Origin of the sequence: Chryseobacterium sp. Mn2064 (assembly GCF_049319685.1) — a bacterium.
GTDB lineage: Bacteria > Bacteroidota > Bacteroidia > Flavobacteriales > Weeksellaceae > Chryseobacterium.
The window spans coordinates 115,344-173,014 of the sequence record NZ_JBMOUE010000007.1; the positions used below are offsets into that span (position 1 = coordinate 115,344).

General features: G+C 35.4%; 56 protein-coding genes (2 of these 56 cut by a window edge). 10 read left to right on the plus strand and 46 right to left on the minus strand.

Annotated features, from left to right (window positions below; translation table 11 throughout):
* A protein-coding gene (locus tag ACL9RH_RS21325) for a DMT family transporter (protein WP_422695348.1) crosses the window boundary here: on the plus strand, positions 1-473 show its 3' portion. 406 nt of this gene lie to the left of the window's left edge; 473 of the gene's 879 nt are visible here — the last part of the coding sequence; its start codon lies off the left edge, out of view; it ends in the stop codon at positions 471-473.
* Between the two features lie 103 nt (positions 474-576).
* On the opposite strand, the gene ACL9RH_RS21330 is transcribed toward ACL9RH_RS21325, so the two are convergent.
* The 8 genes from ACL9RH_RS21330 to ACL9RH_RS21365 form a co-directional block, all read right to left on the minus strand.
* A complete protein-coding gene (locus ACL9RH_RS21330) occupies positions 577-1,959 on the minus strand; it encodes a tetratricopeptide repeat protein (protein ID WP_422695349.1) in 1,383 nt (460 codons plus the stop codon).
* Positions 1,960-2,166: 207 nt separating this feature from the next.
* A complete protein-coding gene (locus ACL9RH_RS21335; RefSeq protein WP_422695350.1) occupies positions 2,167-3,135 on the minus strand; it encodes a quinone oxidoreductase family protein in 969 nt (322 codons plus the stop codon).
* A 328-nt stretch (positions 3,136-3,463) separates the two neighbouring features.
* Positions 3,464-4,045: a Crp/Fnr family transcriptional regulator gene (locus ACL9RH_RS21340; RefSeq protein WP_422695351.1), complete on the minus strand. Its 582-nt coding sequence runs from the start codon at positions 4,043-4,045 to the stop codon at positions 3,464-3,466.
* 50 nt (positions 4,046-4,095) lie between these two features.
* Positions 4,096-5,478: a phosphoglucosamine mutase gene (gene glmM / locus ACL9RH_RS21345; protein WP_422695352.1), complete on the minus strand. Its 1,383-nt coding sequence runs from the start codon at positions 5,476-5,478 to the stop codon at positions 4,096-4,098.
* A gap of 72 nt (positions 5,479-5,550) precedes the next feature.
* On the minus strand, positions 5,551-6,567 hold the full coding sequence (locus ACL9RH_RS21350) for a DUF4421 family protein (RefSeq protein WP_422695353.1): 1,017 nt from the start codon (positions 6,565-6,567) through the stop codon (positions 5,551-5,553).
* A 219-nt stretch (positions 6,568-6,786) separates the two neighbouring features.
* Positions 6,787-8,820, minus strand: coding sequence for a ferrous iron transport protein B (gene feoB / locus ACL9RH_RS21355; RefSeq protein ID WP_422695354.1), 2,034 nt, complete (start codon positions 8,818-8,820; stop codon positions 6,787-6,789).
* Entirely contained in the window at positions 8,820-9,074 is a 255-nt protein-coding gene (locus ACL9RH_RS21360) for a FeoA family protein (RefSeq protein ID WP_422695355.1), read from the minus strand. Before ACL9RH_RS21360 ends, feoB begins: the two co-directional genes overlap by 1 nt.
* Before the next feature lie 133 nt (positions 9,075-9,207).
* On the minus strand, positions 9,208-10,113 hold the full coding sequence (locus tag ACL9RH_RS21365) for a GLPGLI family protein (protein ID WP_422695356.1): 906 nt from the start codon (positions 10,111-10,113) through the stop codon (positions 9,208-9,210).
* A 185-nt stretch (positions 10,114-10,298) separates the two neighbouring features.
* Here ACL9RH_RS21365 and ACL9RH_RS21370 point away from each other — a divergent pair, with 185 nt between their 5' ends.
* Positions 10,299-10,796: a DinB family protein gene (locus ACL9RH_RS21370; RefSeq protein ID WP_422695358.1), complete on the plus strand. Its 498-nt coding sequence runs from the start codon at positions 10,299-10,301 to the stop codon at positions 10,794-10,796.
* 51 nt (positions 10,797-10,847) lie between these two features.
* Here the strand turns inward: ACL9RH_RS21370 and ACL9RH_RS21375 are convergent, their stop codons facing one another.
* A complete protein-coding gene (locus ACL9RH_RS21375; protein ID WP_422695359.1) occupies positions 10,848-13,559 on the minus strand; it encodes a hypothetical protein in 2,712 nt (903 codons plus the stop codon).
* Between the two features lie 623 nt (positions 13,560-14,182).
* On the opposite strand from ACL9RH_RS21375, the gene ACL9RH_RS21380 reads away from it, so the two are divergent.
* Positions 14,183-15,064, plus strand: coding sequence for a cupin-like domain-containing protein (locus ACL9RH_RS21380; RefSeq protein WP_422695361.1), 882 nt, complete (start codon positions 14,183-14,185; stop codon positions 15,062-15,064).
* A gap of 59 nt (positions 15,065-15,123) precedes the next feature.
* On the opposite strand, the gene ACL9RH_RS21385 is transcribed toward ACL9RH_RS21380, so the two are convergent.
* From ACL9RH_RS21385 to ACL9RH_RS21475, 19 genes are all read right to left on the minus strand, one after another.
* Positions 15,124-16,848, minus strand: coding sequence for a hypothetical protein (locus tag ACL9RH_RS21385; protein ID WP_422695362.1), 1,725 nt, complete (start codon positions 16,846-16,848; stop codon positions 15,124-15,126).
* 182 nt (positions 16,849-17,030) lie between these two features.
* Positions 17,031-17,759, minus strand: a complete 729-nt coding sequence (locus ACL9RH_RS21390) for a metallophosphoesterase (protein WP_422695363.1) — start codon at positions 17,757-17,759, stop codon at positions 17,031-17,033.
* Positions 17,760-17,763: 4 nt separating this feature from the next.
* Entirely contained in the window at positions 17,764-17,973 is a 210-nt protein-coding gene (locus ACL9RH_RS21395; RefSeq protein ID WP_422695364.1) for a hypothetical protein, read from the minus strand.
* Positions 17,970-18,512: an RNA 2'-phosphotransferase gene (locus ACL9RH_RS21400; RefSeq protein WP_422695365.1), complete on the minus strand. Its 543-nt coding sequence runs from the start codon at positions 18,510-18,512 to the stop codon at positions 17,970-17,972. Before ACL9RH_RS21400 ends, ACL9RH_RS21395 begins: the two co-directional genes overlap by 4 nt.
* Positions 18,481-19,452 carry a hypothetical protein gene (locus tag ACL9RH_RS21405; protein ID WP_422695366.1) on the minus strand — a complete coding sequence of 324 codons (972 nt, stop codon included), beginning with the start codon at positions 19,450-19,452 and terminating at the stop codon, positions 18,481-18,483. Before ACL9RH_RS21405 ends, ACL9RH_RS21400 begins: the two co-directional genes overlap by 32 nt.
* Positions 19,453-19,601: 149 nt before the next feature.
* Positions 19,602-20,546 carry an ADP-ribosylglycohydrolase family protein gene (locus ACL9RH_RS21410; RefSeq protein WP_422695367.1) on the minus strand — a complete coding sequence of 315 codons (945 nt, stop codon included), beginning with the start codon at positions 20,544-20,546 and terminating at the stop codon, positions 19,602-19,604.
* On the minus strand, positions 20,546-21,232 hold the full coding sequence (locus ACL9RH_RS21415) for an SIR2 family NAD-dependent protein deacylase (RefSeq protein WP_422695368.1): 687 nt from the start codon (positions 21,230-21,232) through the stop codon (positions 20,546-20,548). Before ACL9RH_RS21415 ends, ACL9RH_RS21410 begins: the two co-directional genes overlap by 1 nt.
* Positions 21,233-21,314: 82 nt before the next feature.
* Complete coding sequence (locus ACL9RH_RS21420; protein ID WP_422695369.1) at positions 21,315-21,821, minus strand: O-acetyl-ADP-ribose deacetylase; 507 nt, start codon at positions 21,819-21,821, stop codon at positions 21,315-21,317.
* A complete protein-coding gene (locus ACL9RH_RS21425; protein WP_422695370.1) occupies positions 21,811-22,722 on the minus strand; it encodes an ADP-ribosylglycohydrolase family protein in 912 nt (303 codons plus the stop codon). The genes ACL9RH_RS21420 and ACL9RH_RS21425 overlap by 11 nt, the downstream gene beginning before the upstream one ends.
* Positions 22,719-23,354: a DUF4291 domain-containing protein gene (locus tag ACL9RH_RS21430; protein WP_422695371.1), complete on the minus strand. Its 636-nt coding sequence runs from the start codon at positions 23,352-23,354 to the stop codon at positions 22,719-22,721. Before ACL9RH_RS21430 ends, ACL9RH_RS21425 begins: the two co-directional genes overlap by 4 nt.
* Positions 23,351-24,292 carry a TIGR02452 family protein gene (locus tag ACL9RH_RS21435; protein ID WP_422695372.1) on the minus strand — a complete coding sequence of 314 codons (942 nt, stop codon included), beginning with the start codon at positions 24,290-24,292 and terminating at the stop codon, positions 23,351-23,353. Before ACL9RH_RS21435 ends, ACL9RH_RS21430 begins: the two co-directional genes overlap by 4 nt.
* Before the next feature lie 10 nt (positions 24,293-24,302).
* Positions 24,303-24,896, minus strand: a complete 594-nt coding sequence (locus tag ACL9RH_RS21440; protein ID WP_422695373.1) for a DUF4291 domain-containing protein — start codon at positions 24,894-24,896, stop codon at positions 24,303-24,305.
* Positions 24,897-24,975: 79 nt separating this feature from the next.
* Positions 24,976-25,383: a hypothetical protein gene (locus ACL9RH_RS21445; protein ID WP_422695374.1), complete on the minus strand. Its 408-nt coding sequence runs from the start codon at positions 25,381-25,383 to the stop codon at positions 24,976-24,978.
* A gap of 96 nt (positions 25,384-25,479) precedes the next feature.
* On the minus strand, positions 25,480-26,562 hold the full coding sequence (locus ACL9RH_RS21450; protein ID WP_422695375.1) for an adenylosuccinate synthetase: 1,083 nt from the start codon (positions 26,560-26,562) through the stop codon (positions 25,480-25,482).
* Between the two features lie 3 nt (positions 26,563-26,565).
* Complete coding sequence (locus ACL9RH_RS21455; protein ID WP_422695376.1) at positions 26,566-27,417, minus strand: hypothetical protein; 852 nt, start codon at positions 27,415-27,417, stop codon at positions 26,566-26,568.
* Positions 27,418-27,419: 2 nt separating this feature from the next.
* Positions 27,420-27,755, minus strand: coding sequence for a hypothetical protein (locus ACL9RH_RS21460; RefSeq protein WP_422695377.1), 336 nt, complete (start codon positions 27,753-27,755; stop codon positions 27,420-27,422).
* Between the two features lie 105 nt (positions 27,756-27,860).
* Positions 27,861-28,415, minus strand: a complete 555-nt coding sequence (locus ACL9RH_RS21465; RefSeq protein ID WP_422695378.1) for a 2OG-Fe(II) oxygenase — start codon at positions 28,413-28,415, stop codon at positions 27,861-27,863.
* Positions 28,416-28,446: 31 nt separating this feature from the next.
* Positions 28,447-28,989 carry an NADAR family protein gene (locus tag ACL9RH_RS21470; RefSeq protein ID WP_422695379.1) on the minus strand — a complete coding sequence of 181 codons (543 nt, stop codon included), beginning with the start codon at positions 28,987-28,989 and terminating at the stop codon, positions 28,447-28,449.
* A gap of 322 nt (positions 28,990-29,311) precedes the next feature.
* Complete coding sequence (locus ACL9RH_RS21475; RefSeq protein WP_422695380.1) at positions 29,312-30,007, minus strand: NrtR DNA-binding winged helix domain-containing protein; 696 nt, start codon at positions 30,005-30,007, stop codon at positions 29,312-29,314.
* A 123-nt stretch (positions 30,008-30,130) separates the two neighbouring features.
* Between ACL9RH_RS21475 and ACL9RH_RS21480 the strand changes: the two genes are divergently transcribed.
* Positions 30,131-30,775 (plus strand): DUF1579 domain-containing protein, encoded by a 645-nt coding sequence (locus ACL9RH_RS21480; RefSeq protein WP_422695381.1) that lies wholly within the window; start codon positions 30,131-30,133, stop codon positions 30,773-30,775.
* Positions 30,776-30,810: 35 nt separating this feature from the next.
* Here the strand turns inward: ACL9RH_RS21480 and ACL9RH_RS21485 are convergent, their stop codons facing one another.
* The 7 genes from ACL9RH_RS21485 to ACL9RH_RS21515 form a co-directional block, all read right to left on the minus strand.
* Positions 30,811-31,953 carry a hypothetical protein gene (locus ACL9RH_RS21485; protein ID WP_422695382.1) on the minus strand — a complete coding sequence of 381 codons (1,143 nt, stop codon included), beginning with the start codon at positions 31,951-31,953 and terminating at the stop codon, positions 30,811-30,813.
* A 9-nt stretch (positions 31,954-31,962) separates the two neighbouring features.
* Positions 31,963-32,418 carry a T9SS type A sorting domain-containing protein gene (locus ACL9RH_RS21490; protein ID WP_422695383.1) on the minus strand — a complete coding sequence of 152 codons (456 nt, stop codon included), beginning with the start codon at positions 32,416-32,418 and terminating at the stop codon, positions 31,963-31,965.
* Between the two features lie 142 nt (positions 32,419-32,560).
* Entirely contained in the window at positions 32,561-34,357 is a 1,797-nt protein-coding gene (gene lepA / locus ACL9RH_RS21495; protein WP_422695384.1) for a translation elongation factor 4, read from the minus strand.
* Positions 34,358-34,498: 141 nt separating this feature from the next.
* Entirely contained in the window at positions 34,499-35,536 is a 1,038-nt protein-coding gene (locus tag ACL9RH_RS21500; protein WP_422695385.1) for a hypothetical protein, read from the minus strand.
* A gap of 96 nt (positions 35,537-35,632) precedes the next feature.
* The gene (locus tag ACL9RH_RS21505) at positions 35,633-36,142 is read right to left on the minus strand and encodes a hypothetical protein (protein ID WP_422695386.1); all 510 of its coding nucleotides are present in this window, start codon (positions 36,140-36,142) and stop codon (positions 35,633-35,635) included.
* Between the two features lie 5 nt (positions 36,143-36,147).
* The gene (locus ACL9RH_RS21510) at positions 36,148-36,690 is read right to left on the minus strand and encodes a hypothetical protein (protein WP_422695387.1); all 543 of its coding nucleotides are present in this window, start codon (positions 36,688-36,690) and stop codon (positions 36,148-36,150) included.
* A 17-nt stretch (positions 36,691-36,707) separates the two neighbouring features.
* Positions 36,708-37,259, minus strand: coding sequence for an RNA polymerase sigma factor (locus tag ACL9RH_RS21515; protein WP_142717485.1), 552 nt, complete (start codon positions 37,257-37,259; stop codon positions 36,708-36,710).
* 181 nt (positions 37,260-37,440) lie between these two features.
* Here ACL9RH_RS21515 and ACL9RH_RS21520 point away from each other — a divergent pair, with 181 nt between their 5' ends.
* The 4 genes from ACL9RH_RS21520 to ACL9RH_RS21535 all read left to right on the plus strand — a co-directional run bounded on the left by ACL9RH_RS21520 (position 37,441) and on the right by ACL9RH_RS21535 (position 41,985).
* Positions 37,441-38,190 carry a Rossmann-like and DUF2520 domain-containing protein gene (locus ACL9RH_RS21520; protein ID WP_422695388.1) on the plus strand — a complete coding sequence of 250 codons (750 nt, stop codon included), beginning with the start codon at positions 37,441-37,443 and terminating at the stop codon, positions 38,188-38,190.
* Positions 38,180-38,698, plus strand: coding sequence for a KdsC family phosphatase (locus ACL9RH_RS21525; protein ID WP_422695389.1), 519 nt, complete (start codon positions 38,180-38,182; stop codon positions 38,696-38,698). The genes ACL9RH_RS21520 and ACL9RH_RS21525 overlap by 11 nt, the downstream gene beginning before the upstream one ends.
* 8 nt (positions 38,699-38,706) lie before the next feature.
* Positions 38,707-39,270 (plus strand): Maf family protein, encoded by a 564-nt coding sequence (locus ACL9RH_RS21530; RefSeq protein WP_422695390.1) that lies wholly within the window; start codon positions 38,707-38,709, stop codon positions 39,268-39,270.
* Between the two features lie 147 nt (positions 39,271-39,417).
* Positions 39,418-41,985: a tetratricopeptide repeat protein gene (locus ACL9RH_RS21535; RefSeq protein ID WP_422695391.1), complete on the plus strand. Its 2,568-nt coding sequence runs from the start codon at positions 39,418-39,420 to the stop codon at positions 41,983-41,985.
* Positions 41,986-42,002: 17 nt separating this feature from the next.
* On the opposite strand, the gene tsaB is transcribed toward ACL9RH_RS21535, so the two are convergent.
* The 4 genes from tsaB to ACL9RH_RS21555 all read right to left on the minus strand — a co-directional run bounded on the left by tsaB (position 42,003) and on the right by ACL9RH_RS21555 (position 44,788).
* Entirely contained in the window at positions 42,003-42,683 is a 681-nt protein-coding gene (tsaB, locus tag ACL9RH_RS21540; RefSeq protein ID WP_422695392.1) for a tRNA (adenosine(37)-N6)-threonylcarbamoyltransferase complex dimerization subunit type 1 TsaB, read from the minus strand.
* Between the two features lie 86 nt (positions 42,684-42,769).
* Positions 42,770-43,519, minus strand: coding sequence for an SDR family NAD(P)-dependent oxidoreductase (locus ACL9RH_RS21545; protein ID WP_422695393.1), 750 nt, complete (start codon positions 43,517-43,519; stop codon positions 42,770-42,772).
* A 67-nt stretch (positions 43,520-43,586) separates the two neighbouring features.
* Positions 43,587-44,414 carry a hypothetical protein gene (locus ACL9RH_RS21550; protein WP_422695394.1) on the minus strand — a complete coding sequence of 276 codons (828 nt, stop codon included), beginning with the start codon at positions 44,412-44,414 and terminating at the stop codon, positions 43,587-43,589.
* 2 nt (positions 44,415-44,416) lie between these two features.
* Positions 44,417-44,788, minus strand: coding sequence for a YraN family protein (locus ACL9RH_RS21555; RefSeq protein WP_422695395.1), 372 nt, complete (start codon positions 44,786-44,788; stop codon positions 44,417-44,419).
* Positions 44,789-44,826: 38 nt separating this feature from the next.
* Between ACL9RH_RS21555 and ACL9RH_RS21560 the strand changes: the two genes are divergently transcribed.
* Complete coding sequence (locus ACL9RH_RS21560; protein ID WP_422695396.1) at positions 44,827-45,942, plus strand: PQQ-binding-like beta-propeller repeat protein; 1,116 nt, start codon at positions 44,827-44,829, stop codon at positions 45,940-45,942.
* Here ACL9RH_RS21560 and ACL9RH_RS21565 read toward each other — a convergent pair.
* From ACL9RH_RS21565 to rpiB, 4 genes are all read right to left on the minus strand, one after another.
* Positions 45,939-46,871, minus strand: coding sequence for a S66 peptidase family protein (locus ACL9RH_RS21565; RefSeq protein ID WP_422695397.1), 933 nt, complete (start codon positions 46,869-46,871; stop codon positions 45,939-45,941). The two genes, ACL9RH_RS21560 and ACL9RH_RS21565, sit on opposite strands and share 4 nt — an antisense overlap.
* Positions 46,868-47,554, minus strand: a complete 687-nt coding sequence (locus ACL9RH_RS21570; RefSeq protein ID WP_422695398.1) for a LysE family translocator — start codon at positions 47,552-47,554, stop codon at positions 46,868-46,870. Before ACL9RH_RS21570 ends, ACL9RH_RS21565 begins: the two co-directional genes overlap by 4 nt.
* Positions 47,555-47,796: 242 nt before the next feature.
* Complete coding sequence (gene rnr / locus ACL9RH_RS21575) at positions 47,797-49,950, minus strand: ribonuclease R (protein ID WP_422695399.1); 2,154 nt, start codon at positions 49,948-49,950, stop codon at positions 47,797-47,799.
* A gap of 484 nt (positions 49,951-50,434) precedes the next feature.
* The gene (rpiB, locus tag ACL9RH_RS21580; RefSeq protein ID WP_422695400.1) at positions 50,435-50,869 is read right to left on the minus strand and encodes a ribose 5-phosphate isomerase B; all 435 of its coding nucleotides are present in this window, start codon (positions 50,867-50,869) and stop codon (positions 50,435-50,437) included.
* A gap of 646 nt (positions 50,870-51,515) precedes the next feature.
* On the opposite strand from rpiB, the gene ACL9RH_RS21585 reads away from it, so the two are divergent.
* Positions 51,516-52,706 carry a phosphoglycerate kinase gene (locus tag ACL9RH_RS21585; protein WP_422695401.1) on the plus strand — a complete coding sequence of 397 codons (1,191 nt, stop codon included), beginning with the start codon at positions 51,516-51,518 and terminating at the stop codon, positions 52,704-52,706.
* 1,635 nt (positions 52,707-54,341) lie between these two features.
* Here ACL9RH_RS21585 and ACL9RH_RS21590 read toward each other — a convergent pair.
* From ACL9RH_RS21590 to ybeY, 3 genes are all read right to left on the minus strand, one after another.
* Positions 54,342-55,163, minus strand: coding sequence for a class I SAM-dependent methyltransferase (locus ACL9RH_RS21590; RefSeq protein WP_422695402.1), 822 nt, complete (start codon positions 55,161-55,163; stop codon positions 54,342-54,344).
* 117 nt (positions 55,164-55,280) lie between these two features.
* On the minus strand, positions 55,281-57,143 hold the full coding sequence (gene mnmG, locus ACL9RH_RS21595) for a tRNA uridine-5-carboxymethylaminomethyl(34) synthesis enzyme MnmG (RefSeq protein WP_422695403.1): 1,863 nt from the start codon (positions 57,141-57,143) through the stop codon (positions 55,281-55,283).
* A 147-nt stretch (positions 57,144-57,290) separates the two neighbouring features.
* Positions 57,291-57,671 carry the 3' portion of an rRNA maturation RNase YbeY gene (gene ybeY, locus ACL9RH_RS21600; RefSeq protein ID WP_422695404.1) on the minus strand. It continues 39 nt past the right edge of the window, so 381 of the gene's 420 nt are visible here — the last part of the coding sequence; its start codon lies off the right edge, out of view; the stop codon is at positions 57,291-57,293.

A 57,671-nucleotide genomic window follows, 5' to 3' on the forward strand; every position in this document is an offset into this window, starting at 1 on the left:
TTGCTTTTGGTGGAGGAGACAGTGGAGAGCTTAAAATGATCCCGATATTACTGTTATTATTGGCGACCTTATGTTATGCAATGAGTACGACGACTGTAAAATCTAAGCTGATGGAGGTTTCTTCTACTGTTTTGTCTGCTTTCGTTTTCTCATTTGTTTTATTTCTTCCTTCCCTCATTGCTTTGGTGAGTACAGGTTTCTTTTATGAATTCACTTTTTCCAAGGATAATATGCTGGGACTTATGTTTGTAAGCTTACTTTCTATCTTCGGAACCGGGTTGGCCATGATGATGAATTACCGCTTGCTGAAAGTTTCCACTCCACTTTTTGCTTCTACAGTGACATTAGTAATGCCCATTGTTGCTATAATCTGGGGAATAATAGATGGGGAAAGGCTTAGCTTTCTGCAGTTTATAGGAGCGGGAATTATTATTGGAGGGCTTATTTTTTTAAGAGCCAATCCGAAAAAATAATATAATCCTCAATGAAGATCATATACCAGTTTTATTTTTAAATAAACCTAGCAATAAAAAAACCTGCAATAATGCAGGTTTTTTAGTTATTTTTTAGATTAATCTAATTCTTTTTCTTCACTTTGCTAGCTTTAACCTTTTTCACTTCATCTTTTATGAATGGATATTTTTTCTGCATATCCTTTACTAAAGACGGGTCCAGATCCAAAGCTTTCTGAAGTGATTCTACTCCTTTTTCCTGATCTTTCAGGTTGAAATAGCAGTTGCTTAACTGATAAAACAATTCTGCTCTGTAATGATGTTTTATGGCACTGTTTAAAACAGTTACAGCATCTTCATACTCTCCAACTAACATTAATACTTCTGAGTAGGCATACCAGTTATAAAATCTTGACGGTTCTGCATCTACCAACTTTTTAAGACAGGAAAGACTTTCTTCAAATTTCCCTGAATCTATGAATAAGAAAGCTAATCTTTTCTGATAGTCAAGATTGTTTTCATTCAGTTGGGTTGCTTCTTTGGCATAATGCAAAGCTTCAGACATTCCACCCATTTCTTCGTAAAGATAAGACTGTTCCATCATCGCAAGATAAAACTGAGGGTCTTCTCTCAATGATTTCTGGAAAGAGTTTAACGCAAGAATAGGCTGCTTTAAAGCTTTATTACAAAGCCCGATCTTATAATACGTAAATGCTTTGGTGTATTCTAACTCAAGCATTTCCTCATAGGTATCGATCGCTTTCTGATATTGTCCTAACGCTTCATAACAGGCTGCTTTATTGGCATATACTCCCACAGAGTTGGAGTTGATAGCCAACAGATAGTCATAACCTCTTATCGCTTCGTCATAATTTTTTCTGTTGAAATAGAACTGTCCGTATTCAAACCAAGCGGTTTCGGAATAGGAGAATTCATCTAAATATTCATTAAGAAAGGCAATAGCCTCCTCGCTCTTATTCAGGTCGCTGAAACACACCATACAGTTTTCCAGGGAATATTCGTCCGTAGGGTCTTCTTTCAGTGCTTTTCTGTAGTGTTTAAGAGCGTTAAAAGGATCTCCGAGATTCACATATTCGTCTGCAATAAAGTTGTGAAGGAAGTTTTCTTCCTCTTCTAATATCAAAGCTTTTTTACAGATTTCAATGGATTTTCTAGGGTTTCCTAAGCTCGAATAATACTTGGCGTAGCATACCAAAAAGTCTGTGTTTTCCATGGAGGAACCTTTCAGCTCATCGATAAGGTCTTTTGCCGTATTATATTCTTCCCATTCCAGAAGAATTTCAAGTTTTTTGATCTTGATATCCAATGAATTGGGATGAAGCTTCAGTCCATAACTTACAGCCATATCAGCGTAGTTAAAATCACCAAGCTCCAAATAATAAACAATGATATCTTCCAACTCTTCGGTATCGAAGTAGAATTCGTCATTGTTTTCCATCATTTCCTCGAACTTTTTTACAAGTTCATTTCCAAAATACTCTTCCAATAGTGTCCTCGTTGTCGGTCCGATGTCTGAATATACTTACAAACCTCGGCAAACTTTTAATTAATAATACATCTGAAACTGATATTCAAATATTTATGCAAAGTTGCAACTTTTTTTTGAATTTTCCATTTCATAAATTTCTATTATAAAAATAGTAAAAAAAGAAAACCGATAAAAGGATTGTGGATAAAAAAGTGGAAATTGGGGTTAAATCGTTACTACCAGTCTTTTTCCGCTTTTTATTTCAGTGTTCCACATAGATTCTATCTCTTTAATTGAGATGTCTTCAGTTTCAATTTTAATTTTTCCGTCTACGGCTGCCTGAAACATTTCCGGAATGATCTCTGAAAATAAAAGTGAAGATTCTTCTTTTGTCCAGCTTCCCAGCCCTGAACCTGAGATCTGAATATCTGTTCCTCTCAAAATTTGTGAGGAAAGCTGAATGGTATCTCCGCTCATGCCGCCAATATTTATAAGTTTGGTCTTATGGGAAAATGTTCCGTCTCCTTTGAATGCAGATAATATCATTTCTACTGAGTGTCCCCAAATATAATCTACAATGATATCAACTGGTGTCTTTTTATGAATTTCTTTGATTTTTTGCTTAAAATCGTCATCATTCAACTGAAGAGAAACGGTTTCATCAGCTCCCAAAGTGAGAAGAGACTTCAGTGATTCTTCGTTTCTTCCGGTAACAATTATTTTTTTCGCTCCGTACAATCTGGCGATCTGAACAGCAATTTTCCCTGTAATCCCTGTTGCTCCATTGATCAAAACTGTGCTTCCAGGCTGTATTCCTGCTTTGAATTTTAAGGCCATTGCGGAACCCATTACGGCATTGGGCAATGCTGCGGCTGTAGAAAAGTCCAGATTTCCAGGAATGGGAACCAGCATTTTTTTGTCAGCCACCGCTTTTTCTGCTACGGTTCCTTTTTTACTGAAGAAATAGACCTTGTCTCCGTTTTCAAGATATCCTACTCCATCTGAGCCAATAATTGTCGGTTGATGTTCCTGATTTTCTGTAGAATAATGGTTCCCTCCTGCTCTAGCTCTGTCCAAATTTTTAATAGAGGCGGCTTTTACTGAGACTAATACTTCGTTTTCCTGTACTTCCAACCCCGGGAAGTCTGCATATTGGGGAGCTTTTCCTTTTTTAAATACGATTGCTGCTTTCATTATTTTAAATTTTATACAAATGTATTTACGATGAAAGTTGAAAAACGATAACATTTGTTATCAGTTTAGGAAAGGGAGCTGAAAGTGAGAGAGTGGAGGTTCATAACCCTAATTATGGAGTTAAAAACGCAGAGATCGCTAGGTAAATAGATATTATGATTATTATTTGTTCGCAAGGGCACTTCGTTTAGCAAAGTACGATCATCGCTGAGTGAAACGCCTTTGCGATCATATTCAACAATACCCATTATTCCTTGTGATGGTTGCGTTTAAGATGAGCCAGAATTAATGCTAACCCTTTTTAAACCTCCAAATTCAATCATCCATCCTACTCCAATCTCTCCCTCAATATTTTGCTTTTGATTCTGCTGAGATGTACAGTTGTAATACCAAGGTAGGAAGCAATGTAATGTTGAGGAACTCTTTTGATGATCTCCGGTTTTTGCTGTGCCAGATTCAAATATCTCTGTTGTGGGGAATCTTTGATGAATGAGAAGAAATGTTTCATATAATCAAAAATCCTTTCGAAAAGAGCATCCATAAAAAGGGTTCTCAATTCTCGATTTTCATAAACTTCTTCAAGAAAAGCTTCAACATCGGGTTTATTGATCTTATACAAAACACAGGGTTCTATGGTTTCAAAAGAGACCATACTGGGCAGTCCTTTTTTAAAGCTTTCAAGGGAAGAGAACATGGTATTTTCCAGAAAAAACTGAAAGGTAACATCTTTTCCGTCGTTATTGTACCAGGCTCTTACAATTCCTTTTTCAATATGGTAGGCATTATATGAGACTTCTCCTTCTTGTAAAAGCAGGGTTTTTGCAGGAACTTCCATACGATCGAAACTGCTCAGGAATTTCCTCCATTTATGTTTTGGAAAAGGGAACTTATCTTTTATATGTTCAAACATTCCGGTATAAAAAAGAACGGAACTTTATGGGCTCCGTTCTTATGATTTATTTAGATTAAACTTTTAATCTTAGCAATGATATCATCTCCTAATTGATCTGCCTCTTCCTGAGATTGGGCTTCTGTGTAAATTCTGATGATCGGTTCTGTATTGGATTTTCTAAGGTGTACCCAATTGTTTTCAAAATCTATTTTCACACCGTCTACAGTGGAAACTTCTTCATTCTGATATTCCTGTTCCATTTTGCTTAAAATAGCGTCTACATCAATTTCCGGTGTAAGTTCTATTTTCTTTTTGCCCATGAAATAGCTAGGATATCCTGCTCTCATTTCTGAAACCGTTTTGTTTTCTTTAGCCAAATGAGTTAAAAATAAAGCGATCCCAACCAAAGAGTCTCTTCCATAGTGTAATTCAGGGTAGATAATACCTCCGTTACCTTCACCTCCGATTACTGCGTTTTTCTCTTTCATCAGGGTTACAACGTTAACTTCTCCTACAGCACTTGCAAAATATTCTGAATTGTGAGTATGAGCAACGTCTCTTAAAGCACGGCTGGAAGAAAGGTTAGAAATAGCTGCTCCGTTTTTGTGTTTCAATAAATAATCCGCAACGGCAACCAGCGTGTATTCTTCACCGAACATTTCTCCTTTTTCATCAATCAAAGCTAATCTGTCTACATCAGGGTCTACTACTACTCCAAGGTCTGCATTTTCTTTTTTCACCAATTCACAGATATCACCCAAATGTTCTTTTAGAGGCTCCGGATTGTGTGGAAAATGACCGGTTGGCTCACAATACAACTTGATAGTCTCACACCCCAGCTTATCTAAAAGCATTGGAATGGCAATACCTCCTGTTGAATTCACCGCATCCAGCACTACTTTGAAGTTTTTAGCTTTAATAGCTTCCACATCTACCATCGGAAGATCAAGAATCTGCTGAATATGAATGTCAAATGCATCATCTCTGGTCTCATATTTTCCAAGATTATCAACTTCTGCATAGTTGAAATCCTCGCTTTCTGCTAAAGCCAGTACATCGGCTCCGTTTTCACCGCTGATGAATTCTCCTTTATCATTTAAAAGCTTAAGAGCGTTCCATTGTTTTGGATTGTGAGAAGCGGTAAGGATAATTCCTCCGTCTGCATTCAGTTCAGGAACCATTATTTCAACAGTTGGCGTTGTAGAAAGCCCCAGATCAACAACGTTGATTCCCAATCCCTGAAGGGTGGCTGTTACCAATGAAGACACCATTTGTCCTGATATTCTTGCATCTCTACCAATTACAAGGGTAAGATCTTTTTTATTTTTATTATTCTGAAGCCAGGTTCCGAATGCTGACGCGAATTTCACCACGTCAAGAGGCGTTAAGTTATCGTTTACTTTTCCGCCAATAGTTCCGCGAATGCCTGAAATAGATTTTATTAACGACATTATGTTTTTTGTATTTTATTGTTTTTTGTTTCTAAATTTTCCTGAGCAAATATACTTAAAAGACTCTTCACCTTATAGAACAGGAATCTTTTTTTGGATTTTATCGTAGGTGTTTTTTACAACCCTCGGAGGAGCAAAACGATAGCCGATATAGAGCAGGCCATAGAGGTTATTATTTTCTATGGTCTGATTGTTTTTCTGATCATAAGCATAGGCACTGAAATTCATTTTACCTCCAAACAAAAAGCGGTCCGTATTGTAGCCAATGTGAAGGCCTCCCTCCATTCTTATGGTTACATATTGAGCGTTTTCACTGGCATTGGTATCTAATACATTGTGGTAATGAGAGAATTTTCCTCCAACTCCAAGAGCAAGGTAGGGAGAAATATTTACATTTTTCCCGATTACCCAGTTGTAAAAATATCCGATATTTCCTCCAATTTTATATTGAGTTTCTTTACTTTTTATACCATCAATGGTATTTCTAAAGATGGTAACGTCATAATCGAGAAAAGGAACCCAGCTTCCGCTGCTTTTCGTCTGCCATTCTCCTTGGGTGTAGATGCTTTTTGCGGAAAAATTTTTATTAAGAATATACGAGGTGGATCCTCCGAAACTTTGTACCCGAAGATCCGGGAACTGCATATATGGATCTCTTCCTTCCTGCCATTCAGGGAAAAGATCTTTCATATTTTCAAGGTAAAATCCTCTTACATTTTTGTAATAAAGATTCTGAATAAATCGTTTGGGGAAAAGCCTGAAACTGAAATCTGTATAAGAACTGCTTCCTTTAAGCTTTTCAGTGTCATTGCCTTGTAAAAAATTGGGAGCAAAAGATAAAGTGGCACTTATGATTTTATAATCAAGTGAAACTGATGTTTTGACTTTGTTGTTGATAGAAAAGACAGTCTTCCCTGCGTTTTTATATTTTCCTTCTGAAAAGGTATAATTCTCAATATTGGTATCGAGATTCACACGAATCATGACCTGCTCCGCATAAGATTTGATATTGGCCGTATCGCTTTGAGCTTTCAAATGGAAAGCCAATAATAAAAACAATAAAGTACATATCGCTTTTGGAATACTCAAACCGGATATTTTAAATTAAAAAAAATGAAAATACTACATTTTTTTCAATTATCCGTTGATCTTCATCTCAAGAACATCCGCAATCTTTATCGCAGTTTGTTCTTTTTGAACTGAATTTTTTGGGGGCAAAATTCTTTCTAAGTACTTTAAATAAAGAATAGCAGGCAAATCCTACAATGATTAGGATAAGTACGTACTGAAAAATTAGTGAGGAGTTCATTACTTTAAAATCTGATATACTATCATCGACACAAAATATGCCAAACCTGTCATCATAACCACCTGAAAGCCGGTCCATTTCCAACTTTTGGTTTCTCTGTAGACTACTGCAAGTGTAGAAACACACTGCATTGCAAATGCGTAAAACAGAAGAACTGAGATTCCAGTTGCAAAGCTGAATACTTTTTCTCCATTCGGTTTTACATCTCTTCTCATCTTATCGATCACCTTTACTTCCGGTGCATCATCTTCCAGGCTGTATAGGGTAGACATAGTTCCTACAAAGACTTCTCTTGCTACGAAGCTGGTAAGGATTCCTACTCCCATCTTCCAGTCGTATCCCAATGGAGCAATCACAGGCTCTATTCCTTTACCCATTTTTGCAAGGTAAGAATGATCCAGGTGTACGTTGGTCGCCACAAATTCCGTCGGCTTTTGTTTAGGTCCAAAATAACTTAAGAACCAAATGATGATACTTACAATGAATATAATTTTACCTGCTCCAGTAATGAAATCCCATACTTTGCCTAAAACCATTTTTAAATCATACGCAAAAAGGGGTTTTTTATATGTAGGGAGATCCATTACAAGGTAAGTTTTTCCTTTATTTTTAATGAAGCTTTTAAGAATAGCAGCAGAAAACAATGCAACTAAAAATCCCAGAAGATACATTCCCATCAAAACGAGGGCCTTGTATTTTATGCCTAAAAATGTCCCTTCAGAAATAATCAGTCCAATAATAATGCTGTATACCGGAAGTCTCGCGGAACACGTCATAAACGGTGTTACAAGAATGGTCAGCAATCTTTCTTTAACGTTTTCAATATTCCTCGTAGAAATAACAGCTGGAATGGCACAGGCTGTACCCGAAACCAATGGAACGATACTTTTCCCGTTTAATCCGAATGGACGAAGAATTCTGTCCATAAGGAAAACAACTCTTGCCATATACCCGGAATCTTCCAGTAAGTAAAGGAAGTAGAGTAAAATACCGATCTGCGGTGCAAATACGACAATTCCTCCAATTCCGGGAATGATTCCATTAGAAATCAATGAATTGACCGGTCCTTCAGGAAGATGTTCTCCTGTAAATGCGGCAAGCCATGAGAATGAACTTTCAATCCAGTTCATTGGATATTCTGCAAGGAAGAATACACTCTGGAAAATAACCAGCAAGATGCCTAAAAAAACAACATAACCCCAGAATTTATGAACCAAAACCTTATCAAGCTTTTCTGTCAGTAATTCTTTGAACTGTGCTTTTTTAGAAATTACATCTTCTAATATTTTATCTACATTCTGATATCTTCTAACGGTTTCCTGAACCTGTAATCTTTTAGGAACCAAACTCTTGGTTTCAGAGTCATTGATTTCTTCCATGACAGAAGCTATTCTGCCAAGATCTGTCCCTAATGAAAGACTCATCCATGCTTTATACTCATTATCAAAACCTTTGTGAGAGGCCAGTTTTTTGATAAAGTCTTTATGTTCATTTGGAGTTTCAAAAGATAGTTTTTCTGCTTTTACAAATTCTGTATTGTAAATCGCTTCTCTTACTTCATCAATACCAATCTGTTCTTTGGCATTGGTTTGTATGATTTTAATCCCAAGGGCTTGGGAAAATTTCTCGATATCAATCGTTATTCCTCTTCTTTCTGCCTGATCAATCTGGTTAACGATCAAAATCATAGGAATACCAAGGTCCTGGATCTGCTGGAAAAGCAAAAGGCCTCTTTTTAAACTTAATGCTTCAAGAATGTAAACAACTCCTGCATAGTTTTTCTGCTCATCAATCAGATATTTGGAAAAAATAGCTTCATCTTCTGAGCTGGGATATAGGCTGTAAGAACCCGGAAGGTCGATCACTTCAACCTCTTCGTTTTTATATACGTAGTTCCCTGAATGGCTGGCAACGGTAACGCCGGCATAGTTCCCAGTTTTCTGCTTTTTGTTGCAAAGTGTATTGAAAACAGTAGATTTTCCTACATTGGGATTTCCGACTAAAAGTATCTGTTTTTTCTTGTTTTCCTGCATTAATTCAATTCTTCAACAATGATATAATCTCCTTCTTCCTCACGAAGAGCAATTCGGCTTTTTTCAATTCCAAATTCTACATACATAGGCCCATTGAAGGGAGCCTGATACAAAATCCTGAAAACGGTCTCCGGAAGAAGTCCCATTTCGATGATTTTATTGGGCATTTTCAGATGGTCATTATCATATCCCAATATCTTCCCCATTTTGTTTTTAGGGAATCCACTTAATTTATGTAATCCTTTCTCTTTCAAAGCCTAATTTTTAGTCTTGCAAATATACGCTATTTAAATTTAATCTAAATAACGTTTTGCCATAAAAGAAATCAACCCAAATACATTGCTGTATCTGGGTTGATTCAAAATATAATTTAGTTGATATGAATGCTTATTTTTTCTTTTTATCAGTTGCCTGATCTTTTTCTATGGGATTATCGTTCGCGTTATAAAAATCTTTATACTGCTTTTCCTGTTTTTTCATCATGTCTCCAACGGTTCCATCCATCCCGGGTATAGATTTTGACATCATTTCTTGCGTTATCATTGGTCTTACAGAAGCAAATGGATCTTTTTTAAAGTCACTAAATGTTTTTTCAAATTTTTCCCTTGACAGCTCATTCACTTTTCCTCCTGAGGCTTGCATCAAGCTTTCAATATAAGAAAATTCTGTATAGTCTTTTATTTTTTTATTTCCTTGTAATACCCAAGAGTAATTTTTGTCAGAATCTTCAATTTTCACAATTAGGCCAGGTAGCCCATAAAATTTATAGGGTCCATCTTGAAAAGGAATGTCTGCAGTAAACCAAGCAGTCCATTTTCTTCCACCATATTCAGTAGTTGCTTTTTGTGTGTTATATTCCCCAATTTTTTGTTTGTCGCTAAGGATATTCCAGTTGAATTTTAGATCTTCACTGTATCCAATATTAGTTGGAGTAAATCCGTTTGCTATTTTATCCACATATTGCACTTTCATGCCTGGATACGATTTGTAAATTCTTGCTGAAATTTTTGGTGTTTTAAGTGATTTGGAAAAATCTCTCATCATTCCTGATTTTTTAATCGCTTCCATTTCAATTTTCATAATAGAATCCTGTGCTATTACTGTATAGTCCTGATAAATGGACCTGTTCTTATCAGTAATATCCAGAATAGTAATTACTTTATCCACCTTTGCCGAATCTTTTTTCGGTTTGAAAGTCAACTCATAGAAGAAACGGTTAGCCGTTTCTTTGGATTCCTGTGCCCCCGCAAAGGCAAAAAGAGCAATAAGAAATACTGAGAATAGCTTTTTCATTGTTTCAGAAGTTTATATAATAAGTAATCATACTTGCCATTTTGTTACAGATTTTTTTAAATTTTATTTTTCACCGTTTTTTCTGTGGTATCAAGACCTTCCATCCCTCTAAAAAAATTATGATTTTGTTACAACATTTTCAGATTTAAAACACCTACCTTTAAGTTGCTAAAAAACAAAATATTATGGATACTTTATCTCAATTAAAATCCGAATTGGAGGGAGAATTTAAAACCACAAAAAAGTTTATTGATCTTTTCCCTGAAGGGAAAAATGAGTATGCCCCTCATGAGAAAAGCATGAAAATGATGCCTCTTGCAACTCATTTGGTAGAAGTTTTTGAATGGCCACATACCATTTTAAATACTTCCGAGCTTGATTTCGGTAAAGGAGACTACAAACCTACTATTCTCTCCACCAAAGAAGATCTGATAAAAAAGCTAGATGACAGTTATGAGGCTGGTAAAGAAGCTCTGGAAAAAGCCACGGAAGATGAGCTGAATCCAAGCTGGACGATCAAAAATGACGGTCATGAATTGGCTAGCTGGAGTAAATATGGGGCAATACGCCATGCTTTGAATCAGATTACCCACCACAGAGCACAACTGGGCGTATATTACCGGTTGAACAACATCCCTTTACCGGGAAGTTATGGTCCTTCTGCTGATCAGCAAAGCTTTTAAAGCATCATTATATCTCAACAAAAAACCAATCCTAAGGGATTGGTTTTATTTTTATTTAAAGTTGAATTTTACACTCAGCATAACTTGACTAGGTCTTAACTGCATGGTTGTTTGTGTAATGGTTGCGCTATTGATATCGATTCTTTCAAATACTTTTCTATTAGCAATATTCATCCATTTCAGTTCAAAATCTATTTTCTTTTTTATCCATGAAAACTGGTAGGAAACATCAAAGAAACCATTATTATATTTTACGTCTGCTGTTTTCGAATTGATCTGATCCCAATAAAATCCTACTGTATGACCTTCTAACGGATAGAAAAATACATTCAGATTATGGCTATATCCTTCAGACTTTCCTTTATTTCCGGTAAGATAAATATTAGACTGTTTGTTCCAGGTTTTGGAAGCATTAAAATCTATACTCATCCATGAGAAATAGGTATTGTTGAATTTAATTCCTAATGTATTACCATTATTCTTGGTATCAATATTATCGTTGTTTCTTATCGACTGAGACTTTGATATTGTATTGTTATAATTTAATGAAGCATTGGTCTTGAACTTTGGGAAATATTTCCCGATTTCAACGTAATAGGCATTGCTTGTTCTTTTATTTTCTCTTTCCAGGTATTCGGTTTCCATAAATCCTGAAGAATTCACCACACTTGAAGCGATAAGGTTATTTTTTGCATCGCTTATTCTGGATCCTAAATTGAAGAAAAGATTATTTAAAGGATTTCTATATTCTAATCTTATTCCTGCATTTTTTGTATTGGTTTCTGGAATCGGGTTGCTTGGCTTCATTACATTGAATCCTCCCGGACTTGTAAGAATATACCCTGCGTAAGCAGTCTGAATATCACCAAAATTATTACTGATACTTCCACTCATACTTGCTTTAAAGAATGACGCAAAAGAATATTGAGCAAAAATGTTAGGTGTAAATGTTACTTTATTTAAAGATTTCGAAACATTTCTGAAAGCGTCTTCTGCTTTGATGCTGTTAAAATTTACAGGAAAGTTTGAAAATAAACTCCATGATTCAGATTTATAATTAATTCCTACGGATCCTGTTGGATTAATTCTGGAGAACTTCAAATCATTTTCATAGGCTAAGCTGGCAAAATCCGGTTTACCACTTACGGTACTTCCATCAAAATTTGTTGTTAGCTTATCTGTAGAATAATCAAACCCTATCTGCGGAGTAAATGTCCATCCTTTTGTAGAAAAACTAATATTAGCAGAATGTGAGGTATCTAAGGATTTGATTCTAAAGCTTTGTAAAACAGAACTTCCTGGAGTGAATTTTATAGTAGAAAGGTCTGGACTATCAGGGTCTTTATATGGAAACTGTAAATAATTAGCTGGAGAAATTTCTAGAATTTGTCTATCATTTTGATAACTGATGTAGGATTTTAAATTCACCATCTTTTCTTTCCACGGTATAATGGTACTCAAAGAGTTCTGAAAAGAGGATGTTGGGGATTGTAAAGCCTCATTTCCAATTCTATATCCTTTATCATCATTTCTTTCTGCAAAAGCTCTGTCTCCATTCCAGAATTGAGAAAAGGTGGTTGTATTTTTAAAGAAGCCTTTTTTTGCATTTTTGGTAAAGATCAATTCTCCTTTTAGCTTATCTGTATAGAAGTTGTTCAGGAATCGTGTAGTATACTGGGTTCCCTGCTGAATATCTCTTGTGATACTATTTGACTCTCTTTCTACTGCATTATTGGTATAGTTTGCATTAGCTTTAAGCTCCCATTCTTTCTTTTTATCAATATTAGTAAGATAATTGGCTGAAAGATAATGAACACTGTTCATTAAGTATCTTTTTACAGGAAGATCCGGCGTAGTTGCATTTTCAACACTTAACCAATTATTTTGAGAAATATTACTTCTTCTTCCTTCCCAACTGCTTCCAAAAGCAAGTATATTTCCTTCATTTTCTACCTGTTCCCCCATATTATTGGTTTTATAGTTAACCACCCATTGGCTTTTCTGTCCGAAAAACATTGGGGTAAGTTTTACATTCCAAAGCCATGGATCTCCGAACCCGGTTCCTACTTCTCCTCTACCGGTCATGGTAACGGAGTTTTTAAGTTTGATGTTGATCGCAGCCTGATCGGAAGGTACTTTGTCCTGAAGAATTTTTACCGGTTGGTGATTTTCCAGAACTTCCACTTTCTGAACAGCATCTTTTGGAAGTGAGTTGTTGATCGTTCCATATCCTCCTTCCATAAGGTCTTTTCCGTTCACGTAGAATTTATTGATGGCATTTCCTTGGTAAAGAATAGTTCCGTCGGTATTGACCTCAATTCCCGGAATTTTCTTCATCACATCTGCAAGGGTTCTGTCATTTTTATTGTTGAAAGCCTTAAGGTCGTAAGAAATTGTATCTCCTCTAGCTGTAATCATTTTGGTTTTCAGCTGAACTTCTTTAATTTCTGTAGCTTCAGACTGCATTTTAAAATTCAACGTCTGATCACTGTTGCTGATCTGCTTGGTAAGTGGTTTCTGATTGAAAGCTTTTACTTTAAGATCCACATTTGATTCTCCGGAAGTAAAGGTCACCTTGTATTCTCCTTTAGAATTGGTAATCCCATAGGCTAAGATAGCATCTTTACCAGGCTCTTCAATCGTAACACTGGCGCTGGGGATGGCAACCCCGTCGTCGTCAGTGATTTTTCCTGAAACCGTTTTCTGTGCAAAAGTAAGCACCGCAAAGAAAAGCATCAGAAATAAAGAAAAATTCTTTTTCATACTTATTATTTGATCAATTAGTTCTTATTTATAATATTTCGTTACACTTTTTTTAAAGATCTGTTTTAAAGGCAAAAGTTAAATTAATATCACTATAAAAATAGTTATATTTTTTGAATGTCAGATAAAATGTTGAGATTATTTATTATAAGACAGTTTCCAGGAAGGTAGTACTGCAATAGAAAAACACGTAAAGGCTCTATCAATTTCAAACAATAAGTTATCAAAACAATCATAACCTACAAATTTACAGAAATTTAATAGCACACCAAAAGGTGTTTTAAAAATATTAGGTTCCATTCAAGCCTTTCCTTTATACATTTTGAATGACATCAATAGATTTATTGTATTGATTAAAATTGGGGCAATTAAATAAAAATAATACATTCGCAGAATCGTAAATTAATATTCATTATAACTTCTGTTTTTGCCCTACCGTTCAGCTATAGGCTATTTTTTTGAATCATTTCAACTCAAAATCAAAATTTCATTAATAAACAGAAATACTAAAATTTTTATTTAGACTAAATTATAAATTCTGATTTGAATCATAGATGAAAAAAAGTCAAACAGAGGGTTTGTAAATATTAATTTAATAATTTTGTAACATTAAAAATAGTAAAATGGGAATTATTTTAAAGCCTATAGATATTGTAGATGACATTTCCAAAGAGGAATTCTTCGAAAAATATCTAAAGCCAAGAAGGCCCGTTGTCATCAAAAATATGGCAAAAAAATGGCCTGCTTACCAAAAATGGACGATGGAATATATGAAAGAGGTTGTAGGAGATGTGGAGGTTCCGCTATATGACAGCTCAAAGGCAGACCCTTCTGCTCCCATCAATTCTTCCGCTGCCAAAATGAAGTTTGGAGATTATATAGATCTTATTCAGCGTGAACCTACTGACCTCAGAATTTTTCTTTTTGATCCTATAAAATACGCCCCGAAACTGTTGGAAGATTATATTTCTCCTAAAGAACTGATGGGTGGTTTTTTGGATAAATACCCTAATATGTTCTTTGGTGGAAAAGGATCGGTAACGTTCCTTCATTTCGATATTGATATGGCTCATATTTTCCATACTCACTTCAACGGAAGAAAGCATATTCTTCTTTTTGATTATAAATGGAGAGAAAGATTATACCAGATTCCTTATGCAACGTATGCATTGGAAGATTACGATATTGAGAACCCGGATTTCACCAAATTCCCTGCATTGGATGGTGTGGAAGGCATTGAGTGCTTCCTTGAGCATGGTGACACTTTATTTATGCCTACAGGATGGTGGCACTGGATGAAATATCTGGACGGAAGTTTCTCTATTTCTTTAAGAGCATGGGACAGATCGTGGGCGGTAAAGGCACATTCTTTATGGAACCTGACTGTACAGCGTAAGTTTGATGACATTATGAAGTCTAATTTTAAGAAGAAATATATGGACTGGAAAGAGAAAATGGCCATTAAAAGAGCAGAAATAGCCTTGAAAAGAGGTTTACCCAGATAAATAAAAAAGACGTTTCGTATGAAACGTCTTTTTTAGCTTATTATCTATTTATCAAACATTTACAATACTCTATATACAGGATACTGTCTGAATGTTTTTTGTTCAAAATAAGGAGAGTGTCTGTAGATCCAATCTAATTGAGCAGTCCCGTCATCCTGTAGTTTTTTATCTGAGGCTTTGGCTGCTTCAAAGTCACTTTTCAGTTTACTGTCTTTTTTCAAGAGCTCTGCAGCTGTGTCTTCAAAAATATATGCTGAATAGTATTCTTTCTGCGCTAGAATTCCGTCAAAGAAATTCCAATTGAAAAAAGAGTCTAAAGCTTCGGGTTCGAGAGTTTCTATAATATATTTAACGCCTGGCTGACTGGTTGAAATAAGGTAATCTCCAGCTGAGAATTCCATATTCTTCTTTGTAGCGTCAACCGTAGTTTCATAGTGCAGGTAATGTCCTTCGTAAGGGTTTTTAACGGTTTTAAAATCTTTAATCTGATAAGATTCTACAGCTATTGTACTGTCTTTAAGAATTGGCTTCATCTGGATTCCATTTCTTTTGAACTCTTCAATAACACGGTATTGTGCCTGCGGAATTACATAATATTGGGGAATCGTGATATATCCTGTAGGAACAGCTGTGGTAAAGAGTTTTATATTTTTTGTAAAAGGTTTATTTCTGTCATAATACAATCTTGGTTTCCCGGAAATTTCACTCGGTTTGTATTTTCCTTCATAGCCTTTAAAATCCATCGTAGAAAACTTGGTAGAATCTATTTTCCAACGAATTCCGTATTGTTTTCCTGCCTGGTACTGCTTTAAGTTTTCAAGTTGAAAGTGTTTTATTTTATTATAATCCTGATCCAGGTTCTGAAGATTAACCAACATATATTTATAGGTAGCATCTACTCTTTTGTTATAAGGTTTTAACATATGCGTTTCAGTAACTGTTCCTACAGAATTGAACAGAGATGTATATCCTGTTGAATATCTGGGTGAATCTTCAAAAGCAGCAAACCCCACATCAGGAACATCTCCATGGATGTTTACATAGGGCGTACTTTCATATCCTAATTTTCTCATATCCGACAAATTTCTGGCCTGATAATCATCATAAAAATAAGAACCTAAAGCCTTCCCCAGACGTTCTTTAAAGGTTGATATATAGGTAAAAGTATATTGATAATCTGCTCCGTTGCTTACATGGTTATCTATAAATACATCTGGTTTTAACCACTGATAAATTTCCTGAAAGCTTCTGGCATTTTTAGAATCTGCTTTGATGAAATCTCTATTTAAATCATAATTTCTGGCATTTCCTCTGAATCCGTATTGTTCCGGACCATTTTGATTGGCTCTTGAATAGGATCCTCTGTTCAGCATTCCGCTGACATTATAAGCAGAAATAGCGGCAATAATTAAATTCTGAGGAGTTTTGACCTTTTTTGTAGCCAGATCTCTCATCAGCATCATGGTTGCGTCTATACCATCCGGCTCTCCGGGATGGATTCCGTTATTGACAAAAAGAATGGCTTTTGTTTTTCTTAGTTTTTCGAGATCTTTTTCAGGAAAAGGATTATAGACCACGACATAAATGGGTTTTCCATTGTCATCTTCTCCTTTTTTGAGATACTGAATGGTATTGGATTTTTTAGCCAAATCCTGATAATAGGTATTCATTTCATCATAGGTAACCGTTTGATTACCATTTCCTTTTTCAAAAGGAGTCGAAAATGATTTTTGTCCCCATAATAAGGTAGATACCAGTGTGAGTAAGAGATATTTCAGTTTCATTGAAGTCTTTATTTCAGATTTCAAAATTAGGTATCTTTTGGGAAAAATAGGAGTATATTGACTCCCAAAATTATGAAAGGGTGAAAAGGTAAAGCTATTAAAAAATAAACGTCACGGATTCTGAAGACCTGTGACGTTTAAGTGATAATTGTTATAAAAGCCAGAATATTTATTCAATTCTGTTAATTTCTCCCATTCTCATTAGGATATAAAGACGGAAGCGGATCGCTTTGCCAAAATTGTTTGGTGTCAATATCCATAATAGATAAAGATCCGGTATAAGCAGCTCCGGTATCCATATTCCAGATATTGGCTTTATTGGCGGGTGTTTTGATTCCTATATCCAGTGTTGGAGTATGTCCTATAAATATTTCGTTGTACAGCAGCAGTCTTTTAGGATACAGTTCTGAATTCTTATTCAACGTTGTATCCATTGCAACGGCGGTTTCCCAAAGCGTTCTGTCCCATCTGTAATTGCTGTCATACACTTCTTTTTCAGGTCCGTGCATAGACGAATATCCGGCATGAATAAACAGCCGGTTTTCATCATCAATATGATAGTTTTTCATCTTTTGAAAGAATTCAAGGTGAATATCCAAATCTTCAAGAGAATAATCTACATAGCTTTCTACCGTATTTTGTCCTCCATTAAAAAGCCAGACATCAGGTTTCTTTCCAAAAGCTATCCAATCTTCGCACCATGCATCATGATTTCCTTTGATGAAAATACATTCATTCTTCTCGGAAAGATTGATTAGAAACTGTATAATTTGTGAAGATTCACTCCATCCGTCTACATAATCTCCGAGAAAAATCAGCTGATCATCGAATGTGACTTTAGCTCTTTCAAGAACCTGCTGCAAGGCTTTAAATCCTCCGTGAATGTCTCCTATTACAAATGTTCTGCTCATGGGTCTATTGTATATTATATCTTTTATGATAGCTGGGGCAAGATTCGGCCAAATCATAAGCATCTCTTAATCCGCAGTCACGAACCTTAATAATAAAGCGAAAAATATCGACTATATTGGCTCCTTTATCAAATAATTCCTCTACTTTATCTTTGAGATCATCTTTTTCGGGATCAAAATTATCTATTATTTTTTCAAATTCTTGGGTTGTCATCTTGAAATATATTCAGAATCCACAAAATCTGTAAGCCAAACCCCGTTTGCTGAGCGATAGAATGGAATTCCTTTTTGATGCATTTCTCCTGTTCTGATGGTCAGAATAACAGGTTTACCGTGTCTCATTCCCACCTTCGTAGCCGTCTCTTTATCAGCACTTAAGTGTACATGCTGACGCCCTCTTTTCTCAATTCCTTTTTCTAAAATGGAAGGGATATTGGCTTCTGCCGTTCCATGGTAGAGAAATTCAGGGGGTTGTTTGGTCTCCAAAGCCAGGTCTATATCAATAGAATGCCCCTGACTTGCCCTGATCATGGTTTTATCTTCGTTGAAGGCGAATCTTTTCTTATTGTTGGTTTCTACGATCTCTTCTAATTCTTCTATAGAGAAACCTTTTCTCTTTTGGGATGATTTTTCAAGGAGCTCAGTTACATCTGCCCAACCATTTTCATCTAAATTCAGGCCAATAATTTCCGGCTGATGCCGAAGAATAAGGCTTAAAAATTTACTTATCTTTTTCTTTTCTATTTCGTCCATAGTTATGTTTTATTTTTAATACAAGCCTTTCTAAATTTAAAAAATCTTGTTTCATGTTTTCAAATATAAGACTCTCATCTTCTGAAAGCCCTGCTAACAATCTTTTTTGCTGATAATGATACTCCATAAAATGGTCACCATCAGTATCTTTTTTATCCTCTAAATCGAGATATTCTTTAATAATTGCTTCATCAAGATTATACGAAATCAACTGCTCCTTTATGTAGTTTGACCAAAAAGAATCATTTGCAAATGGCTCTTTACGAAGCTCTTCAATCTTCTTCTTACTTTCTTCTGTAATGATATAATGATTGAGCTTTCTCCATAAAAAATCTTCAATCATTCCTTCTCCAAATTCTCCACGATCAACCATATACTCCGGATCATGGTTTTTTAAATACTGTATAAAGTTTTCATTTTTATTTGGGTATATAAACATATTCCGAAAATACATCCCAACCCCAAAATGACTATCCAGATTGTCAAATTTTGAGGATAATGACTTATTCCTGATTTCATTGATTTGATCTTCATTCAGTTCTTCACTGATCAAAAATTCAACTGCTTCTTCCAACGTATTTATTTTTGATCTCTTCTCATCATAATATTTTTCAGAAGCTTCCTGTTCTTCTTCGGTAAGTTCGGAGATATTATCTTCCACATCTATCTCTTGTTCAAAATAATCATAAGGAATCGCCTCTCTATTATTGGTATCCAAATAGTTTTTTAATCTGAATTCAAAAAATCTTTTTTCCTTTTCCAATATTGCCATGATCTCCTGGCTGAATTCTTGTCTGCTTTCAGAAATTCCAGTGATCTTAATTTTATCTTTAATTAAGGCATTTATTCTATTTAAATCCTCACTATTATTAATTATTAACTGTCCATCATTTTGAATATTGAAGTGGGACAGATATTCCTTTTCTGTCTCAAATTTCACCAGAAATTGTTGCTGATCTTCAAGGGTTTCCGGAATCTTCCCTGTATAAAAATGCAATGGAAAATTAGTCGGAAACTTTTTAAATACATTCCCGTGAATCTCCAGCAATTCTTTTTCTGAAATCAGGGTATAAACTTCTGCCAAATTCATCAATTGTTTTGAAGTTTTTTAAATAACGTATCACACAATGCTTCAATATCATCCTTTCTCACCAATACATCAATCCATTCCTGAGGAATATTTTCATATCCATAATAAATTCCGGCAATTCCTCCGGTAATGGCTGCCGTAGTATCGGTATCTTCTCCTAAATTAACAGCTTTTAAAACAGCTTCAGAATAACTTTCTGAATTTAAGAAACACCAAAGAGAGGCTTCCAGACTGTGTAGAACATATCCACTCGAACCTATTTTTTCCTCATCAAACTCAAATATGTTTTTATTTAAGATTCTTTCAAATTTATCCATTTCTGCCTGAGAACAGACTGGATTATAATCTAAAAAATATTTTACAGTTTCTTGCATTTTATGATAAGCCTCAAACTTTTCAGCTCCATTTAAGATTTCCAATAAAAATTCCAAATAAATAAAACATGATATCACAGAACGAATATGTCTATGAGTAATTGAGGAAACTTCCTTAATTCTATCAAATCGTGCTTTAATAGGAAAATTTTTAATGTAGAATAGCACTGGTAAAATTCTCATTAAAGATCCGTTCCCATTATCAAATTCACTTGTTCCACCACATAATTGAGGGGTATACCCTTTACTAACTTTATATATCGCTTGTCTTGTCGCGATTCCTATATCGAAAACACGACCATGAGGAGTCCAAATTTCTGCATTATACCATTGCAAAAACTTCAGAGCCATATCTTCAAGATTATATCCATTACACAAACTATCTGCAAGACATAACGTCAGAGAACTGTCATCACTCCATGTGCCTGCAGGTTGATGATGCGTTCCTAAAGCACGCATTTTAGTAACAGGTGAGCGCTTAAGTTGTTCTCTTTTTCTGAATTCTACAGGAACCCCTAATGCATCTCCGATACAAACGCCAAGGATTCCTGATTTGATTTGATTTTTCATTACGCAAGGTTAACAAGTTTATCAAACAGAAGCTTCATTCCTTTGGTTGCAGGTTCTTTCATGACAACAGCTCTTTGTCCGTAGCCAAATCCTGTTTCATTTGGATTAATTACGATTAAAAGACAGTCATCTTTAATATCATGAATCAGTCCAGCTGCCGGATATACCTGTAATGAGGTTCCGATAACTACTAAAATATCTGCTTCTTTTACAATATCTTTTGCTGTTTCATATAAGGGAACATCTTCTCCAAACCAAACGATAAAAGGTCTCAGCTGGCTTCCATCCTCTGCCAGGTCACCCATTTTGATATCTTCTTTCTGCTCGTAAATGAGAGATTTGTTGTTACTAGAACAAGATTTGAAAAGCTCACCGTGAATATGAAGGATATCAGTTGAGCCGGCTCTTTCATGAAGATCATCAATATTTTGGGTAATAATATTTACTTTGAAATGTTTTTCCAGTTCTGCCAATAAATGGTGTGCTTCGTTAGGCTGTACTTCATGAAGCTGACGTCTTCGTTGGTTATAAAATTCCAGGACAAGGTTTCTGTCTTTTCTCCATCCTTCCGGACTTGCTACGTCCGTTATGTTATGATTTTCCCAAAGACCATCTCCGTCTCTGAAAGTTTGTATTCCGCTTTCTGCGCTGATTCCTGCGCCTGTTAATATGGTTAGTTTTTTCATGAGTTTAAAGTTTATTTTTTGTTTAATACGGGTTTTCTTTGCCCTATTGCACGAGTATTTCCTGTTTTTGAATGAGCAGGAGCTATTTTAAAAGCTTTTTATAAATAGCTTGATTTTCTTCATCAAAGCAGACAAAAATAGCTTTCTTTATGATATCTGATTTAAATTTTCGGACCTCATCTACCGCAATTTTTCCTGCCAGCTCTTTTGGAAATCTATAAATTCCTGTACTTATATTTGGAAAAGCAATGGTTTTTACCCCAAGACTTTCTGCTAATTTCAAGGAATGATGATAACAGTCTGCCAGAAGTTTTGCTTCTTTTTCTTCATTACCATTCCAAACAGGACCTACGGTGTGAATAACATATTGAGCGGGAAGGTTTCCTGCTGTAGTTACCACAGCTTCTCCTATATTACATTTGCCTTGCCTGTTTCTGATTGCTCTGCATTCTTCCAATATTTTTGATCCTCCCGCTCTGTGAATAGCTCCGTCTACCCCTCCACCACCTAGTAAAGATGAATTAGCAGCATTTACGATAGCATCAGCATTAATCTTTGTAATATCTCCCTTTACTAATTCAATGATCATAAAATGGGCTTTTTTTCCAGTTTTCTACTCTTTTTGTCCAAGCAGGAAGTATGCTTTCGCTGCTGTATAAAATACTTACTCCTCCTGCCATAGCGCAGGTTGTGTCTCTGTCTCCTAATACTGAAACGGTATTCCAAAGGCATTCTTCGAAGTTCCTTCTATATCTTGATAACATCCAGATGACAAGCGGTACGGTATCCTGTGCTGTCATTTGGACGCCGTTTCCAAGTGTTCTTATCAATAATTCAGTACTTGGTTTTCCGTCGAGATAAAGGGTTTTATTCAGCTTGCTTTTCATGTCAGAATCATTCAATTCATTTTGAATTTTTTGAATAAAATCCTGTTGATCAAGTTTTATGATTCCCAATATTTCCTGAATGGCAAAGGCTGCTGCAAGGGCAATAGCCTTTGTGCCTTCTATTGCTTCTTTATTGGCATGAGTCACTTCGCAGGATCGTTCTGCTTCATTTTTAAGTTTTTCAAGATCATCATAGAAGTATGCCCCAATCACTGACGCTCTCATTGCACCGCCATTTCCCATAGATCCCTGTCCTTCAAATTTTGCATAAGAAACATCTTTCCAGCTCTCACCATCTTTCAATGCTCTGAAATACTGATGCATGGAAGGTCCATAGCCTCTTCTGATATCCCAGTAATAGTTTTTCGTAAATTCTTCTGCCAAATCATCCTGCTTGATTTCGCCCCATTTTTCCAACGACCTGAAAACAGCAATTGACATAATGGTATCATCGGTAAAATCCAGAGTTCTTTCAGGAAGAGTTCTTTGATAGATATAAGCCTTCATCAGACTTTCTTCTCCAAAAAAGCTTTCTCCAAATGCATCTCCCAGGGAAAGTCCAAATAATGACTGTTCTGCAAGCAAGAGTTTGTCTGGTTTCATGTTAATCTTAATTTTTTGTTTAGATCTTCATCATCGAATAATAAAGGGTGTTCCTCCGGTATCCAAAGATTATCCAGATCGTCATTGAGGACAAACTGATGCTGCTCTTTTACAAAGTCTGAAATATCTTCTATTAACAGAATATCTTCTTTAGCAAACCGTTTCGTGAATTCTCCTCTGAGACCAATCTGAATCGCTCTTCTTTCTATTTTATTTCCAAACGGATCATGGTCCGGATCCCATTGTAGTCTGACTGATGATTCTTGTATTTGATCCTGCCATTCTTCTCTGGTTATTCCCAATTTGTATGTATAGGATGAATAAACGCTGTTTTCCAGATAATTTTTGAAGGCATCCATCTTTATGTGAATGGCTAAAACACATTCCTGTGCTTCTTTTGTACCCCATCCATTTCGAAACATCATCCAGAGAAAATTAGGTTTTATCCATGTCATTCTTTCCAAACTGAAACCACCTCCAAAGAACTGGTGTTTAACGGCAAATTCTCCGATCTGCTTTTTATAGGACTGATAGACAACGATTTTTTCGTTATCATATTGAGCCATAATATGATGCCCCGCTTGAGGCCAGATCTGTATTTGCTCTTTATATTTTTTTATATTCAGTTTCATTGTATTTCTTCAAATGGCTTCAACATTTCTTCTTTTTTGGTAAGAATTGCGAAGACCACTCTTTTAAATTTATTTTTATACTTCCCTTTGAGGTATTTTCTGAATAATTCAGCAATTTCTTTGGGGTCATTTTTAAAAACTCCGCAGCCCCAGGCTCCTAAAATCAAAGTTTCATTTCCCTGGTTTACGGCTAGTGCCAACATTTTATCTGTTCTTATCTCCATGGCTCCAAAAATTTCATGAGCTCTTTCCGGTTCCTGACATTTTACGACACCTGCATTTACTGCTGGAGAGGTGATGAAATTACACAAAACCGGCTGGTCGAGCAATTCTCCCTTATCTTTTCTGAAAACCGGAACTTTTGGACTGTAGATCATGGTATCGGTATAAAAACAGGATTCCATAGCTCTGTGAATGGTGTAATATTCCCAACCCTGAAGTAAACTTTCGTGTAACCCGGATGTCCTGGCAAGGCTTTCTTCCTGAGCTTCTGCTCCGTTGATAAAACCTCCCCCCGGATTTTTTGCAGAGGCAAAATTGAGGCACATGATTTTTTCCTGATCTTCTTCTTCTGAAAGTTTTAAAATAGCTTTTAGAGAACTGCATCTCCAGACTTCAAACTGAGTTTCAAAATCATTGTCTGGAAGAGGTTGCTCTGCAAGCCCGGAAAGTTCTTCCGGTGAAAACAAAATGGTTCCTTTTATACTGATTTCCAGTTCATTTTCTATATTTATTTTTTCGTTGTTTTCGTTTATATAATATTTTTTGGCAAGGATGTCTAAAGTATCTTTTGCCATTCCTTTATTGGTCATTGTTAGTTTTTTTATGTTTAATAATAGTTTTTCCACCTCATCATTTGCCGGATTTTTGAAGTCTTTTCCCATAAAGACTTTAGTAACTTCAATATTTCCAACAATTGCATCATTAAATGTTTCCATTTTCTTGATTTTAAATATCTGCTCCAATCGTTTGAGCAAGCCCAGTTGATAATGGATATAATTTTTCTACAGGCAGCAGCTTTTTTGCCTTGTCATATTCTCCTGATTTTGTAAAACTTAATATCTTTTTTACCAGAGGCGTATAATCTTCTATCTTCACAATCCAGTCTTCATTAAATTCATCAATCAGAGTACGACTGATTCCTACCTGTATTGAACGGTGTTCCAGTTTATTTCCTTTAATATTTCTTTCCGGATCCCACTGTACATATACTTCTGCATTATTAAAATCCTTTTCCCAGTGTATGGGATTGGGGTATACTCGTTTTTCAGGAGAGGTAAGGATGGCTTTACTCAAAGCTTTTTCCCAAGCATCTCTTTTAAGATGCAATGCCAATATATATTCCTGATTTGACTTTTGGCCATAGTTACTCCGTTCCATCATCCAAAGAAAGGAAGGTTTTATCCAGGTCATTCTATTGAAAGAAAACGGAGCAGAAAATTTCTGATTTTCCACAGCTGCTTTTGCTATTGTTTTATTATAAGCCTGATATACTACAATGGTGTTTGCGTTATAGTCTGCTCTTATTTCAAATTCTTTCATTTCAATAGTGATTTTTAAATATATCCTTCCCGTTGAGGATTCGTAGTGTTTGCCTTTAAGGATGATATAGTTTTCATGGTTATTTAATTTTTATTTTACCTAAATTCAGACATTTTTCAATGTTTTTTAAGGTTCCGCTTTTTCTTTTTTCATCGGAATTAAAATCCATGGCCAGAAAATGAGAGCAAAGATCAATTCCAAACATATCTCTTTCTAAATCATTTGCAAAACCTCCGATTACATTCCATTTCATAGTCTTTGTTTTAAATGAATTGGCGAAATATCTTGGTCGCTTTCCTACGTGAAGAATGGTTACGTTTTCACATTTATCTTTTAAAAACTCCATCATCATGGTATCGGCTCCTGAAAAATCACCTATAATAAACTCACATTCAGCAAGATCTATTTTTTTTAATGGTTCTATATAAAATTTATGAAAATTTTCCCACGACACATTTCCATTTCCAGATACATATATTTTTTTCATGGTTGTGTTTTTTATATTCTTACATTTATTTTTAATGCAAAGTCCACAAAGTTTTTATTTTTATTGCGGATTATGTTTAAAGCTCGCAAAGGCGCTCTACTCAGCAAAGATCTCAATCTTTTTAAAATCTTTTGAATAAGGCGAATAAGATCCCAAAATCGTATCAAATTTCATCTTAACCTCTTCAATTTTAAATGTTTCATCCATCTGATCCAAGCAGGTTACCACCAGATTTCTCTTTGTAGGTAAAACATATGCTGCATCCAGTTTTAAGGCATAGTTCAACAGGTTATAATCTACTTCTCCTACTCTTAACTCTTTTTGATATTCGTTAAATGTACAGGTTTCTTCTTCATTATTTCTCAGATGCAGCTCTTTTTCATTGCTCATCCATCCACTTCCATGACGGGTTGCATAAGTTCTTGTTACATAATACATTTCGATATTTTCAATTTTTAAAAGCTTACAGATTTCGTAGGCGTTTTTAGAAGTTGTATTGGCAAAAGTTACATTTGGAAACACTCCATGATCCATATCGAGTAAAATTCCCTGACTGCCTTCAAAAATAAGGTGATTAAAGGAATTCAGCCAGGTATAATCATTTATTTTCCAATCAATTCCATCAATAGCATCTAAAAAAGGAAGTAAAATATCGTGGATCTCTTTTTCTTCCACAAAACCATAGTAATAAGCAATACCTTTGAGCTTTTCCATCAGCATTTCTCTGGGCGCAATCAGGTCTATCGCAAATAGTTTATAAGGACTTTCGTTTCGCTTCATGGTTGCTCCTACTCCTTTTCCGCACGTTCCGTGTTCCAGATTTCTGGCGTTATTTCTGTTTTGCCAGACATCAAAAGGAGTGGTTACTTTGGCAAGTGGATGAATATGAAGCTCAATATTTCCCTGTTTTGAATTTAATTCTTCCTGTTCATTGAATAGAAATGTAGGATGAATGGTACAATGCTCGGTAAAATAAGAAGGCAATCCACGAAGAGCTCCGCTTGCAAAACTGGAATGAACGTGTTTCTCATTCTCAATCATCACCGTATGTGCAGCCTGCTGGCCTCCAGAAAATCTTATAACGATTGCATCCGGGTTTTGAGAAGCCAGAAAGTCAGTAGTGATTCCTTTTCCTTCATCACCAAAACCCAATCCTATTACAATTTGCGCCTTTTTCATGATTTAAAGCATTTGAATGTTCATTCCTTCATTTCCTAATGTTCCGAAGGTCTTATTTTTAAATTGATTACAAACGATGTTTTTAATAACGTTCGGAATTTCTCTGTGATCTTCTATTGATATACAGTTCTGTCCCAAAATATCCTTCCATCCTGCATCTGCTCTTACGGCCTGGTCTGAATGTAAAACACTGATATGGTATACTTCGTATTTTTTCTTCGCTTCTTCCAACAGTTCTGTATAGGTATAGGTTTGCTGCCCTTTTCCCATAATTTCTCTGATGGCTGAAGCCGGAAGTGTTTTCAGACAAGGTTCATCTCCTACGGTAAACAGAAGCCCTTTTTGTTTTCTTTTTTCAAAGGCATCCGTTCTTGTATGGAAAGCGGCAAAATACCATGCTAAAAGGTAGCTTTCACCTGCATTTCCTCCTCCTCCGGATTCAATATAGGTACGGGTGAGCCACATATCCAGTTCTTCGTCTCCAGATTCAAACTGACCAACCTGTAACGGATAACTGTCACATTCATGATCGCCGATTCCCAGGAAGAGTAACGCAGGATCGGGAACTCCGCCCTGAATGATTCCTCCCATCAGTTTTGGTAATCCTTCTCTGATCAGTTCGTGTGGGATATGTCCCATGCTCCCTGTAACATCCAATCCTAAAATGATCGGTACAGAATTGGGGTGAACTTCAGAATCTCTGGATTCTCTGAAAGAAATTCCGTTAGGATTCATAGATTCGTGTGCTTTTCTTTTGCCATTCTGAGTGAAAATTTCACCTGCAGATTTTGTTCTGTATCCTTCTCTAGTTGCTTTGCTGTAGCGAGCGTCTATATCGTATCTTGTACTTCCCATTGTTAATATTTTTTTCCAAATAAATATTCAAATCTTTTTCTGGTTACTTCAAGCTGAATATTCAAATTTCTGATTGTTAGTGATAATTCCATGTCTTTCTGAACAAATGCTTCGGGATTGAAATCCGCAAAGGTTAAGCTGTTCCTGTCTAAAGGGCTGATGTCAATAAGCCCATCCTGCTCCCGTTCCAGTCTTTTGATTTTTAATTCAAGATCTTCAACGCGCCTTCTGTAAATCAATTCAGAATCTGCGCCTATTGTTCTGGCCCGGTCTTCTCTGATCTGATCATTATTTCTCTGTAATGATTCAATAAACCTTGGTTGCAATTCATCTTCCATAATGTGTTATATTTTTGTTTGTGTTTTTATTACGCAAAAACAAAATGACATAATTTTACCGTCATGTTTTCCCAAAAGAAAAACATTTTTCTATATTCTTACCAATTATGACTTTGTGAGTGAATACATTACGTCTGTTCTCAGTACATATTTCAGTCCGCTGATCAGTGTTTTTCCTTCGTGTCTTAAAGGATGGTAAAAAACTAATGCAGTTCCTTTTTTAGGGGCTACAGTAAATAAGTTTTCAAATTCTGTTTCTCCTCCTTCAAAATCATCATTCAGATAAATTAGGAAAGTGTAGAAGCTTTTTTCATTTTCATTCCTGATATAGCTACCATCTCTGTGCATTTTAAATTGTTGTCTGGGAGCGTATTTATATACCCTAAACATTTCATTAAAATCCTTGAGGCTATACTCTTCATGTTCCTTTGGAAGAAATGTTGCCGCTTTTTCAAACAATTCTTCAGCCATATTACTGTCGAAGATCATCAGCCTATCATTATTTCTGATGCCTTTATTCATCAATTGTCGTCCAAAGGCATTGATTTTTGCTTCTTCAAAAACTTTTTCCTGTGACAAACTGATATATTGATCGCACTCAGTATCAGTCAGAAAACTCTCAATCAGAAATATTTGTGGATGCAGTTCTGTTTTTTCCATGATGAATATTTTGTGTTTGATGATTGTGTTTTTACCTTCTTAATTCGTCTCTTACTTCCATTAAGGCAAATCCCAAAAGATTTTCTCCCTGCCATAATAGTGGATTTTCTGCTCTGCGATCTGTTTCCAGCATTCCAATTCCCCATATTTTATCATAAGGACTCGCTTCTACAAGTGTTTTCTCTCCAGTAGACAAAAGAAAATCTTTAAACTTCTGATTTTGAGAAAACTTCAAAAGATTTCCTTTTTTTACAATTTCATATTTATGCTCTTCCCAAAGCTGAGGATCAAAGTTTTTCACTTTTCTTCCCAGACTTTTGACTTGATTAGGGCTTGGCGACTGTAAAATTTTTTCCAACATTTCACCATCATTAAAGAGTTTTGCTTTACCAGCCATCATGTAATGCTCTGCCGTTCTGTATATAATGCCTTCTTCTTCAAATTTTCCCGGACACCATTGACTGAAGCATGATTTTGTAATCTCATCTTTTGCCGTATGTCCCCAGAAAAAAAGAAACTTTATTTTCTCTTTCTTCTGAAATCTTTCTATACTATTTTGGATGGTGTATTTCATTATTGTGTTATTTTTACACAAATTTAAAAGAATATCATTTAATCAGCCAAATTTATTTGTGTTAATTTTACACTAATAAATATAACAATCTGATTATCAATTATATTTTTTTTTCTAAATACGAAGAACGTAAATTCCTAATACAAAGGATACAAACTTGATCGGTTTTGGTTAAAGCGGATAGGACGGGCAATAAAAAAACGGGCTAAACCCCGTTTCTATTGAATATATTTTTAATTTATTATTTAAATAAAGTTCTTTTAGCAAGTATATATTAGTGATTATTTGTGCAAAACATTCGTGAAATTGGTGTTTACAGATTTTATTTAATTTCGAAATAAAATCCTTGTTCTTCCAGTTCTTTATATTTTTCCTGATTGAATGTAAAAAGCTTACCTGGTCTTCCGCTGCCTTCTTTTTTAACGTTATTGGTTTCGTTAAGCAATCCGTAGCTCATGATTTTTTTACGAAAATTTCTTCGGTCTATTTCCTGCCCAACAATGGTTTTGTATAAATTTTCAAGGTCTGAAAAAGGAAATTCTTCATTAAGAAGATTGAAACCAATCGGCTGGTACTGTATTTTTGTCCGAAGTCTTTTGAGTGCAATGTCTATAATATTCTGATGATCAAAAGCCACTTTTGGAAGATTATTGACACTGAACCATTGTGCATCATCCGCATCGGAGTCTGCAAACAACTCATGATAAGAAGGGTTCACAAGCCCCAAATAAGCTATGGAAACCACTCTATTCCTTGGATCTCTACCTACATTACCAAATGTATAGAGTTGCTCCAAAAAATCGGGTTTTATGCCCGCTTCTTCATACAGTTCTCTTTTTACAGCATCATCCAGATTTTCATCATCCAGAACCAGGCCTCCCGGAAGTGCCCACCCACCTTTAAAAGGTTCTATGTTTCTTTGGATTAAAAGAATCTGAAGATCTTTTTTGTCAAAATATCCGAAAATAACGGCGTCTACCGCCACTTTTATATCTTGTAATTTTTTTGGAGACTCCATAAATATATTTGCGTTACGAATACGCAAAGTTACAATTTATGATGGTAATAAAAAATAATTTGAGGTATAATAAAAGTTCATATCTTTAATTTACTATTATAAACACCTTAAAATTAAAACATTATGAAAAATTTACTTTCAATTCTATCTGTGGCTTTACTCCTAACAGCCTGTGAAAAAGGAAAAACAACCGCTGCGAATGGTTCTGATAAGTCAGATTCTACAGCAGCAAATTCTGAATGGAAACCTGTGGATTCTGCAGCGGCTATGAAAGCCTGGATGGAATACTCAACTCCCGGCGAAATGCAAAAAATGCTGGCAAAATCTGATGGTATCTGGACCGGTGAAACAACCATGTGGATGGAAAATGGAGGAAAGCCTATGACCAGTATGTCTGAAGCAACCAATAAAATGATGTTTGGCGGCCGATACCAAATTAGTAATCATAAAGGAAACTTTATGGGAATGCCTTTTGAAGGGATGAGTATTGTAGGATATGATAATTCAAAAAAGAAGTTTGTAAGTACCTGGATTGATAATATGGGAACCGGAATGATGCACGGAGAAGGCGATTGGAATGCTTCTACAAAATCTGTGGAATTTAAAGGAAAAATGACTGATCCTTCCAGACCTGGAAAGGATTGTGATTTCAGGGAGGTTTTTACTTTTATGGATGACAATACCCAAAAGCTGGAAATGTACGGTCCGGATTCTAAGACCGGAAAAGAATACAAAACCATGGAAATAAAATTTACCCGTAAGAAATAATACAAAAAAACGCTTCCAAGGAAGCGTTTTTTATTTTAATTTGTTTCAGTCCACAAAGTACTTGGAGCACTGTAGTTATTGTTATAGTATCCTACGTTGTATTCCTGAGATATCCAATTTCCTGTTCTTGAGTTAAAGATATATACTTTTCGGTCATATCTGTCTGTAAAAGAAAAATTCCCGTTAGAAGAAGATACATCTGGTGTATTCAAATTATTATTGTAATACGTAACGCTAAACTGTTGTGACTTCCACTCCATTGTTTTGGTATTGTAAACATATACTTTACGATCATATTTATCTACAAATGAAAAGTTACTTCCTGAAGCGGTTGCTGTAGGCATTGTATTGTTGTTGGCGTAACCTACATTATACTCTTGCGATGACCATGTCCCAATTGTGTAATTAAAAACATAGGCTTTATGGTCAAATTTATCAATAAACAACGTGCTTCCATTGGATAAAGAAAATAATGACGGAATGTTATTATTGTTGGTATAAGTAGCGCTATAAGGCTGAGTGGACCAGCTTCCTGATCTGGAACTAAAAATATGGACCTTACCTTCATATCCGTCTATAAATATGATATTTCCATTTTTTGCCGTTATATCAGGAGTAATATTATTATTAGTATAGCTAGCACTGAACGCCTTTGAGGACCATACTCCCGTTTTAGAGCTTAGCACATAAACTTTACCTTCATATTTGTCTACATAAAAGTAATTGGTGCTTTTGCTTTCGTTAATATCATCCCCAATAGCAGCGCTGGGAGAAGAGATATCAACTTTAGAAGCTGTCATGGCATAAGGAACACTCATTAGCTGATTGGTTCCTACATTAGTATAATTGGTTCCACCGGCAGGATCTATTTCTACTTTAATGAACTTGGCATTTGCACTCCAATTGATTCCGGAAAATGCTCCTGAAACAGGTGTGCCCTGTCCTATATTTAGATTGATTAATCCTTTTGAATTTGTGGTTTTAGAATGTGTTTCGGTATACAGGTTAGTTCCTGTAACTGATTCATTTAAAATACTGATTCTTACAGATACATTTCCGTTCGCAACAGGATTCCCGGAAGCATTAAAGGCAATAGCCTGATAGCTGAATCCCTGAGGAACCTGGGCAAAGGCCAAAGCAGTTGTAACAGCCAATAGTAAAGTGTATAATTTTTTCATGGTAATCGTTTATTTCTTAATAATTTTTATTGGTTTTATATCTGAGTTTTTAAAGGTAAGGAGGTACACTCCACTTATCAGAGAAGAGAGATCAATACGGTCATTGTTAATCTCTTTCTGCATCACCAACTTCCCAGACAAATCATATACAGAAACCTCCCGAGGTTTTTCTTTTGAAGAAATCTGAAGCGTAATATAGTCTGCTGTAGGATTGGGATACACACTTACTTTATCTTGTTTCGACGTGATCTCACTTACTCCTAAAACATTTAAAACAGTTTGATAAAGCATTCCAAGCGTTCCGGAATTTTGCTGATCTGGATTATCAGGTATCACATAAATTTCTCCTACGGTATACATAAGATTTTCATTGGATACTCCTCCAGAATTGATTCCTCCCGCCAGGCTTTGGGAATAGATTGCGACAGAACCCAGAAGTCCTATCATCAAATAGAGTTTTTTCATGGAAATTAATTTTAGGCAAATATAACGTAAAGAAATATTGTACTCTTAGATTTTAATATTATGTTAAGTAATGATCATAAAATAAGTGTTTTAACAAAAAAAGGCCGGAGAATTTCCAGCCTTCTTATATTTATTAAAGATCTTAATCATTAAGTTTTAATACAGCCATAAATGCTGATTGCGGTACTTCTACACGCCCGATCTGCTTCATTTTCTTCTTCCCTTCCTTCTGCTTTTCCAATAGTTTACGCTTTCTGGAAATATCTCCTCCGTAACATTTTGCGGTAACGTCTTTTCTTAGTGCTTTGATGGTTTCTCTGGCAATAACTTTCGTTCCTAAGGCTGCCTGAACTGCAATATCAAACTGTTGTCTCGGGATCAGCTCACGAAGCTTTTCACACATTCTCTTACCAATATAGTAAGCATTGCTGTCGTGGATCAAAGATGAAAGAGCATCTACCATGTCACCATTAATCAGGATATCCATTTTTACAAGCTTGGAAGCTCGGAATCCTATTGGGTGATAATCGAAAGACGCATATCCTTTAGAGATAGATTTTAGTCTGTCATAGAAATCGAAAACAACCTCAGCAAGTGGCATATTGAAGATCAATTCAACTCTTTCAGATGTTAAATAACTCTGGTTAACGATTTCTCCTCTTTTCTCAATACATAAAGTCATTACAGCTCCTACGAAATCAGATTTTGTAATGATAGAAGCCTTAATGAAAGGTTCTTCTACTCTATCCATTGTTGATGGATCCATCATTTCAGATGGGTTATTGATCAGAATCGGAACCTCAGGCTCTTTTTTAGTATATCCAAAATAAGAAACGTTCGGTACCGTAGTAATAACGTTCATATTGAACTCTCTGTCAAGACGTTCCTGAACAATTTCCATGTGAAGCATTCCTAAGAATCCGCAACGGAAACCAAAACCAAGTGCTGCAGAGCTTTCCGGTTCGAAAACCAAAGAAGCATCGTTCAGTCTTAATTTTTCCAGAGAGAATCTTAACTCTTCAAAATCCTCAGAATCAATTGGATAAATACCTGCGAATACCATTGGCTTCACTTCCTCAAATCCATCTATCGGACCATCTGCCGGCTTCTCAAATGAAGTAATGGTATCTCCTACTTTTACTTCACGGGCATCTTTAATCCCGGAAACCAGATAACCAACATCTCCACACTGGATGGTTTTCTTCGGAACCTGCTTCAATTTTAATGTTCCTACCTCATCAGCACCATATTCTTTTCCAGTAGCAAAGAACTTAATTTTTTCATTTTTCGTAATACTTCCGTTCACTACTTTGAAATAAGCCTCAATACCTCTGAACGGATTATATACAGAGTCAAAGATCAAAGCTTGAAGCGGACCATCAGGATCTCCTACCGGTGCAGGAATTCTTTCTACGATCTGTTCCAAAAGGTGGTGAACCCCTTCTCCTGTTTTACCTGAAACTCTTAATACATCTTCATATTCGCAACCGATCAGATTCATGATCTCATCCGTAACTTCTTCAGGATTTGCAGAAGGAAGGTCAATTTTATTCAAAATAGGAATGATCGTCAAATCATTTTCCAATGCAAGATACAGGTTACTGATGGTCTGTGCCTGAATACTCTGTGCAGCGTCTACAATAAGAAGCGCTCCTTCACAAGCTGCAATGGAACGGGAAACCTCGTAAGAAAAGTCAACGTGTCCCGGGGTATCAATAAGGTTTAAAATAAATTTTTCGCCTTTATACTCATAATCCATTTGAATCGCATGAGATTTAATGGTAATCCCACGTTCTTTCTCCAAATCCATATCATCAAGCGTCTGAGACTGTAGTTCTCTTTGGGTAACAGTATTTGTATACTCCAAAAGACGGTCTGCCAGGGTACTTTTACCGTGGTCGATATGAGCGATTATGCAAAAATTTCGTATGTTTTTCATTTAAGAATCTTGTAATTTGCAAAGATAAAAAAAAGAGAGAGATTATTGTCTTTCATTATCTTATTGTATTAATTTATTTAAATTTCTTCAGAAATACCCTGATGGTAATCTTAAGATTTTGCGTTACCGGAATACTTTTCTTTAGTTTTCAAAAATATAAGCCCCCGTTAAAGAATCCAGATAGACATTTGATTCTAAAGTAGATTTGAATCCAACACCATTCATTGCTCCGGCATTAGCCTTGGATGAGGCGTCAATAGCAGCTCCGATAAGAGCACCTACTAAGCCTCCAGCTACAGCACCAATAAATACTCCTCCGGTTTTGGATTCTACAAAAAGGTTGGTTCTGGAAGAGTAAATATAAAATCCTTTATCATTTTTATGTATTTCATCAAATCCCACAGGGGTAAGCTTATACCCTTTTCCGTTTTCCACATAGCAGTACATTTCCGAAAGGGAGGCCTCCTGACCTTGGTTGACAAGCTCTACCACTTTTCCTTTCCTGTTCTTTTTTACAGAATAATTGATATTGGGTTCCTGGCTGCGAAATCCTTGAAAATTGGTATACACTCCATCTTTAAGAGCCGTTTCATTAAATGCCTTGTAATCTTTATTCAGGTATTCATTATATCTGTGAATTTCACTCTCAGTAATAAAATAATTCGCCACAATATAAGGGTAATAAGACGCTTTGATGAATTCTGCTATGAGATCAGAAATTTTTCCAGCAAGGAAAATTGAAGGATGAACGGTGATCTTCGGATTCGTAACAATCACATTGTCATATCGCCCAATAAAGTAATATCTTCCGTTTCTTTTGATAAAGCTTGACATCTTCACTCTGGCCTTTATATAAGGAAATGGGCGGTTGGAATCCTGTTCTTCATACACTTTAAGGTCTTCCAGCATCAGGACAATATCATTATTTCCTCTTATTTTATTATCTTCAATAAACCAGTTTTCGAAAAGTCCTTTTACATCATCACTCGCAAATTTAAGCGTTACGGAATCTTTTTTATCAGGTATTGTTCCTATTGTTTTATCAGATCTGTTATCGATAAAGGTAAGCGATTTTGTAAGCCCTTTCCTGTCTTTGATGTTCTCTTTAAGCTCGATTATTTCTGTCTTTTGAGCCGACCATAAGACCGACAGCAATAGAAAGAAAAATAATTTTTTCATTAATTAATTTTTCGCAAAAATATAAATTTACGATAATATCAAACGGCTCTCACAAAAAGATCTGTGAGAGCCGTTCAACATTAAAAAAATAAACTATTATGGGGTCTGCTTAGGTCCCGTTGCACTATTGTTTCCGTGAGGTTTTCTTTCATTCATTTTATCTCTCATCATACCTTCAGACTGAAACAGCTTCAGAACTTTTTGGCAGGGAATTACCTGTTGCATTTTATCTGCGTATTTTTTTCTATTATCCAACAATTTCTGCCCTACTTCAAAACTCTGCTGTAGCTTGGCTTTCGCTTCATCATCGGATAAGGTCTCAGGGTCAAACCCCGGATCAAATTGACTTTTTATCTGCTTTTGGCTTTCCAGATACTCGTTATAAAGCTGAGTAAATTCTGCTTTATCCCCTGGATCCACATTCAGATTATCCATGATCATATTATTTCTGAATTTCCTCAAAAGTTCTTTTCTTTCTTCCGGGGAAAGATTATTGATGACTTCTTTCCTTTGTTTGGGGTCCATCTTCTTCCAGTCATAATCTGACCTCTGGGCATTTAAGCCGAAACCATAAATAATCAAAAACGCTAATAATATCTTTTTCATCTTCTTTAATTGTATAAATCCAAATAAACGTCTTGAGTCGAATTACTTGCTAATTCTGCAATTTCAGAATTAGAAAACGAATCCAGATAGTCATTCATTCTGGCATCTTCTTTTTTTGTAGCAGTTTTTACCCCTTTGGATGATTCTGCTGTTTTACCATTTTCATTTTCGCCTTTATAAGCGTAGGTAGTATTATTTTTTTGATTCTCAACTGTTTGATTAATATTATCAACAGAAGTTAAATCATTTTGCAAGGTTTCATAGGCGAGTTGACTTTCTGTTTTAGGCTCACCTTTATTAATGGCGTAGGACTGCTTATCATTCAGTGCTTTTTCTACTGAATTGTTATCAGAATTGAAAACATAAGTTGCTCCAAAGACCAAAGCCAACGATGCAGCCGCTGCATACATCCAGTTTATCTTAAAGACAGGTGCTTGTTTGCTTGTCTTTATATCATTCATAACGCTCTCCTGAATATTTTCAAACAAATGATCAGGCACTGTGTAAATGTTTTTACGCTCTAGTTTTTCTATGTCGAACTCTTTCATCTCGGTTTTGTCAAAAATTATCTTTCGTAATTTTCTTTAATATAATCTTCTATTTTCTGCTTGGCATAATGATAATTGGTTTTCAGTGTTCCTACAGACATATCTACAATTTTGGATATTTCTTCGTAGGGCAAATCATCATAATACCGCATCATAAATACCAGTTTCTGCTTTTCGGGCAGACTTTGTATAGCGTTCTGTAATAAGATCTGTATTTCTTCGGCATCTCCTTCAGTATTATCGGCCACCAGATTCTGCATATGATACTCAGGGTCTTCATCGGTTTTCTGCATTTTCTTCATTTTGTTCACCTGCTGCAGGGCTTCATTGGTGGCAATTCTATACAGCCAGGTATACAACTGACTATCATTTTTAAACTGATGAAAATTCTGATAAGCTTTAATAAAAGTTTCCTGCAAAGTATCCTGTGCAAGATCTCCGTCCACAATAATTCTTCTTATGTGCCAGTACAATCTGCTTTGATAGGCATCCATCAAGGCCCGGACACCTTTATCCTGGGTCCGTGGATTTTGCATCAACGAAATAATCTCCGCGTCCTTAATCTTCATAAGATGCCTTTCATTGTTTTGGATTACAAAAATAGCTGAAAGTTAAATTAATTATTCAATTTCCAGATAAATATTTAAAATAATATGAGACACTTACGCAATAAACGTGCCTATATTGAACTTCCGGCTTTCTATGATCATCTTCCTTTCCCGGCTCAGCTTAAAATCTTATATTTGTTAGATGCAAATTGTAATTATCGGTTCCGGAAATGTTGCCTATCATATGGCAAAAGCTTTCACACAGAAAGGCATTTCCCTGGCCCAGATTTTTGGCAGGAACGAACAGGAATTGAGTAAAATTTCTGAAGAATTAAACATACCCTACTCTACTTTTGAGCTTAAAGATGCAGATCTTTATATTATTTGTGTAAGCGACAATTCTGTGGAGGAAGTTTCAAAGATTATTGCTAAAAAAGAAGCTTTGGTGGCCCATACTTCCGGATCACTTCCGAAAGAAGTTCTTGCCGGAGATTACAGAAAAGCCAGCTTCTACCCTTTGCAAACCTTTTCCAGATCAAAAGAACTGGAGTATGAAAAAATACCGTTCTTCGTTGAAGCAGAAAATGAAGAAGACCAAAAAGTACTGTTGGAATTGGCTTCCAAAATTTCAGAAAATGTAATGGAAAGCAGCCATGAAAAAAGAAAATATATCCATCTTACAGCAGTTTTTGCCTGTAATTTTGTAAACCATCTTTTTTCAAGGGCTAAAGAAATTTCGGATTCTCAGGAAATTCCGTTTGATTATTTTCTGCCATTGATCGATGAAACGGTTAAAAAAATTCATGAAATTGAACCTAAAGCTGCCCAAACCGGACCAGCCGTAAGGAACGACCGAAGAGTATTACAGCTGCACGAGCAGTTATTAAAAGGCGAAAGTCTTGAAATTTATAAAACAATGAATCACTCTATTCAGGAAATGTATGAGTTATAAAGAGAAATTAAAAGATATTAAAGCGTTTGTATTTGATGTAGACGGAGTTTTCACAGACGGAAGTGTTTATCTTCTTCCCGGAGGAAATATGTGCAGAGTAATGAACGTACTGGATGGCTATGCAGTAGTTAAAGCATTAAAAAACAATTATTTGATTGGAGTAATTACCGGTGGAAATGATGAAATGGTAAAACACAGAATCAATTATCTGGGAATTCAGGATTATTATCCAAAATCACACAACAAAATAGAGGACTTTGAAGATTTTAAGAAAAAATACAATCTTAAAAATGAAGAGATCCTGACTATGGGCGACGATCTTCCTGATATCCGTATCATGGAAAGTTCTGCCATTGCTGCTTGCCCTGAAAATGCGGTTCCTGAAGTAAAAGGAATTGTCGATTATATTTCGCCTAAAAAAGGAGGAACCGGAGCAGTACGCGACGTTATTGAGCAAGTGATGAAAGTTCAGGGAAACTGGCATGAAGATAATACCCAATCTGTATAAATTCTCTTATGAAATTACTTTTAGCATCACAATCCCCGAGAAGAAAGGAGCTCTTATCCAACCTTGGTTTTGAATTTGAAGTGGTAAAAATAGACTGTGAAGAAATTCTTCCCGAAGGTATTGCCATAGAATCTGCCGCAGCCTATTTATCTGAATTAAAAGCCAATACTTTCAGACCTCTGGAAGCCGGTGAAGTTTTATTAACAGCCGATACCGTGGTTGCCATCAACAATCAGATCCTGGGAAAACCTAAAGGTGAAGCCCACGCTTATGAAATGCTTCAGAGCCTTTCAGGGAAAACACATCAGGTGTATACCGGAATTACCATCAAAACCTCAGACAAAACCTTTACAGAGACAGATGTTGCAGATGTAACATTTGACACGATAACAGATGAGGAAATAAAGTTTTATGTGCAGAATTATAAGCCTTTCGACAAAGCCGGAAGTTATGGTATCCAGGAATGGCTGGGAATGGCAAAAATTAAAAATATGAAAGGAAGTTTTTATACAATAATGGGACTTCCTACTCACCTGGTTTATAGAATTCTGAAAGAAATTTCCAACATTTAAAAGTAAAGAACTTTCTCCCTCACATCGCTAAGAAATAAAATCTTTCCTGAAGAAATATAAATATTATTCATTATAAAATTTTATTATTTTTACAAAATCATCAAACTGTTGATAATAAAAAGCATATTAGCGAGTTATAATTGAATAATGAAAAAGAATATTTTGTTCCTTTTAGTGATTTGCCTTGTTGCTTCCTGTGCTACCAAAACCAAAAAGCCGGAGCAGCGTTCAAAACTATTGAAAGGATTTTCCACATATTACAATACCCTGTTTAATGCTAAAGATGCACTAAACAGCGAGTTTACGACCCGAGACAAAAGCCATAAAGATAATTTTTACGCTCCCTACATTCCTATTCTTACCTATGAAGAACAGCCATTAGGAAGCGACCTTGGCCAAACTGAAGCTTTTGCAGAAAATTCCATGAAAATGGCTGAAGTAGCGAACAGACCTTCAGGAAGAGGTAATCAAGGTATTCCCAATATGTCTGGTGGTCCGGGAAATGATCCTAATAACCAGAGTGGAATGCCGTCTAAAGGTGCCACTACCCTAGAGATTGCTGAAGCCAAAGCTTTAAAAGCAATTAATAAATACTCCGTAATCAGAAATGGAGAAGAAAAAAATAAGCAGATCTTTGATGCGTACATGATTCTTGTACAATCCAGAATTTACCGCAACAAATCTGTAGAAGCCTTAGATGCTCTGAACTACGTGTTTACTCATATGAAGGATGATAAGAGAATTGCCCTTGCAAGAATTTATCAGGGATTGGCGTATGATAAAATCAAAGATTATCACAGAGCTCATGAAACCTATGCTAAGCTGAAAGGTGAGAAAATCAGTAAAAGTTATGCTAAATTGTTAAGTATTTATTATGCTGAATCTCTTCTGGATGCTGGAAAAAAAGAGGAAGCAGCAAAGGAACTTGATGAAGCTTATGAACTGAACGGTAACAGCAAACTTAAAAGCAGAATCGCTTATTTAAGAGGTCAGGTTTTGGAGAATCTGGGCCAGAATGATAAGGCAAGAGAAAGCTATACTGCTGCATACAAATATGCCAACGACTTTGAATTTGAAGTAAAATCTCAAATTGCCATCGCTAAAACTTTTAATGGTAAAGGTGATTATAATGGTGCCAAAAATTATCTGGAGAGCATCAGTAAAAAAGGAATGTACGGTTCCAGAAAGAATGAATTCTACTATGCTCTGGGGCTAATGGCCAACAAGGCAGGAAAGAAAGACGAAGCACAGCAATTCTTCAGAAAATCATTGTTTGAAAAAGTTTCTGACCCTCAGGTACGCGGTCTTGCTTACTATGAAATAGGAAAAAGTTATCTGGAAAGAAACGATTATATCGGTGCCGGGAGCTATTATGATTCTGCTCTGGCGGTAATGACTTATGAACCCTCAAAAATTTTGTTAAAAGATCAGTCTGAGTACATTAAGAAGATTTCTAAAAATTATTATCTGATCAGAAAGAACGACAGTGTTCTTTCTCTTGCGAAAATGAGTGATGCTCAAAGGACAGATTTTTTTACAAAACATATTGCCAAACTAAAAATTAAGGAAGAAAAAGCAGAACAGGAAAGAAAAATTGCCGAAAGAAACAAAGGATTTGATACCGGAGATTACAGTGCCAATTCTGTGTTTGCCAACAGCTCCAATTCTTTTGAAGATTTTGGGGTAACTACAAAAGGTTTTTATTTCAATAATGTTGGAACTGTAAGTAAAGGTACGTCTTCGTTTAAACAGATCTGGGGAGACAGAGCCTTAGCTGACAACTGGCGTTCGTCCAAAAAGATGGCTACTCTTGAAGACATGAAGAATGATGCCATGGGAGTAACTTCAGCACCTAATCCGAGACGTTTTGAACCTTCGTACTATATCGAACAGATTCCTACGGACCAAGGTAAACTAAGTCAACTGAAAAAAGACAGAGATACCGCTTCATTAGGATTGGGAATTATGTATCAGAACTATTTTACCAACACTCCCCTAGCGACTAAAACGCTTTATGATCTTGTAGATGTAAAACCGGAAGAAAAAGTAATGCTTCAGGCATTGTATGAGATTTTCGCTATGAATTATGAAAAAAATCCTCAGGCCTCAGAAAAAGCAAAACAAATACTTCTGAAAGATTACCCATACACTTCTTATGCCGAATTTGCGAGAAATCCTAAAAATAAAACATTCGTAAAATCTACTGAAGACGTTGAGAACGAATATAAAAAGGCATACGCCTTATTTGAATCGGAAAAATTCGGGGAAAGTAAGCAGATCATCGATCAGACTATTCAAAAGTTCCCTAAAGATGCACTGGTTCCTAAGCTCTACCTTCTGAATGCTTTCAATTCCGGAAAATCAAGTGGTAAAGAAGTGATGATCCTACAGCTTGAGCAAATAGCCCTGAACTATTCTAAAACCCCGGAAGGAGCAAGAGCCAAAGAAATGCTGAATTACCTGAAAAGTGACCTCAGCTTCCAGGCGACAGACAATAAAGGAAATGCTATACCACAACAGGCGGTTAATGCAAGCAATGAGCAACTTAACAACCCTCAAAATATCAGTCCTTCGTCGCAGATGATGAATAACACCTCACCAAATTCATCAGTTAATGCCCTACAAGGACTGCCACAAAGCAATAAACAACAAACTGACCCTAAAAACCAAAATGGCAGAAGGCCTTCATCACAAATGCCTGACAAACCTCAATAAAATAAAAAAGCGAAGATTTATTCTTCGCTTTTCTTTTTCTTTACTCCATGGAAATCTTTCAGATAAAAAGGCTCGAAATAAGCCATATCTTCAAATTCCTGCCGCTCTATTTTAGCTAGTGCCTTTTTGATGAGATATTGTGCAGAAGGATAAATATCCTCTTTAAAATCTGCATCGGGAAGGTTTAAAATATCTTTCGCTTTCTTAGCTCCATCTCCTACAAAAACAACTTTTTTGCTCTTAAATTCTTCAAAAGAAGTCTCATCTAAGATTTTAGCCTCCGTAGCAGATAACTCTTCGCCCGTATTACCGTCATAAACGGCCGTATAAACCTCCATTCTCCTCGCATCGATCAAAGGGACTATTAAGTCATAGTTTTGGCCTAAAAAAGGCTCTATCATGCTTTCAAGAGAATTCACAGCGATGAAGGGTACTTTCAGCCCATAGCAGAATCCTTTGGCAGAAGCAGCACCAATCCTTAAACCAGTGTATGAACCGGGACCTTTACCCAGACAAACGGCTTCGATTTCTTTAAGAGAAATTCCCGCCGCTTCAAGAGCCCACTCCACATAGGTATGAAGACTTTCAGACTGTTTATAGTTTTCAGAAACTTCTTCACACAGGCACAGTAATTTTTCATTGTCCGAGACAGCTACTGAACAGTTCTTTGAAGAGGTTTCCAGGTATAGAATTTTCATTTTTTTATTTTTAATCTAAACGATACGCTGTAAAAAGGTAAAAACTTCTTCACAACATTCTGCAAATTTACTCCTTTATTTTGAGACTACTTTCTGTAAATTGTTCTTGGCTCAGACTGTGCACTTGGATAAATCGTCATATCCGAAACGGTTACATGCTTAGGCGCATTAATACAATATGCAATAGCATCCGCAATGTCTTCTGCTTTTAAAGGTTCGTATCCTGCGTATACGGTTGCTGCTTTTCCACTATCCCCTTTGAATCTTACCAGTGAGAAATCGGTTTCCACGGCTCCCGGCTGAATGTTTGTTACCTTGATTCCAAATTCTGTAAGTTCCAGCCTCATTCCTTCGGAAATAACGTCTACCGCTTTTTTGGTAGCACAGTACACTACTCCATTCGCATAGGTTTGTCTCGCAGCTACAGAACTAAGATTTACAATATGACCTAAATTTTTAGTTTTCATAATTGGAATGATTACTTTAGAAACATAAAGAAGACCCTTTACGTTACCATCAATCATAGAATCCCAATCATCAGTCTTCCCTTCGGACAATGGATCTAAACCGTGAGCATTTCCAGCATTATTAATCAGAACATCAATGTCTTTCCAGTTTTCAGGAAGGGAATCAATGGCATTTTCCACTTCTTCAAGAATTCTTACGTCGAACCTCAAACTAAATATTTCGGTAAATTGAGAAAGTTCTGTTTTCACAGATTCCAATGCTTCAGCTCTTCTTCCACAGATGATGATTCTGTTTCCCTGTTTTGCCAAAAGCTCTGCAGTGGATTTTCCTATTCCGGAAGTTGCTCCGGTGATTAATATTGTTTTCATACAATTCAATTATTTAATTAAATACAAACTCCATTTTAAAAAAGAATACAGATACACTGTTATATTTTTACATGCTTATATCTTTACTGCGTTTTCTTTTCATTACAAATTTATAAATACTCAATTCAAGCCACGGAATAAGCATGAGCAAACCCCAAATCATTAAAATACCCCTGATAATAGGCTTAAACTGTGATTTTAAAACAATCAGAAACAAATTCTGAATTTTCTGCACCAACGAATGTTCAATATCATGAGAATCAAGCATTACAAGCTGATTGGTTATTTTATCAAATTCTCTGTAGGAAATACTTTCTGAGATATTGATGTGAGGAACTGAATTCAGTATTCCATAGACAATAAGGGTATGAATTTTGTCTCCATATTTTTCTGCAAAAAGAGAAACGAGCCAGTTTTTAGGCTCATCTAAGGCCTCGTATTTTGTATCATACACTTTGACTATATCTTTTACCTGAACTTTTATATTTTGGTTATTACGGCTTAATTCTGTCACAATGGATTTCAGATCGCCAATAAATTCTTTTTTAGAATGATCATTTTCAAAAATAAGAGATGAACCGGCATGATAAACCTGAGAAGAGAGATTATAGCTGTCTTTTTTAAGAGCTTCATAGCAGCCCCAGAAAAGACCTATTTTAAAAGAGAAAATAATATTGATGATGAATAGGGTAGGGAGGTAGAGTTTAACGGCCCAGTTATAGTATTTCTGCTCCCGGGAGGTCACTTTATACTTCCTAAAAATAAATGCCAGAATTACGCTGACACCCATTCCTAGAATAACGCACAAAAGGATGTATAAAATAATCATCAGTGGATAGTGTTTTGCAACATATACAACCGCTGAATAAATAGTTTTCCAATCTATATTCTGCATAATCAATTCGCATCAAAGGCCTGAAACGCATCTTTGATATGGTCAATAATTAAGTTTTTGTTTTTATTGGGAAGAACGGAAATAATATCAAATCTTACTTCATTATTTCTGTTGAATTCTTCCAGGTAATGATTGGCTGCCGAAACAATAGATCTTATTTTAGTTTTGGTAACCGCTTCCTGAGGCAGCATAAATGCATCGGTGGATCTGGCTTTCACTTCCACAACGATTATCAGATTATCTTTCTCTGCAATGATGTCTATCTCCGCTTTCTGAAACCGAAAGTTTCTGACAAGAATCGAATAACCGTTTTCTTTTAAATGTTCAACCGCTAAATCTTCTGCTAAGATACCGAAGTCATTGTGATTTGCCATAATAAATTTTGTATTATTGCCATACTTTTATCAAACCTATGAAATTTAATTTATTTTTTTGTTTTATTCTAATTTTAAGTTCATTCGGATGCTCCTCATCTGATGAAAGCATTGAAAATCCAATAAATAATGACCCCAAAAACATAATGTTTATTGGCGGAACCAATGAATATTATGCCATTAATTCTCAAAATGGACAATTAAAATGGAGATTTTCGGTCCCTAATGGCCGTTTTAATTATAGTACTGCTTTTTATAGCAATAACGTATTATATGTAGGTTGTACAGACAGTTACCTATATGCTATTGATGCAGCTAATGGAAATTTATTATGGAAATTCAAAACAAATGAAGCAATTGAATCCAGCGTTTATGTTTCTAACAATACGGTTTTCTTTGGAAGTGATGATGACAATTTATATGCACTAAATGCAGCCACAGGAGAATTAAAATGGAAATATACAACTGGCTTTAATGTAAGTTCTAGTCCCGTAGTATCCGGAGACATTGTGTATTTTGCTAGTGATGATGGTTATGTTTATGCTTTGGAACAGGGTAGTGGAGCTTTAAAATGGAAATACTATGCTGGCAGTTTGTATAATTCATCTTCTTCTTCTATAATTCAAAATAATCTATATATTGGAAATAGAAATGGTAATATTTATAATATCAATAAAGTTACAGGTGAACTGAATTGGAAAAAGCAACTTGGAAGTTCTATTGAATATTCTTCACCCACAATCTTAGACGGGTATTTATATGTCACTGATCAAAATTCTTTGTATAAAATAGATGCTATCACAGGGAATATTCTTTGGCAGTCATATAATTCCGGTAGTTATTCCAGCAGCCCATTTGTTAATGAAAATTACATTTCTGTAAATTCAAGCTCAGGAAATATTACTGTTATTGATAAACAAACAGGAAATACAAAGTGGCAAAAAGCAATTTATTCCAATAGTGCAGAAGCCGTTTCTACAGACGGTACTGTTTTTGTTGGGGGAGGAGGTTCCAATTATGTATATGCTTTTTCTGAAAGTGACGGCACGGAGAAATGGAAATTTCCAATCAAATCAATCACTACTTCGGCTCCTGTAATAATTAATAAAGACGGGAAGGTAGTTTACCCAAGTAAGTCTGGAGGTAGAGATTAAAAAAACTCTACCTTCACTTTATTGTCAACTTTTATTTTAATTTCACTTCCAATAATCAATGGTCTATTGTCTTTAATATGACCATTCGGGAAACCAAAAATTACAGGAAATTTATACTTTGAAATTCTGTCTGAGATCAGTTTATAGGCAAATTCATCAAAGCTTTCTTCATAACTTTTATTTTCTTTTTCATCGCCCATATTTGTCATGCCACCCACAATTAATCCTTTGATTTTATTGAAAACTCCAGCCAGCTCAAGACTCATGATCATACGATCCAGCGCATAGAAGTTTTCTCCAATATCTTCAATAAATAGGATCTTGTCTTTAAAGTCGAAAGAATATTTAGTTCCTAAAAGGGCGTAAATAAGGGCTAGATTTCCTCCAACCAACTCACCTTCAATATTTCCTTCTTTATTCAATTGATGAGCTTTTAAAGCATATTTAGGTGTATTTCCTTTTAGAATATCAAAGATTAGGTCATAGCTTTCGTCAGTAACTCCAAAACTTGATGTTTTGATGGTCTGTCCGTGGATCGAAACGAAACCTTTTTTCAACAGATAACTCTGTATCACAGTATTGTCGGAATAACCGATATACCACTTCGGATCGTCTGTAAAATTTTTAAGCTTTAAATGCTGAATAAGATGCTGACATCCGTAACCTCCTCTGGAAGCCCATACAGCACTGATTTCTTTATCATTCAAAGCCCAGTTGATATCTTTTATTCTTTCCTTTTCTGTTCCGGCGTAATTGTACCCGTTTGAATATTTGGTATAAAGATGTTCACCTAAAACAGGTTCAAATCCTCTACTTTTAATCATTTCTATCCCGTTTTGCAACTGAGAGGTATCTACCGCTCCGGCAGGAGAAATAACAGCTATTTTGGCCCCTTTTTTAAGGGCTTTTGGAAAGATATTTTTTTTCATTTTGTCTTTTGGTATTTTACTTCTTTTTTCTCTGCTTCTTCCAGTTGTCTGTCAAACTGGTTGAATTTTTTGAAACTCTGCAGGAAGATAAAGAAACTGAAAACAATAAGAATTACTCCCACAACTCTCCTGATCTGATTGGCGAGTTTCTGAGTAAGTTTATCGTGAAACTGTTTAGCCAGAAATATTTTGGCAAGGTCTATAGAGAGGTAAGTGGCCAATACAATCCCAATATATAAAATGAAACTGCTGGTGTCCGGATATTGATTTCTTACGGAAATTACCGTTACCAGCCAGAAAAGGATGACTCCAACATTCAACAGGTTAAAGAAAAAACCATTGAAAAATGTTTTAATATAATTTTGACCGATAATCTTCTCTTCACCGGGCATATGCATTTTGGTTTTTGTAACCAGCATCACAATCCCATATATAAAAATAAGAATGGAGGTGATCCTATAAAACCCCGGATGTTTATCAATTAAAGTAACAATATCTGTACTGGCGTAATAAGCCGCAACGATACATAATAAATCTGCAGTTATCACGCCAAGATCCAAAGACAGGGCATGCTTTGGTCCTCTGGAAAAGCTGGTTTCAATGAGCAGGAAAAATATAGGCCCTATAAAAACCAGACTCAACATGAATCCTAGTATAATGGCAGATAGTACAAGTTCAAGCATTAAGTGATGTTTTAAAATGAAAAAAATTCATTCCGTTTAATACAAAGTTAGACTTTATGATTTAATTATTCAATAAAGATGTCATATATCAAGTGTATTTTAATCAGAGTTTAATCCAGATTCTTTTAAAGAAAGTAGAAAAATAAAAAGATCAGGAAAATTTTCAGCGGAAAAACAAAAGGCTGCTTTACTAGAAAAACAGCCTTTTATTATTTTATGAATCAGTCTTTAGAAAACAGTGATTATTCTACGATCTTAAAGTCCAATTGCTTTTGGATAAGATTAGCTTTTACCACTTTAATCTGAACCTGATCTCCCAACTGGTATTTGTTTCCATGTCTTATTCCGTATACTGCATGCGTCTTCGCATCATACATATAAGAATCATCTACAAGATCTCTCAGCTTAATTAAACCTTCTGCACCATTTTCAGGAATTTCTACCCAGAATCCAAATTCTGCTACACCGGAAATTACTCCGGTAAATGTTTCACCAAGGTGTTTTTCCATAAATTTCACCTGCATGTATTTGATAGAGTCTCTTTCAGCGTCTGCAGCCAATCTTTCCATGGCGCTGCAATGTTTTGCTTTTTCTTCAAGCTCCGGTCTGTTTGGAGATTTTCCTCCATCCAGATAATGTTGAAGAAGGCGGTGAGCAAGCAAATCCGGATAACGACGGATAGGAGAGGTGAAGTGACTGTAGTAGTCAAAACCTAAACCGTAGTGTCCGATAGGTTCTGTAGAGTACACCGCTTTGCTCATACTTCTCATTGCAAGGGTTTCGATCATATTTTCTTCGCCTTTTCCTTTCACATCATGAAGAAGTTTATTTAAAGATTCTGCAACTTTTTTGGTATTGGCAAGATCCATTTTATATCCGAAAGTAGATACAAAGTCTCTTAATGACTCTAATTTTGCCGGATCCGGATCATCGTGAACTCTGTAGATAAATGTATTGTTGGTGATCTCACCTTTTCTGCTAAGAGAGACAAATTCCGATACTTTCTTGTTGGCTAAAAGCATAAATTCCTCAATCAGATGGTTGGAATCTTTACTTATTTTAAAGTATACTCCAACAGGCTCATTATTTTCATCCAGATTGAATCTTACTTCACTTCTATCAAAGGTAATAGCTCCTTTTCTGATACGGTCATGACGCAGAATCTTCGCCAGCTTATCAAGAACATTGATTTCTTCAGCAAGATCTCCCTGACCGGATTCTATACGTTCCTGAGCCTCTTCGTACGTAAATCTTCTGTCGGAATGAATTACCGTTCTTCCAAACCATTGTTTCTGGATTTCTGCCTGATCATTCAGTTCAAAAACTGCGGAAAAAGTATATTTATCTTCATGTGGACGAAGAGAACAAACATCATTACTCAATACCTCAGGCAACATCGGAACAACTCTGTCTACAAGGTATACTGAAGTTGCTCTTTGGTACGCTTCATCATCAAGTATCGTTCCTGGAACTACATAATGAGACACATCTGCAATGTGAACACCAATTTCCCAGTGTCCGTTTTCCAGCTTTCTTATGGAAAGAGCATCATCGAAGTCTTTTGCATCCTTAGGGTCAATCGTAAAGGTGCATATTTCACGCATATCCCAACGTTTTGCAACTTCTTCATCAGTAATGCTTCTATCGATTTTATCTGCATCAACTTCCACTTCCTGTGGAAATTCATAAGGTAAACCATATTCGGCAAGGATAGAGTGGATCTCCGTCTCGTGCTCACCTGGTGCCCCTAATACCTGAATAATTTCTCCTTCAGGATTTTTATCACCCGGTTTCCACTCAGTCATTTTCACAATTACTTTGTCTCCATCTTCCGCATTATTGAATTTGTTTTTAGGAATAAAAATATCAGTATTGATTGTTTTTTTATCACAAACCACAAACCCAAAATCCTTGTGCGCTACCTTCTGAAAAGTTCCTACAAACTCGGTTCTGGTTCTTTCCAAAACTTCTAAAACCGACCCTTCCAGTTTCTTTCCTTTATAATGATAAGTTATAATAAGAACCTTATCTCCCTGTAAAGCATCCTTCACATTTTTGGCGTGAACGAACACATCATCTTCCAATCCTTCAACTTTTACATAGGCGTTTCCACTTTGGTTGAAATCTATAATTCCGGTAAGAGTTCCAGCAATTTTTAGGTTGACGATATACTTTCCTCTTTCCACTTCTTTGATCTTTTCAGAACCCTGAAGTTTATGCAGCGCTTGGATAACAAGTTCTCTCTGTCTTGGATTTTTATAATCTATTCCGTCAGCAATCTGCTTATAGTTATATATTTTTGATGAATTTGCATTCATAAAACGGAGAATCAGTCTACCGATCTCCATCATCTTTAAATCATTTTTATGACTTATATATTTTCTTTTTTTTGGCATGTTAATTTTTTTTAATTACTTAAATTATACTATTCTGAATTTAATAACTCCATTAATAATGGAGTCTTCCTTTCAAAATAAATTAGTCCCATATTTCAAGCCGGAACACTGCTTATCTTAATCTACATTTAAGAACAAATCTAGATAATTATATCAGGATTTCCATTCTACTTCTTATTTATTTATCTATTGCTTATTGATCCTGGAAAAGCTTAACACCTATCAATACCGCAGATATCTTTTTTTAATCAAAACTGAATGTTTAATTCAACTTTATTTTCAAATTATACTTTTATAACGGAAGCTTTAGTTTTGTATAAATTTAATACAATTCTGGAAAAGAAAAGAGAAAACCTTCTTTTAAATATTATCAAATATTGTAAAGGCCTATGAGAAGAATAGAATGTAATTTCTATTGAACACTGCAAATGTACGAATAAAAAATAAATAAGGCCTGTAATTCAAATTACAAGCCTTAGTATATTTAGCAAACTGCGATCTTATCAACTCGGTTCTGGTGTCTTCCTCCTTCAAAATCTGTAGAAAGAAACTTATCTACAATTTCAATCGCCAGTTCTTTTGATATAAACCTTGCCGGCATTGAAATCATATTCGCATCATTATGCTGTCTTGCCAGCACTGCAATCTCTGGCATCCAGCAAAGTGCGCATCTAATCTTCTGATGTTTGTTGGCAGTGATCTGAACCCCATTTCCGCTTCCGCAGATCAAAATTCCCAGCTCATTTTCTCCGTTTTCCACAGAAGTTGCGGCAGGGTGTACAAAGTCCGGATAATCCACACTGTTTGTGGAAAACGTGCCAAAATCTTGAACCTCAAACCGTTCTGAAAGGTAGTTTTTAACAATCTCCTTATATTCATACCCTGCATGGTCCGCTGCGATAGCAATTTTTCTTTTCATAATACCTGTATTAAGCTTATTTAGATTTTATTTCCTTACAAAGTTAAGAATAATAACAATTCCTGTTAGTAAACCGGGAGTTAATTGTGAAAAGGTATGTTAATAAGTGTGGAAAACTTTTATCAACTTTCTATTTTTAAAGATGAATTTATTTCGTAATAGAAATTCTTTCCGGAAGTTTCATACACAACTTTCCAGATGTTTTCTTCAGTTACTCCCAGATTTTTCCATAGTAAAATAACTAATATTGGTTTTCGTCAATATTTATCAACATTTGTTAATAAGTATGTGAAATAACTGGTTTACAAGCATTTATATTGTGAGTTAAATATGAATTGGGTAAGAGTTGAGTATTATCAACTTTTACCTTAAAACTTATCCCCGTTACTAACAATACATAACAACAACTACATTCTTTTTTTTTATTTAAGAGAAAAAATTGTTGATTAATGGGTGATTGGGTTCGGGGAAAGTTTTTGAAAACTTTTATTTTAATCAAACTGTTGAAAAAGTTTAAAACCTTACATTTGTGAAACGAAAATTCAATGAAATCTATGGAATCGACCTTGCCGAAATTTGCTGGAAATGAATCTGGGGTTTAAGCCGGGTGGTTGCCAAGAATTCAGAAAAACAAATACATCTACATATGAAAACAATCAATGATTTCAATTTTAAAGACAAGAAGGCTCTGGTAAGGGTGGATTTCAATGTTCCACAAGATGATCAACTGAATGTGGCGGATAATACCAGAATTGTTGCGGTGAAACCTACAGTGGAAAAAATTCTTAATGACGGAGGTTCTGTAATTTTAATGACTCACCTTGGCAGACCTAAGGGAGAACGTAAAGATGAATTTTCCCTTAAACATATCTTAGGCGAAGTTTCCAACGTTTTGGGGCAGGAAGTAAAGTTTGTAGATGAATGTATCGGAGAAAAGGCTGAAAAGGCTGCTTCTGAATTGAAGCCAGGGGAGATCTTATTGTTGGAAAATGTACGTTTTCATAATGAAGAAGAAAAAGGTGATGAAGGTTTTGCTGAACAGCTTTCTAAATTGGGAGATGCTTATGTGAATGATGCATTTGGAACAGCGCACAGAGCACACGCTTCTACAGCTGTCATTGCAAAATATTTTCCATCAACTAAATATTTCGGTTTACTGATGGCTAAAGAGCTTCAGGCTATCGATAAAGTATTGAAGAGCGGAGAGAGACCTGTTACTGCTATTCTGGGTGGATCTAAAGTTTCAACTAAAATTACCATTATAGAAAATATTCTTCCTGCAGTAGATAATTTGATCATTGGAGGCGGAATGGCTTTTACTTTTATTAAAGCTCTTGGTGGTAAAATAGGAACTTCCCTTGTAGAGGAAGACAAGCTTCCTTTAGCTCTTGAAATTCTTGGAAAAGCTAAAGAACATAAAGTAAAAGTATATCTTCCTTCTGATGTTATCATTACAGAAAACTTTAATAATGATAGTGAAAGAAAAGAAGCTGATATCTATGCTATTCCTGAAGGATGGATGGGATTGGATGCAGGGCATAAATCCAGAGACCAGTTTAATGATGTACTTTTAAATTCCAGAACTATTCTTTGGAATGGACCGATTGGTGTTTTTGAAATGTCTAACTTCTCAGGAGGAACTGTTGCTCTTGGAGAAAGTATTGCGGAAGCAACGAGATTAGGAGCTTTCTCTTTAGTAGGAGGGGGAGACAGTGTTGCTTTTGTAAAGCAGTTCGGATACGGTGAAAAGGTAAGCTACGTTTCTACAGGAGGTGGAGCAATGCTTGAAAGTCTTGAAGGGCTTGAACTACCAGGTGTAGCAGCAATCAATAATTAAGGGTAAAATAGAATAATTTTAAAGCCTGCTAATAATATTAGCAGGCTTTTTTATTCCTGTAATAGTATTAAAAATACCAGTACTCATCATGATTTTAATGATTTCTAGATATAACTTCAGGTTATAGTTTAAATAGCTTATTCATTTCGTGAACTTTATATTTTTATTCATTTAATAATGCCTGTTTTTGACTTTTATATTTTTAATTTGAATTTCAGAATGCACTGCTTTTCTGTTGCTATTTGAGGTAAATATTTTTCTATATGATTTGACATTCTTTCAAATTTTGCGTGGTAATTTCCATAATAAATTGAGTTTTTCTTGAGAATATTATGCGTCATCTGAGGCAATATTTTACAGCATATAGTTTTAGTTTTTTCTGGACAATCTACTGTAGGTATTTTAGCTTTCTTCTATTTTGTGTAGTAAGCAGGATTGAAATTTTAATATTAACGATGATGATAGTATTGCTTTATTTTTTTTGCTTATTGAAATTCAATCTAAGGTTGATGGATTGTTTTTTTTGAAGACGGAGTTTTGATTTGAGCTTGATTAAATTTTCACCAATTTTAAATTTCTCTGTAATTTTTCAGATGTTTTTCTTTTGTATTTTATTCACACTGTAGTGATTGTGTTGTAATTAACTTGTTATCAGTATTTAAACTGTTTTTAATTTTAAAATTTATTATTCTTTCTGTTGTTATTACCTTCATTTTGAGTAATATAATTAGGGTTTATTTTCTAATAATCAGTAATTTATAGCGCTTATTGTATAGTACACTATATTTTTACATTTTGCAGTTGATTTTTTTTGGCGAAGATCATTGGTATTGAAGTCAGAATTACGTTGTTGTAATTTTCTTATTTTTTTTATCTCCCGTATTGTATTTTTATTTTTCAATGTTCAAATGCTTGCTGGTTTATATTTTCGGAATTGTAGTTTTTATTAAAATCTTGGAATAGAGTAGGGGAGGAAGGAAATTTGTGAAATTTGGCCTGATCGAGAATTTTCTTTTAATTCGCTAAAAAACGGCCTTAAGAACTGGTTGAAAAACCGTATAACTTAATTTTTTAATGTTGTAGTATATAAATTAAAAATAAGGCTTTAAATGGGTTGTTTATGAATGAATTTGTGTTTTGTATAGACGTTTTTAATATATTTCTTGATTTCCTCTACAATTTTTTTTCTACGCTTACTTCTTACATTGAAAACATGATTTTTTTTCATTGAAAATTATTTCTCCGAAATATTTGATAGACGATTGGTCGTAAAGAATTTTTCAAATCTATGAAAATGTAGGTGACAATATTGAGAACTCAACTTAATTGTTAATTCTTACTTATTGAGAATAATTTTTTGTTTAGAATTTGAACTCAACTTTTCATTTCTATACTTCAAGTAAAACTTCAATCTTACTTGTTCTTATTAAGAGATTTTTCTCCAGGTTCTTCTAATGAAAGAGTAGGGAAGTGGTGTTCCTATTTTTTGTGATTGTAGAAAGGCCATTTGAGTCAAATAATAGAATAGTAAATATTTTGAATAGAAAAACTCAGGAGAAAATTTCCTGAGTTTTTTGTTTTTTAATGAAGATATGGCTAAAATTGACCTTCAGAAATGGCTTAAAAATCGATTTTCTATCTTTTTTCGATAATGTATATCAAACTTGAAAATTCGTTCGAAAAAAGGGCTTTTACGTTCGAAATTGTTCCGTAGATAGTAGCTTTTAGCCAAAATAGAGGCGATTTTTTATATTTTTCGCTGAGCATCGAGATATAATAAGAATCAAGGACCAAAGGTTTGATCTTTCTCATTTTCCAATCCGGATTTTTTGAAATTAAGTTTTCCATTCCTTTTTTTGAAAAATGATAGATGTGTCTTGGTACATCGTAGGCAGCCCAATATTCTTTGTAATGTTTCGCATCGTATGAAGTAGGGTTAGGAACTGCTATTACGAGAAGTCCTTTTTCCTTTAATTTTTCATGAAAGATGCTGAGCATTTCATTTTGATTTTCTACATGTTCGAAAACATGCCATAGGGTAATGGCGTCCAAACTTCTATCTTCAATTTTATGGATATCGTCTAGTATTTTCGCTTTTGTTATTTTTCCTTCTGCTGCTTTTCTTGCATCTGCGTCTGGTTCGAAACCGAAAGTTTCAAAATCATTTTCTATATATTTTACAAATTCTCCGGCACCACATCCGTAGTCTAGAACTCTTGAATTTTTTTTAATTCTATCAACCAGAATATTCTTTTTATACTGAAGATTGAAAGACTGAAGAAATTTGTAAAGCTTTTCTTTGAGACTTCCGGAATCCTGGTGATGAGAAATATAATCTTCGCTTTCGTAATATTTGGAAATATTGGATGGGATAGGAGTGGTTTTGTATACTCCTTTTGTTTCTGTTTCTTTAATTTCGAATATTTCCTGTGAAAGAAAATGATCTTTTATTTTCATTGGAATCGTTATCTTTTATATTTAAAAAAATTAAGATATTCAGAATCTTTCTAGAGAGACTCTTAAATACCTTAATTTTATTTTGTTGTTTTTAATGTTTCACGTGAAACATTTTTTTTAACGTCCTAAGTAAACCAATAAAACGTTTATATCTGCTGGAGAAACCCCACTTATTCTTCCTGCCTGTGCGATAGTTTTCGGACGTACATTAGACATCTTCTGTTTTGCTTCTGCAGAAAGGCTTGAAAGCTTTGTGTAATCGAAATCTTCAGGAATTTTAATGTTTTCTAAACGGTTAAGTTTAGCAACATTCTCTTTTTCCTTTTCAATATAGCCTCTGTATTTGATATTGATTTCAGCCTGCTCTCTTACTTCTTCATTGTATTGAGAGGAAGCTTCTTTAATGAAATCTATCTCATCCAGTTTTTCTAATGTCATATTAGGTCTGGTAAGAATCTGCGCAGCTCTGTAAGCCTGATCTACCGGGCTACTCTCTATAGATTCAAGAATTGGGTTGATAATTCCTGGTTTTAAAGAAGTTTCTCGAAGAAATTCTTCAAGCGATTGACTTTCAGATATTTTGGCTTCAACTCTTCTTAATCGGTCTTCTTTTGCTAATCCAAGTTGGAATGCTTTCTCTGTTAATCTTATATCTGCATTGTCCTGTCTTAGCAGAAGTCTGTATTCCGCACGTGAAGTAAACATTCTGTAAGGTTCTTCTGTTCCCTTGGTAATAAGGTCGTCGATCAGTACTCCAATATAAGCTTCATCTCTATTCAGAATAAATTCACCTTTTTCATGAACTTTATTGTGGGCATTGATTCCTGCAATTAATCCTTGACCTGCTGCTTCTTCATAACCTGTAGTTCCGTTGATCTGTCCCGCGAAATATAAATTGTCAATCAATTTTGTTTCTAAAGTATGTTTCAATTGGGTAGGAGGGAAGTAATCATATTCTATAGCATAACCTGGACGGAAAACTTTTACATTTTCAAATCCTGGAATATGTTTCATGGCTTTGATCTGTACATCCTCCGGAAGAGAAGAGCTGAATCCGTTTACATAGATCTCAACAGTTTTCCAACCTTCAGGTTCTACGAAAAGTTGGTGTCTGTTTCTTTCTGCAAAACGGTTGATCTTATCTTCAATACTTGGACAGTATCTTGGACCTAAACTTTGGATGGTTCCATTAAACATTGGACTTCTATCAAAACCTTCTCTTAAGATATCATGAACTGTTTCGTTAGTATATACAATATGACAACTTAATTGTTTGGTTAATTTAGGAGTATCAAGGTAGCTGAATTTTTGTGGATTTTCATCTCCCTTCTGTTCTTCCATTTTGGAATAGTCTAAACTTCTTCCGTCAACTCTTGGTGGAGTTCCTGTTTTCATTCTTCCAGCTTCGAATCCTAAGCTTACCAATTGTTCCGTAATTCCGAATGCTCTTGGTTCACCCATTCTTCCTCCTCCGAGTTGTTTGTCTCCAACGTGAATTAATCCGTTAAGGAAAGTTCCGTTTGTTAAAACTACAGATTTAGCTTTGATTTGAATTCCTAAAGAAGTAACAACTCCTGTTACTTTATTGTTTTCTACAATCAGTTGTTTTACCATATCCTGAAAGAAATCAAGATTGGGAGTATTCTCTAATGCAAGTCGCCATTCTTCGGCAAAAAGCATTCTGTCATTTTGGGTTCTTGGGGACCACATGGCAGGACCTTTTGAAAGATTCAGCATTTTGAATTGGATAGCAGATTTGTCTGCCACAATTCCGGAATATCCACCCATTGCATCAATCTCTCTTACGATCTGTCCTTTTGCGATTCCACCCATTGCGGGGTTGCAACTCATCTGTCCGATGGTCTGCATATTCATTGTAACGAGTAGTGTTTTTGAACCCAGGTTGGCTGCTGCTGCTGCTGCTTCGCAACCCGCATGTCCGGCACCTACTACGATCACATCATATATTTCTGAAATCATTTTTATCTCGCTTGTTTTAAGCTTTAAACCTTATCTTTATAACCAATGTTTCACGTGAAACATTTTTGAAGAATGCACTGTAAGTAAACTAATATTGTTGCTATAAAAGAGCACTTTACATATCGGACTTTAAGTGATTGTTCAATTTTAAAACTTAAAATCTTTATACTTGTTTAGGTACAAATCTTCCATTCTTCGCATCTCTTTTTCTTCCTCTTCCGTCTTGTCTTTATAGCCTGCAAGGTGTAAAATTCCGTGGGCTAAAACCCTTCTTAATTCTTCTTCATAATCTCGGGAAAGGGTAGAGGCGTTGTCTGAAATGCGCTGCAAAGATACGAAAATCTCAGCGCTTATTGTCTTGCCTTTTACATAATCGAAAGTGATAATATCTGTATAATAATCATGCTGTAAATAATCCTGATTGATCTTAAGCAGGTACTCATCATCACAGAAAATGTAATTGATTTCTCCTAGTTTTTTTCCTTCTGAAAGAATAAGATCTTCCAGCCATTTTTTGTAATCTGTACT

Coding starts and splice junctions, on each gene's coding strand:
- ACL9RH_RS21440 (WP_422695373.1), bottom strand. CDS start 24,896: ATGAAAGAATTTGAAATAAGAGCAGACTATAACGCAAACACCATTGTA.
- ACL9RH_RS21410 (WP_422695367.1), bottom strand. CDS start 20,546: ATGAAAAATCAAATCAAATCAGGAATCCTTGGCGTTTGTATCGGAGAT.
- ACL9RH_RS21395 (WP_422695364.1), bottom strand. CDS start 17,973: ATGACAACCCAAGAATTTGAAAAAATAATAGATAATTTTGATCCCGAA.
- ACL9RH_RS21475 (WP_422695380.1), bottom strand. CDS start 30,007: ATGGAGTCTCCAAAAAAATTACAAGATATAAAAGTGGCGGTAGACGCC.
- ACL9RH_RS21450 (WP_422695375.1), bottom strand. CDS start 26,562: ATGAAAAAGGCGCAAATTGTAATAGGATTGGGTTTTGGTGATGAAGGA.
- mnmG (WP_422695403.1), bottom strand. CDS start 57,143: ATGATTTCAGAAATATATGATGTGATCGTAGTAGGTGCCGGACATGCG.
- ACL9RH_RS21385 (WP_422695362.1), bottom strand. CDS start 16,848: ATGAAACTGAAATATCTCTTACTCACACTGGTATCTACCTTATTATGG.
- ACL9RH_RS21510 (WP_422695387.1), bottom strand. CDS start 36,690: ATGAAAGAGTTCGACATAGAAAAACTAGAGCGTAAAAACATTTACACA.
- ACL9RH_RS21335 (WP_422695350.1), bottom strand. CDS start 3,135: ATGAAAGCAGCAATCGTATTTAAAAAAGGAAAAGCTCCCCAATATGCA.
- ACL9RH_RS21500 (WP_422695385.1), bottom strand. CDS start 35,536: ATGAAAAAATTATTTTTCTTTCTATTGCTGTCGGTCTTATGGTCGGCT.
- ACL9RH_RS21460 (WP_422695377.1), bottom strand. CDS start 27,755: ATGGAAGATGAATTGCAACCAAGGTTTATTGAATCATTACAGAGAAAT.
- ACL9RH_RS21585 (WP_422695401.1), top strand. CDS start 51,516: ATGAAAACAATCAATGATTTCAATTTTAAAGACAAGAAGGCTCTGGTA.
- ACL9RH_RS21390 (WP_422695363.1), bottom strand. CDS start 17,759: ATGAGCAGAACATTTGTAATAGGAGACATTCACGGAGGATTTAAAGCC.
- ACL9RH_RS21505 (WP_422695386.1), bottom strand. CDS start 36,142: ATGAAAAAGATATTATTAGCGTTTTTGATTATTTATGGTTTCGGCTTA.
- ACL9RH_RS21515 (WP_142717485.1), bottom strand. CDS start 37,259: ATGAAGATTAAGGACGCGGAGATTATTTCGTTGATGCAAAATCCACGG.
- ACL9RH_RS21530 (WP_422695390.1), top strand. CDS start 38,707: ATGAAATTACTTTTAGCATCACAATCCCCGAGAAGAAAGGAGCTCTTA.
- ACL9RH_RS21380 (WP_422695361.1), top strand. CDS start 14,183: ATGGGAATTATTTTAAAGCCTATAGATATTGTAGATGACATTTCCAAA.
- ACL9RH_RS21425 (WP_422695370.1), bottom strand. CDS start 22,722: ATGAAACCAGACAAACTCTTGCTTGCAGAACAGTCATTATTTGGACTT.
- ACL9RH_RS21485 (WP_422695382.1), bottom strand. CDS start 31,953: ATGAAAAAATTATACACTTTACTATTGGCTGTTACAACTGCTTTGGCC.
- tsaB (WP_422695392.1), bottom strand. CDS start 42,683: ATGAAAATTCTATACCTGGAAACCTCTTCAAAGAACTGTTCAGTAGCT.
- ACL9RH_RS21490 (WP_422695383.1), bottom strand. CDS start 32,418: ATGAAAAAACTCTATTTGATGATAGGACTTCTGGGTTCTGTCGCAATC.
- ACL9RH_RS21375 (WP_422695359.1), bottom strand. CDS start 13,559: ATGAAAAAGAATTTTTCTTTATTTCTGATGCTTTTCTTTGCGGTGCTT.
- lepA (WP_422695384.1), bottom strand. CDS start 34,357: ATGAAAAACATACGAAATTTTTGCATAATCGCTCATATCGACCACGGT.
- ACL9RH_RS21590 (WP_422695402.1), bottom strand. CDS start 55,163: ATGAAAATAAAAGATCATTTTCTTTCACAGGAAATATTCGAAATTAAA.
- ACL9RH_RS21565 (WP_422695397.1), bottom strand. CDS start 46,871: ATGAAAAAAAATATCTTTCCAAAAGCCCTTAAAAAAGGGGCCAAAATA.
- ACL9RH_RS21480 (WP_422695381.1), top strand. CDS start 30,131: ATGAAAAATTTACTTTCAATTCTATCTGTGGCTTTACTCCTAACAGCC.
- rnr (WP_422695399.1), bottom strand. CDS start 49,950: ATGCCAAAAAAAAGAAAATATATAAGTCATAAAAATGATTTAAAGATG.
- ACL9RH_RS21435 (WP_422695372.1), bottom strand. CDS start 24,292: ATGGAAACATTTAATGATGCAATTGTTGGAAATATTGAAGTTACTAAA.
- ACL9RH_RS21445 (WP_422695374.1), bottom strand. CDS start 25,383: ATGAAAAAAATATATGTATCTGGAAATGGAAATGTGTCGTGGGAAAAT.
- ACL9RH_RS21420 (WP_422695369.1), bottom strand. CDS start 21,821: ATGATCATTGAATTAGTAAAGGGAGATATTACAAAGATTAATGCTGAT.
- ACL9RH_RS21560 (WP_422695396.1), top strand. CDS start 44,827: ATGAAATTTAATTTATTTTTTTGTTTTATTCTAATTTTAAGTTCATTC.
- ACL9RH_RS21400 (WP_422695365.1), bottom strand. CDS start 18,512: ATGGACGAAATAGAAAAGAAAAAGATAAGTAAATTTTTAAGCCTTATT.
- rpiB (WP_422695400.1), bottom strand. CDS start 50,869: ATGAAAAGAAAAATTGCTATCGCAGCGGACCATGCAGGGTATGAATAT.
- ACL9RH_RS21545 (WP_422695393.1), bottom strand. CDS start 43,519: ATGAAAACAATATTAATCACCGGAGCAACTTCCGGAATAGGAAAATCC.
- ACL9RH_RS21555 (WP_422695395.1), bottom strand. CDS start 44,788: ATGGCAAATCACAATGACTTCGGTATCTTAGCAGAAGATTTAGCGGTT.
- ACL9RH_RS21550 (WP_422695394.1), bottom strand. CDS start 44,414: ATGCAGAATATAGATTGGAAAACTATTTATTCAGCGGTTGTATATGTT.
- ACL9RH_RS21340 (WP_422695351.1), bottom strand. CDS start 4,045: ATGTTTGAACATATAAAAGATAAGTTCCCTTTTCCAAAACATAAATGG.
- ACL9RH_RS21570 (WP_422695398.1), bottom strand. CDS start 47,554: ATGCTTGAACTTGTACTATCTGCCATTATACTAGGATTCATGTTGAGT.
- ACL9RH_RS21365 (WP_422695356.1), bottom strand. CDS start 10,113: ATGAAAAAGCTATTCTCAGTATTTCTTATTGCTCTTTTTGCCTTTGCG.
- ACL9RH_RS21520 (WP_422695388.1), top strand. CDS start 37,441: ATGCAAATTGTAATTATCGGTTCCGGAAATGTTGCCTATCATATGGCA.
- ACL9RH_RS21465 (WP_422695378.1), bottom strand. CDS start 28,415: ATGGAAAAAACAGAACTGCATCCACAAATATTTCTGATTGAGAGTTTT.
- ACL9RH_RS21535 (WP_422695391.1), top strand. CDS start 39,418: ATGAAAAAGAATATTTTGTTCCTTTTAGTGATTTGCCTTGTTGCTTCC.
- ACL9RH_RS21430 (WP_422695371.1), bottom strand. CDS start 23,354: ATGAAACTGAATATAAAAAAATATAAAGAGCAAATACAGATCTGGCCT.
- ACL9RH_RS21415 (WP_422695368.1), bottom strand. CDS start 21,232: ATGAAAAAACTAACCATATTAACAGGCGCAGGAATCAGCGCAGAAAGC.
- feoB (WP_422695354.1), bottom strand. CDS start 8,820: ATGCAGGAAAACAAGAAAAAACAGATACTTTTAGTCGGAAATCCCAAT.
- ACL9RH_RS21455 (WP_422695376.1), bottom strand. CDS start 27,417: ATGGGAAGTACAAGATACGATATAGACGCTCGCTACAGCAAAGCAACT.
- ACL9RH_RS21370 (WP_422695358.1), top strand. CDS start 10,299: ATGGATACTTTATCTCAATTAAAATCCGAATTGGAGGGAGAATTTAAA.
- glmM (WP_422695352.1), bottom strand. CDS start 5,478: ATGTCGTTAATAAAATCTATTTCAGGCATTCGCGGAACTATTGGCGGA.
- ACL9RH_RS21470 (WP_422695379.1), bottom strand. CDS start 28,989: ATGAAATACACCATCCAAAATAGTATAGAAAGATTTCAGAAGAAAGAG.
- ACL9RH_RS21525 (WP_422695389.1), top strand. CDS start 38,180: ATGAGTTATAAAGAGAAATTAAAAGATATTAAAGCGTTTGTATTTGAT.